The sequence below is a fragment of the Kitasatospora sp. NPDC101447 genome, from assembly GCF_044767225.1.
In the GTDB taxonomy this organism is placed as follows: Bacteria; Actinomycetota; Actinomycetes; order Streptomycetales; family Streptomycetaceae; genus Kitasatospora.
Map to the genome: position 1 here is coordinate 1 of NZ_JBIWNL010000052.1, position 56,210 is coordinate 56,210.

Annotated in this window: 40 protein-coding genes and 1 pseudogene; 12 read left to right on the forward strand and 29 right to left on the reverse strand. The window is 74.1% G+C overall.

From position 1 onward, the window contains the following. Positions 1-271: 271 nt before the first annotated feature. On the reverse strand, positions 272-1,261 hold the full coding sequence (locus ACIRST_RS39115; protein ID WP_402808957.1) for a phospholipase: 990 nt from the start codon (positions 1,259-1,261) through the stop codon (positions 272-274). Positions 1,262-1,630: 369 nt separating this feature from the next. Between ACIRST_RS39115 and ACIRST_RS39120 the strand changes: the two genes are divergently transcribed. The 3 genes from ACIRST_RS39120 to ACIRST_RS39130 all read left to right on the forward strand — a co-directional run bounded on the left by ACIRST_RS39120 (position 1,631) and on the right by ACIRST_RS39130 (position 5,057). After that, positions 1,631-2,773 carry an acyl-CoA desaturase gene (locus tag ACIRST_RS39120; RefSeq protein ID WP_402808960.1) on the forward strand — a complete coding sequence of 381 codons (1,143 nt, stop codon included), beginning with the start codon at positions 1,631-1,633 and terminating at the stop codon, positions 2,771-2,773. A 92-nt stretch (positions 2,774-2,865) separates the two neighbouring features. Next, positions 2,866-4,032, forward strand: a complete 1,167-nt coding sequence (locus ACIRST_RS39125; protein ID WP_402809005.1) for a glycosyltransferase family 4 protein — start codon at positions 2,866-2,868, stop codon at positions 4,030-4,032. Positions 4,033-4,169: 137 nt separating this feature from the next. Beyond that, positions 4,170-5,057 (forward strand): alpha/beta fold hydrolase, encoded by an 888-nt coding sequence (locus ACIRST_RS39130; protein ID WP_402808962.1) that lies wholly within the window; start codon positions 4,170-4,172, stop codon positions 5,055-5,057. 136 nt (positions 5,058-5,193) lie between these two features. On the opposite strand, the gene ACIRST_RS39135 is transcribed toward ACIRST_RS39130, so the two are convergent. The 18 genes and pseudogenes from ACIRST_RS39135 to ACIRST_RS39220 form a co-directional block, all read right to left on the reverse strand. Then, a complete protein-coding gene (locus tag ACIRST_RS39135) occupies positions 5,194-6,006 on the reverse strand; it encodes an NADase-type glycan-binding domain-containing protein (protein ID WP_402809007.1) in 813 nt (270 codons plus the stop codon). Positions 6,007-6,567: 561 nt separating this feature from the next. Next, positions 6,568-6,633 (reverse strand): annotated as a pseudogene (locus tag ACIRST_RS39140) (zinc-ribbon domain-containing protein); the annotation flags it as partial. A gap of 3 nt (positions 6,634-6,636) precedes the next feature. Next, positions 6,637-7,197, reverse strand: coding sequence for a phage tail protein I (locus ACIRST_RS39145; RefSeq protein WP_350524452.1), 561 nt, complete (start codon positions 7,195-7,197; stop codon positions 6,637-6,639). Next, positions 7,194-9,155 (reverse strand): putative baseplate assembly protein, encoded by a 1,962-nt coding sequence (locus ACIRST_RS39150; protein WP_402808965.1) that lies wholly within the window; start codon positions 9,153-9,155, stop codon positions 7,194-7,196. Before ACIRST_RS39150 ends, ACIRST_RS39145 begins: the two co-directional genes overlap by 4 nt. After that, a complete protein-coding gene (locus ACIRST_RS39155) occupies positions 9,155-9,577 on the reverse strand; it encodes a GPW/gp25 family protein (protein WP_350524450.1) in 423 nt (140 codons plus the stop codon). Before ACIRST_RS39155 ends, ACIRST_RS39150 begins: the two co-directional genes overlap by 1 nt. Then, a complete protein-coding gene (locus ACIRST_RS39160; RefSeq protein ID WP_350524449.1) occupies positions 9,574-9,885 on the reverse strand; it encodes a PAAR domain-containing protein in 312 nt (103 codons plus the stop codon). The genes ACIRST_RS39155 and ACIRST_RS39160 overlap by 4 nt, the downstream gene beginning before the upstream one ends. Before the next feature lie 135 nt (positions 9,886-10,020). Continuing rightward, positions 10,021-11,799: a VgrG-related protein gene (locus ACIRST_RS39165; RefSeq protein ID WP_350524448.1), complete on the reverse strand. Its 1,779-nt coding sequence runs from the start codon at positions 11,797-11,799 to the stop codon at positions 10,021-10,023. After that, positions 11,796-12,518 carry a LysM peptidoglycan-binding domain-containing protein gene (locus ACIRST_RS39170; protein ID WP_350524447.1) on the reverse strand — a complete coding sequence of 241 codons (723 nt, stop codon included), beginning with the start codon at positions 12,516-12,518 and terminating at the stop codon, positions 11,796-11,798. Before ACIRST_RS39170 ends, ACIRST_RS39165 begins: the two co-directional genes overlap by 4 nt. 122 nt (positions 12,519-12,640) lie before the next feature. After that, positions 12,641-13,066, reverse strand: coding sequence for a phage tail protein (locus ACIRST_RS39175; protein WP_350524446.1), 426 nt, complete (start codon positions 13,064-13,066; stop codon positions 12,641-12,643). Positions 13,067-13,166: 100 nt separating this feature from the next. After that, positions 13,167-13,460: a hypothetical protein gene (locus tag ACIRST_RS39180; RefSeq protein WP_402808969.1), complete on the reverse strand. Its 294-nt coding sequence runs from the start codon at positions 13,458-13,460 to the stop codon at positions 13,167-13,169. A 3,542-nt stretch (positions 13,461-17,002) separates the two neighbouring features. Next, positions 17,003-17,161 carry a DUF6760 family protein gene (locus tag ACIRST_RS39185; protein ID WP_360509020.1) on the reverse strand — a complete coding sequence of 53 codons (159 nt, stop codon included), beginning with the start codon at positions 17,159-17,161 and terminating at the stop codon, positions 17,003-17,005. Beyond that, positions 17,158-17,655: a hypothetical protein gene (locus ACIRST_RS39190; protein WP_350524443.1), complete on the reverse strand. Its 498-nt coding sequence runs from the start codon at positions 17,653-17,655 to the stop codon at positions 17,158-17,160. The genes ACIRST_RS39185 and ACIRST_RS39190 overlap by 4 nt, the downstream gene beginning before the upstream one ends. Further along, on the reverse strand, positions 17,652-18,092 hold the full coding sequence (locus ACIRST_RS39195) for a phage tail protein (RefSeq protein ID WP_350524442.1): 441 nt from the start codon (positions 18,090-18,092) through the stop codon (positions 17,652-17,654). Before ACIRST_RS39195 ends, ACIRST_RS39190 begins: the two co-directional genes overlap by 4 nt. Positions 18,093-18,146: 54 nt before the next feature. Beyond that, positions 18,147-19,691: a phage tail sheath family protein gene (locus ACIRST_RS39200; RefSeq protein ID WP_402808974.1), complete on the reverse strand. Its 1,545-nt coding sequence runs from the start codon at positions 19,689-19,691 to the stop codon at positions 18,147-18,149. A 138-nt stretch (positions 19,692-19,829) separates the two neighbouring features. Beyond that, positions 19,830-22,001 carry an AAA family ATPase gene (locus ACIRST_RS39205; RefSeq protein ID WP_402809008.1) on the reverse strand — a complete coding sequence of 724 codons (2,172 nt, stop codon included), beginning with the start codon at positions 21,999-22,001 and terminating at the stop codon, positions 19,830-19,832. A gap of 80 nt (positions 22,002-22,081) precedes the next feature. Then, the gene (locus ACIRST_RS39210) at positions 22,082-22,813 is read right to left on the reverse strand and encodes a DUF4255 domain-containing protein (RefSeq protein WP_350524439.1); all 732 of its coding nucleotides are present in this window, start codon (positions 22,811-22,813) and stop codon (positions 22,082-22,084) included. Next, the gene (locus ACIRST_RS39215; RefSeq protein WP_350524438.1) at positions 22,810-26,055 is read right to left on the reverse strand and encodes a hypothetical protein; all 3,246 of its coding nucleotides are present in this window, start codon (positions 26,053-26,055) and stop codon (positions 22,810-22,812) included. The genes ACIRST_RS39210 and ACIRST_RS39215 overlap by 4 nt, the downstream gene beginning before the upstream one ends. 138 nt (positions 26,056-26,193) lie before the next feature. Beyond that, entirely contained in the window at positions 26,194-27,003 is an 810-nt protein-coding gene (locus ACIRST_RS39220; RefSeq protein WP_402808976.1) for a LuxR C-terminal-related transcriptional regulator, read from the reverse strand. A 275-nt stretch (positions 27,004-27,278) separates the two neighbouring features. Here ACIRST_RS39220 and ACIRST_RS39225 point away from each other — a divergent pair, with 275 nt between their 5' ends. Then, entirely contained in the window at positions 27,279-28,766 is a 1,488-nt protein-coding gene (locus tag ACIRST_RS39225) for a hydrolytic protein (protein WP_402808978.1), read from the forward strand. A gap of 436 nt (positions 28,767-29,202) precedes the next feature. Further along, positions 29,203-30,501 (forward strand): DUF4157 domain-containing protein, encoded by a 1,299-nt coding sequence (locus ACIRST_RS39230; protein ID WP_402808981.1) that lies wholly within the window; start codon positions 29,203-29,205, stop codon positions 30,499-30,501. 70 nt (positions 30,502-30,571) lie between these two features. Here the strand turns inward: ACIRST_RS39230 and ACIRST_RS39235 are convergent, their stop codons facing one another. The 3 genes from ACIRST_RS39235 to ACIRST_RS39245 form a co-directional block, all read right to left on the reverse strand. Next, positions 30,572-33,166, reverse strand: coding sequence for a SpoIIE family protein phosphatase (locus tag ACIRST_RS39235; RefSeq protein ID WP_402808983.1), 2,595 nt, complete (start codon positions 33,164-33,166; stop codon positions 30,572-30,574). A 181-nt stretch (positions 33,167-33,347) separates the two neighbouring features. Then, the gene (locus ACIRST_RS39240; protein WP_402808984.1) at positions 33,348-35,483 is read right to left on the reverse strand and encodes a SpoIIE family protein phosphatase; all 2,136 of its coding nucleotides are present in this window, start codon (positions 35,481-35,483) and stop codon (positions 33,348-33,350) included. Between the two features lie 122 nt (positions 35,484-35,605). After that, positions 35,606-37,285 (reverse strand): histidine decarboxylase, encoded by a 1,680-nt coding sequence (locus ACIRST_RS39245; RefSeq protein WP_350524433.1) that lies wholly within the window; start codon positions 37,283-37,285, stop codon positions 35,606-35,608. Between the two features lie 159 nt (positions 37,286-37,444). Here ACIRST_RS39245 and ACIRST_RS39250 point away from each other — a divergent pair, with 159 nt between their 5' ends. Next, on the forward strand, positions 37,445-37,933 hold the full coding sequence (locus tag ACIRST_RS39250; RefSeq protein ID WP_350524432.1) for an Lrp/AsnC family transcriptional regulator: 489 nt from the start codon (positions 37,445-37,447) through the stop codon (positions 37,931-37,933). Between the two features lie 83 nt (positions 37,934-38,016). On the opposite strand, the gene ACIRST_RS39255 is transcribed toward ACIRST_RS39250, so the two are convergent. Continuing rightward, positions 38,017-38,643 (reverse strand): hypothetical protein, encoded by a 627-nt coding sequence (locus tag ACIRST_RS39255; RefSeq protein WP_402808987.1) that lies wholly within the window; start codon positions 38,641-38,643, stop codon positions 38,017-38,019. A 245-nt stretch (positions 38,644-38,888) separates the two neighbouring features. Between ACIRST_RS39255 and ACIRST_RS39260 the strand changes: the two genes are divergently transcribed. Both ACIRST_RS39260 and ACIRST_RS39265 read left to right on the forward strand, forming a co-directional pair. Beyond that, complete coding sequence (locus tag ACIRST_RS39260) at positions 38,889-40,703, forward strand: ABC transporter ATP-binding protein (RefSeq protein WP_402808990.1); 1,815 nt, start codon at positions 38,889-38,891, stop codon at positions 40,701-40,703. A gap of 121 nt (positions 40,704-40,824) precedes the next feature. Next, positions 40,825-42,600 carry a cation:proton antiporter gene (locus tag ACIRST_RS39265; protein WP_402808992.1) on the forward strand — a complete coding sequence of 592 codons (1,776 nt, stop codon included), beginning with the start codon at positions 40,825-40,827 and terminating at the stop codon, positions 42,598-42,600. 38 nt (positions 42,601-42,638) lie between these two features. On the opposite strand, the gene zwf is transcribed toward ACIRST_RS39265, so the two are convergent. Together zwf and ACIRST_RS39275 are read right to left on the reverse strand one after the other, a co-directional pair. Then, positions 42,639-44,015 (reverse strand): glucose-6-phosphate dehydrogenase, encoded by a 1,377-nt coding sequence (zwf, locus tag ACIRST_RS39270; protein WP_350524428.1) that lies wholly within the window; start codon positions 44,013-44,015, stop codon positions 42,639-42,641. Positions 44,016-44,031: 16 nt separating this feature from the next. Continuing rightward, a complete protein-coding gene (locus ACIRST_RS39275) occupies positions 44,032-45,612 on the reverse strand; it encodes a GMC family oxidoreductase (RefSeq protein ID WP_350524427.1) in 1,581 nt (526 codons plus the stop codon). Positions 45,613-45,924: 312 nt separating this feature from the next. Between ACIRST_RS39275 and ACIRST_RS39280 the strand changes: the two genes are divergently transcribed. Together ACIRST_RS39280 and cydB are read left to right on the forward strand one after the other, a co-directional pair. Continuing rightward, a complete protein-coding gene (locus ACIRST_RS39280; protein WP_350524426.1) occupies positions 45,925-47,307 on the forward strand; it encodes a cytochrome ubiquinol oxidase subunit I in 1,383 nt (460 codons plus the stop codon). Between the two features lie 25 nt (positions 47,308-47,332). Continuing rightward, positions 47,333-48,343: a cytochrome d ubiquinol oxidase subunit II gene (cydB, locus tag ACIRST_RS39285; RefSeq protein ID WP_350524459.1), complete on the forward strand. Its 1,011-nt coding sequence runs from the start codon at positions 47,333-47,335 to the stop codon at positions 48,341-48,343. Positions 48,344-48,391: 48 nt separating this feature from the next. Here the strand turns inward: cydB and ACIRST_RS39290 are convergent, their stop codons facing one another. Next, a complete protein-coding gene (locus tag ACIRST_RS39290) occupies positions 48,392-49,318 on the reverse strand; it encodes a cyclase family protein (RefSeq protein ID WP_350524425.1) in 927 nt (308 codons plus the stop codon). Then, positions 49,315-51,138 carry a glycoside hydrolase family 15 protein gene (locus tag ACIRST_RS39295; protein ID WP_350524424.1) on the reverse strand — a complete coding sequence of 608 codons (1,824 nt, stop codon included), beginning with the start codon at positions 51,136-51,138 and terminating at the stop codon, positions 49,315-49,317. The genes ACIRST_RS39290 and ACIRST_RS39295 overlap by 4 nt, the downstream gene beginning before the upstream one ends. Before the next feature lie 315 nt (positions 51,139-51,453). Here ACIRST_RS39295 and ACIRST_RS39300 point away from each other — a divergent pair, with 315 nt between their 5' ends. After that, a complete protein-coding gene (locus ACIRST_RS39300) occupies positions 51,454-51,819 on the forward strand; it encodes a hypothetical protein (protein WP_402808997.1) in 366 nt (121 codons plus the stop codon). Between the two features lie 54 nt (positions 51,820-51,873). Here the strand turns inward: ACIRST_RS39300 and ACIRST_RS39305 are convergent, their stop codons facing one another. Beyond that, complete coding sequence (locus ACIRST_RS39305; RefSeq protein WP_350524422.1) at positions 51,874-52,641, reverse strand: hypothetical protein; 768 nt, start codon at positions 52,639-52,641, stop codon at positions 51,874-51,876. Between the two features lie 299 nt (positions 52,642-52,940). Beyond that, complete coding sequence (locus ACIRST_RS39310) at positions 52,941-54,347, reverse strand: family 16 glycosylhydrolase (RefSeq protein ID WP_402808999.1); 1,407 nt, start codon at positions 54,345-54,347, stop codon at positions 52,941-52,943. A 459-nt stretch (positions 54,348-54,806) separates the two neighbouring features. Here ACIRST_RS39310 and ACIRST_RS39315 point away from each other — a divergent pair, with 459 nt between their 5' ends. Next, the gene (locus ACIRST_RS39315) at positions 54,807-56,084 is read left to right on the forward strand and encodes an aspartate aminotransferase family protein (protein WP_402809002.1); all 1,278 of its coding nucleotides are present in this window, start codon (positions 54,807-54,809) and stop codon (positions 56,082-56,084) included. Positions 56,085-56,210: the final 126 nt, after the last annotated feature.

The window sequence follows — 56,210 nt, forward strand, 5'->3', positions numbered from 1 at the left end:
AAGGCGAATCGACCGCAATCCGATAAAACGAACACGCCGAATAAGAACCGAGCCGCGACGCAGAAATGCGAACGCAACCCAGCCCGAACCTGGGAGGTGGTGTTTCAGGGGATTGGCCGCCCCGGGACCGTCCGCGCCGATGCGTGTCCGGTGCTCCCTGCCGAGCGACTAGAGAACACTACTCCCACTCCGTGCCCGAGAACAAATGCCCCGGCCCGCGCCGCGCCCGGCCGCGCCCGGCCCGTACCGGGGCGCGGCCGGAGGTCGTCCCCTACTTGAAGAGGCGGTCGCCGCCGGTGGCCATGCGGTGGGTGGAGCCGTGGCGGTTCACCCAGTCTCGGACGAGGTTGACGGCGTTGGCGCACTGCCAGCTGTCGTCGTACTCGCGCACTCCGGTGAAGGCGCCGTAGCCGGCGATGATGCCGTCCACCCGGGCGTCACCCAGCAGCTTGTCGACGTACCAGGGGTCGTTGTAGGTGGTCGTCCAGGACAGCGTGGCCGCGAGCTGCCCGGAGGCGCGGTCCGCCGCTCCCTTCTTCAGTTCCGTGCAGGTGTTGTAGGTGGGCTCGGTGCAGTTGCCGAACCCCTTGGTGATGTCGCTGTCGCCGTAGTCCATCGCCCGGTGGCCGGCCGGGAAGCCGGAGCCGGAACGCTCGAAGGCGCTGCGGACCGTGTCGCGGCTCCCCGTCGTCGTGATGCCCTCCAGGGGGCCGAGCTTGCCCTCCAGGCTCTTCCAGCCCCGGCCGCCGACGTCCGGGGTGTTGCCGCCGTGGTACTCGTAGAAGCCGTAGAGCACCTGGATCCCGGCGGCCGTGAGCCGCTGGGCCTTGTCCCGCAGCCCGGCGACGCTGCAGGTGCGGTTCGGCTGCTCCCCGCAGTAGTTCGGGTCCTTGATGTCCAGCCAGACCAGGGAGAGCCGGCGCCCCGCGTTGGCGTTGGAGAGGATGCGGTCGATCATGCTGTCGAAGCTGGGGCCCAGACGGTTCTCCCCGGCCGAGGAGCAGTCGTGGTAGGCCCGCCATTCGTTCGGGTTCCACCAGGCGCAGACGTCGATCTCGATGCCGTTGGCGCCGTGCTTGAGGGCGGCGTCCACGCCTGCCACGGTGTCGACCCGGTGCGCGATCGCGTAGATCGCGTGCCGCTGGTCGGCTGCCGCTGCCGGGGTCGCGCCGACGGTGGCGACGCCGGCGATCCCGCACAGTGTCGCCATCAGCGCCGGTACCGTGCGCCGGAGGGCGGGACGCCTGAGGTGAGTGGTCACGAGAGATGCTCCTTCACGTCCGAAGTTCCTGAAGTGTGCATGCCAAGCACACCAACTGTACGTCGACGTACGGTAAATGACGGCTAAACAGCACAACTGGTGGTCGATCGTCTCTCCCCGCCCCACCCGGCACCCGGCACCCCACTCCGCACCCCGGAGGCCGTTCGCGGGACTCGAACGGACGGGCGGAGCTCGGACGTGCAGCAGAGTGCCGAGGACCGCCGTCCGCCCGATCGGTCCATGTCCCGGGCGACACGGACCGGATCGAGATGTCGGAGGTACGGGTACGGAAGGCTGGGCCGTTCCCGGTCCGGGCCGCGCGGAAGGCGGTCGCGGTCGGCCGGGCGACCCGACACCCGGGATGGTGGCATGACCGTTCAGGAGAGCCCGACCGTCGGCACGGCCCGGCGCGGTGACTTCGCCGAGCTGCGCCGACGCGTCCAGGAGGCCGGACTCCTCCGCAGGCGCCCCCTCTACTACGCCGGCCGGAGCACCGCCCTGCTGGCCGCCCTCGCCCTGCTCCTGGCCTGGTTCACCGCCCTCGGCGCGACCTGGTGGCAGCTCGCCCTCGCACCCCTGCTCGCCTTCGTCCTGGGCCAGCTGGCGCTGCTCGGCCACGACGTGGCGCACCACGCGGTGTTCTCCGGGCGCCGGGCGACCGACCTCGCGGGGATCGTCCTCGGGAACCTCCTGGTCGGCATGAGCTACGGCTGGTGGGTCAGCGACCACAACCGCCACCACGCGCACCCGAACCGCGAGGGCCGCGATCCGGCCGCCGACTCCATCCTCTTCGTCCGGACCGTCGAACAGGCCCGCCGCACACGGGGGTTGCGCCGGGCCGTCGCCAGGCACCAGGCCGAGCTGTTCTTCCCGCTGCTCTCCCTCCAGGCGCTCGGCCTCGTCGTCGCGACCTGCCTGACCCTGGTCCGGGGTCAGGTCCGGTACCCGGCCCTGGAGCGGACCCTCGCCGTCCTGCACTACGCCCTGGCGGCAGGACTCCTGCTCGTCGTCCTCACGCCGCTCCAGGCGCTCGCGTTCGCCGCGGTGTGCGGGGCCGTGCTCGGCGTGTACCTGGGGTGCATCTTCGCGCCCAACCACAAGGGCATGCCGATGACCGGCGCGGACGAGGCGCACGGGGACTACGTGCGGCGGCAGGTCCTGCCCTCCCGCAACCTCCGTGCCGGGCGGGTCGTGCACTTCGTGTTCGGTGGCCTCGGTTACCAGATCGAGCACCACCTCTTCCCGGCCACGCCGGTGGCATCGCTCGGCGCGGCCTCACACATCGTGCGGGCGTACTGTGCCGAGATCGGTGTGGAGTACTGCGAGGCCGGTCTCGCGGCGTCGTTCCGGGAGATCCTGCGGGATCTGCGGGAGGTCGGCCGCGCGGCGGGGGACGGGGCGGCAGTCGGGGCCCGAGCCGGGATCGCCCCCGCGATCGACCCCGAGGCAGAGGCAGAGGTAGAGGTAGAGGTAGAGGTGGACGCCGAAGCCGCCGCCGGTGCCGCCCGGTGAACGGGGTCCGGTCCGCGGTACCGACCGGCCGTGCCGTACCGACCGGCCGAACCGCTCGGGCCGCAGGACTCCCGGCCTCCGACGACGGCCGGCTGCGCGTCCTGATCGTCACCGAGTCCTTCGCGCCGCAGCTCAACGGCGTCGCCCACAGCGTGCTGCGAACCGCCGAGCACCTGGCGGCCCGCGGCCACGCCGTGCTGGTACTGGCCCCGGCGGCGCGACCCCGGCGCGGTCGTCCGGGAGAGGCCGGCGAGCGGCCGCACGGCTACCGGGTGGCCCACGTCCCCTCCCTGCCGCTGCCCGGCTACCCGGAGGTGCGGATCGCGCTTCCCGGGCGCCGGGTGGCCGAGGCGATCGAGCGGCACCGGCCCGATGTCGTCCACCTGGCGGGGCCGTTCGTCCTCGGGGCCGTCGGCGCGGCGGCGGCCCGACGGGCCGGCACCCCGGCGGTGGCGGTGTTCCAGACCGACCTGGCCGCCTACGCCCGCACCTACCTGCCGCTGGCCGGAGACGCCGGGGCCCGTACGGCCTGGCGGATCCTGCGGCACATCCACGGCACCGCCGCGCGGACGCTGGCCCCGTCCCGGGCCTCGCTCGACGCGCTGGCCGCGCAGGGCGTGCCCCGGCTCCACCTGTGGCCGCGCGGGGTGGACTGCGCGCGCTTCGACCCCCGCCACCGGGACGAGGCCCTGCGCCGCAGGCTGGGCCCGCAGGGCGAGGTGCTGGTGGGGTACGTCGGGCGCCTGGCCGCGGAGAAGCAGGTCGACCGGCTGGCAGAGGTCTCCCGGCTCCCGGGCGTACGGCTGGTGGTCGTCGGCGACGGCCCCTGCCGCAGCCCGCTGGCGGCGGCACTGCCGGACGCGCTCTTCCTGGGCCGCCGCACCGGACACGAACTCGCCCGGCTCTACGCCTCGTTCGACGTGTTCGCGCACACCGGACCGTTCGAGACCTTCGGGCAGACCGTCCAGGAGGCCATGGCCAGCGGACTGCCGGTGGTCGCCCCGGCGGCCGGCGGGCCGTTGGACCTCGTCGTCCCGGGACGGACCGGCTTCCTCGTCCCGCCCGGTGCGGGCGGGGCGTTCCGCACGGCGGTGGAACGCCTGGCCCGCGACGCCGGGCTGAGGGCGGAACTCGGCCGGGCGGGCCGGGCCGCCGTCACCGACCGCAGTTGGGAGGCGGTCGGCGACCGGCTGATCGGGCACTACCGGCACGCCGTCGCGGAGACCGCCGGACCCCGGCGCCAACGAGCCGGGCGCTGAACCGCCGGGCCCCGCGCCGATCCGCCGACACGTACGGGCACCCGGACCACGCCGACCGTCCGACCGTCCGACCCGAGGAATCGAAGAACCGAAGAACCGAAGAACCGAAACACCGAGGAACCGAGGAACCGACCGCCGTGCACCCGCCCCTCGCCGCCGAGTACTCCCCCGTCACCTCTCCCGTCGCCGATGCCACCGGCGGCGCCCCCGCCTCCGACACCGCCGTCTTCCTGCACGGCCTCGGCGGCTGGACCCACAACTGGGCCTCCCTGATCGGCCTCCTGCGGACCTCGGTGCACTGCCTGGCCCTCGACCTCCCGGGCTACGGAAGCTCGGCGCCCCCGCCGGACGGCGTCGTCACCGTCTCCCGCCAGGCCGCCGCCGTCGCCGACCACCTGGACCGCGCCGGGCACCGCCGGGTCCACCTCGTCGGCAACTCCCTGGGCGGCCTGGCCGGCCTGCGGCTCGCCGCCCGCCGCCCGGACCTGGTGGCCACCCTGACGCTGGTGTCCCCCGTGCTCCCCGCCCTGCCGCCGGTCCAGGCCCTCCGGGTGTCCCTGCTCGCCCTGCCGGGTGCCCCCCGCCTGTACGCCCGGCTGCTGTCGGCCCAGGACCAGGACCGGCAGCTCGACGACCTCTACCGCCTGATCTACGCCGACCCCGCCCGGGTCGGCCCCGAGCAGCGGGCGACCGAGGCCCGCGAACGCCTGCGCCGGGCCGGGCTCCCCCACACCGCCGGCATGCTGCCGGCGGGCGTACGCGCACTCGTCCGCGCCTTCCTGCAGCGGGGCCCGTCCTCGCCCTGGCAGCTGGCCCACCGGATCACCGCCCCCACTCTGCTCGTCTACGGCCGCGAGGACCGCCTCGTCCCCTTCCGGACCGCACCCCGCGCCTACGCGGCCTTCCGCGACGCCCGTCTGCTCACCCTTCCGGACACCGGCCACGTCGCCATGCAGGAGCGCCCGGCGCCCGTGGCCGCCGCACTCCGCGCACTGATCACCGAGGCGCGGCGAACGCCTCGGTGACCAGGTCGCATGGAGCTGAGCATCCCGACGACCGACTTCCGGTACGTCGGGAAGCGGAAGAGAAGAGCGGACACACCGGCCGCCGAGCCGCTGAGCCGCCGAGCAGGCGGGTAGGCGAGCAGGCGGGTGGGCGGGCTCAGGTGCGCTTGAAGAACTCCACCTCCGCCAGGGCGATCGCCCGGCCGGGGCCGGTTCCGGCGGCCTCGCGGACGGTGAGCTTCACCTGGACGACGTCGCTGATCCCGGTCACCACGGTCTGCGGGCCCGGCTGGTCGTTGAGCGAGATCTGCTTCCGGTGCAGCTCCCCGTCCTTGGACGTGACCTCCAGGGACAGGACGATGGGACGGGCCTGCTGCCGGAAGCGCTCCGGGTCGGTGGAGTCGCCCGTGTGGACGATCAGGTCCACGAGCCGGAACGGGGTACGGAAGTCGAAGCTGATCGAGTCCCCGACCGCGGGTGCTCCCCAGTAGGTGTTGGTCAGGCCGTCGTCGGCCGCGCTCGCGGGACGTCCCTCCACGGCGGCGCTCGCGGAGGTCTGGGAGGGCGTGATCGGCGCGGTGCTGCCGAGCTTGTCCAGCACGTCCTGGAAGGCCTTCTTCCCGGCCGGGTACAGCAGGATCCCCGCCACCACCACCGCGACCAGCACGAGCAGGGCGATGGTGCGGCGCAGCGCGTTGCCCGAACCGCCCATGCGCACCCGGCGCCGGAACGGCCAACGGGTGCGCCACCACGGCAGCCTGGGCGCAGCCGCGGTGACGGTCAGCGGGGCCGCGCAGCGGCGGCAGAACTTCCGCTCGGGCAGGTTGGGCGTGCCGCAGCGGGGGCAGGGCGGGCCGTCCTGGGCGGCGTCGGCCGCCGCCGTTCTGACGACGGGACGAGGCGCGACGGGCTTGGCGGGTTGCACGGCCACCGGGTCGGCCTGCACGGCCCGGGCCGGAGTCGCGGGCACTTCGGGCGTCCGCGCCGGAACCGGGTCGGGTGTCGGTGCCGGGGGCGGTTCGGGCGTCCGCGCCGGAGCCGGGTCGGGCGTCCGCGGAGGGGCGGCGGCCGGGGCGGGGTCCGAAGCAGGGGCCGGGGCAGGGGCCGAGCCCGGGTCCGGGTCCGGGTCCGGCGACGGAACCGAAGCCGACCGTACCCGGGTGGAGCTCTCGTGCGGGGGCTCGGCGGCCGGCGGGGCCGGCGTCTCGACCGCGGGCGGAGTCGGCAGCTCGGCGTCCGCGGCGGGCGGCTGCTCCCTCCTGCCGCGCGTCACCCGTCGTGACACGTTCCGCCACGTGGACCCGGTGCGCGCGGTCTCGGGCCCGGGCGGCGCAGAGGGCGCAGCGGACGCAGGAGATGCAGCGGACGCAGAAGGCGCAGCGGACGCGGCCGGGTCGGCGGGCACGGCGGACGCCGCAGCAGGCGCCGGGGGCTCGGCAGGCGTCTCAGGCGCGGCCCCGGCCCCTGGCCCGGCAGCAGCCGCAGCCGCAGCCGCCGGAGCAGCGGTACCGTGCGACCACCCCAGGTAGGCGCCGCAGTTGCCGCAGAAGTCGTCCCCCTCCGCGTTGGCCGTCCCGCATTCGGGGCACACCGGCATCCGTCAGCCCTCCGCTCGCCCGGGTGGGCCGGGCAGGATCTCCACCCGGCAGGTCAGGTGGACCGGGCAGCCCGCCCTTACGACGGACAGCACCTGGTCCTCGTCCGGTGCCGGGCCGTGCAGGGGCCAAACCCGGACCAGTACGTCACCGCTCGTGGCGGGCGGCGGGGCGGCGTCGGGGGCGGTGGACCAGGTGGTGCCGCCGCCGTCCACGATCTCGGCGCCGGCGCCCAGTACCAGCCGCAGCCGCTCGGTGAGTCCGCGTCGGGTGCCGCGCCAGCGGTGCAGTTCCACGGCGCGCTCGACCACCGCCCGGCGCACCTCCATCGGCCAGGTCGGGTCGATGTCGACCGCGACCCAGGACGCCAGCCAGTCGACGAAGTCGGCCGGCGCGAGCCGGGGTTCGAAGTAGGCGGGCAGGCTGTCCAGGGTGGCGAAGACCGGGGCGAGGACGGTGTCCAGGCCGGCCGTGAACCGCTGGGCGAAGTCGTCGTCGGCGAAGAGCGCCGGAAGCAGCTCGCCGATCGGGTGCGGGCTGGGCAGGCCCGGGACGGCGGCCCTCATGACCTGCCGTCCTCGGCGGCCGCGGTGACCACGACCTGGTGCTGGTGCGAGAAGACCAGGGCGTCCGGCGGGACCTCGACGCGCTCGGCGGGCGCACCCCGGCGGCCGGTGATCGGGTCGGCCGGGAACAGCCGCAGTTCCTCGACGCCGGCGACGGCGGCGACCCGCTGGAGGACGGCGAACACCTCGCCGTACTGGACGGCCCGGCCGAACGGCCAGCCCGCGCCGTCGGCGCCGCCGCGCAGCGGGTTGAGGTACCCGTACAGGGCGGCGAGCACCTCCTCGCGGACGCGGTCGGGGTCGGCGGCGCGGGTGGTGAGCCGGGCGACCACCGTCACGCCCTGGTAGGCGGGCGGTTGTACGACGATCCGGGTGCCGATCAGCCGTCGCTCGTCGAGGGCCGTGGCGACGGTGGCCAACACCTGCTCGTCGGGGATCAGTTGCTCGAACCGCAGCCGCTCGCCGTCGTCCGGGACGGCGTCGGGGACGACCAGCACCCGTACCGCGCCGGCCTCTCCGCCGGTGGCGGGCACGCAGCTGATCCTGGCGGCGGACGGCGCGGCCTGCCGGGCGATCAGTTCGAAGTCGCCGGCGGTGACGGCGCGTTCCTGCAGCCTCAGCTGGTGCGGGGCGCGCTGCTTGGCGTTCTCCACGGTCTCGCCGTCGACCCCGCCCCTGGCCGCCTCGCGGTTGTCGACCCGGGCGATGTACGGGACGGAGCTGCGCAGCACCGTGATGGTGCTGCGGGCGACGTTGCCCGCGGTGCCGCCGCCGGTGCGGTAGTGCGGGACGCGCAGCCGGGCGCCCTTGGGCGGCACCGCACCGAAGGCGCGCAGGCTGCCGTCGGGCTCCCGCACCGCGGGCGGGAAGAGGAACTCGCCGGTGGTCGCGTCGAGCACGACGTGCCGGTCGACGGGCGAGGACTCGCCGAAGTGCTCGACGACAATCCAGGGCTCCCAGCCCTCGCCGGCCGCGACCTCGACCACCGGGGGTTCGCCGTCGAGCAGCACCGGCGGCCGGGAGAGCCCGAAGCGTTGGCCCGCGACGCCCTCCGAGGTGCCGAGCGGCGCGTCGGTGACGGTCTGCGCGTGGACGACCGTGGCGGTGCCGCCGACCGTGAAGACCTCGGCCCGGCGGATGGTCGGGGACTCCGAGTAGAACGGCTGGCCCGGCTGCGGTTCGGTGACCCGGCAGCGCAGCCAGCCGGCGCGTCGGCCGGCGACCACCGAGGCGGTGTGCCCGGCGGGCACGAACACCACGACCTCGCCGGGCCGGTTGAGGCCGCCCGTGGTGTCGCTGCCGGTCTCGCAGACGGTCCAGCGCGCGCCGTCCCACACCTCCCAGGCCAGCGGCGGCTGGCGCGGGTCGACGCCGACGCCCTCCACCCGGCTGTCCAGCCGGACGACCAGGATGCAGCGCGGCACCACGGCCGGCAGCGCGAAGAGCATGGCGTCCCCGACCACCGGGTGCGGTTGGAAGCACCGGACGTCCGCGCCGTCGGCCAGTCGGCCCGTGCAGTCGGTCTGCTCCCCGGAGGCGCTGACGGTGAGCAGCCGGTCCAGCGAGCTGGGGACGATCGGGAGGTCGTCGGCGGTGGAGAAGACCACCGCGTCGTCGGTCTCGGTGCGCAGCGTGGAGACCTCGGTGCCCGCCCGCAGCAGGACCGTCTCGGGTTGCGGGGCGGAGAGCCAGAAGTCGATGTCGGCCCGGGCCGCGGCGGGCGGGAAGAGCCGGATGCCCAGCAGGTCGAGGAAGGCGGAGTAGTTCTTCTCCGGTACCCGGTTCAGCCGGTAGAGCAGCTGGTCGACCAGGTAGGCGAAGGTCTCGATGAGGGTGACGCCGGGGTCGGAGACGTTGTGGTCGGTCCATTCCGGCGCGCGTTGCTGGACGTACCGCTTGGCCTCGTCGACGAGTTGCTGGAAGCGGCGGTCGTCCAGGTTCGGGGAGGGCAGGGCCATCAGTTCTCGCCCCCGTTCACCGCGGCCGGGGACTCCGGGATGGTGTAGAAGGGGAAGACCAGGTTGCGGCGGTCGTTGGTGGCGCGCACGGTGTAGTGGACGTCGATGTAGAGCGTGCCCTCGTCGACGCTGTCGAAGGCGATCACCACGTCGTCGACCTCGATCCTCGGCTCCCAGCGTTCCAGTGCGATGCGCACCTCGCGCGCGATCCGTCCGGCGGTGGTGAAGTCGCCCGGCGCGAAGACGTACTCGTGGATGCCGCAGCCGAACTCCGGGCGCATCGGCCGCTCGCCGGGGGCGGTGCCGAGGATCAGCCGGACGGCCTCCGCGATCTCCCGGTCCCGGTCCACCATGCCGATGCCGCCGGTGGCGTTGACCCGCAGCGGGAAGGCCCAGCCCCGGCCGATGAAGCTGCTGGTCATGCCACGCCTCCGATCAGCACGTTGAACGCGCCGCTCGTGATGGTGGCGCCGCAGGTCGTCTTGTCGCCCATGCGGGCCGCGGGGAGGCCGCCGATCAGGACCACTCCCCTGGTCGCCGTGCCCAGGCCGGGCTCGACGAGGTTGGCGGGGCCCATCTCCACGTGCGGGACGCAGGCGTGGATGCTGCCGACCACCGCGGCGGGGCGGCCGCCGATCAGCACGGTCGCCACCCTGAGGGCGCCCGGCGGCGGGGTGGTGAGGGCGCCGCCGTGATCGGTGAGGTCGCCGGTCCGGGCTGCGGGGGGCATGTACGGTCTCCATTTCCGGTGGTGCCGGTGGGCGCGTGGCCGCCGGCTTCTCGCTGCTTGCAGGTTGCTGCTTGCTGGTAACTGGGTTACTGGTTGCCGCTGACTGCTGACTGTCGATCCATGACTGACACTCCGTCAATTGATGCGCACGAGCGCTCCCTTGACCACAGCCTCGGCGCCGCCGTCCACGGTGACCGCGGTCGTGCCCCGCAGGGTGACCGAGCCGCCGCGCACGTTCACGGTCCCGGTGCCGGCGTCGAGGGTGATGCCGGAGGAGTCGAGGCGCACCGTGCTCCCCGCCGCGCCGCCCACGCCGTGGACGGTCAGGACGATCTCCCCGTTCTGCTGGTCGAGTTTGACCTCCAGCTTCTTGTCCCCGCTCGCCAGCCGGACGCCGGAGGCGCCGCCCGGCACGTCCAGCAGTTCCAGGCGGTGGCCCGAACGGGACACCACGGAGCGGCGGTTGACCTTGCCGGAGCCCGCGTCGACCAGCGGTACGTCGTGCGGCGAGGGCCGGTCGACGCCGTTGTAGAGCCCGCCGAGCACGTACGGGCTGTCCAGGTCGCCCTGCTCGAAGCCGACCAGCACCTCGTCGTTGACCTCGGGGCTGACCACGCCGCCGCCCCCGTGGCCGCCCAACTGCACGGTGCGCACCCAGTCGGAGACGTACGTGTCGTCCAGCCAGGGGAACTTCAGCTTCACCCAGCCGCGCTGCCCGCCGCCCGGCTCCCGGACGTCGGTGACCACGGCGACGGCCAGGCCCGGCATCCGAGGACCGCGCGGCGGCGCATTGCCGCCGGTGACCAGCCCGGCCAGGGAGCGGTCGGGCGACGCGCTGACCACCACGGTGGTCCGGTAGCCGCGGAACGGTTCGAGCAGGTGGCGCACCCCGGTGGCGGTGTAGCGGCCCGAGAAGGCGGCACCGACGTTCCCCAGGGCGACGGCGGTGCCCGCCCGCAGCCGCGGGTTGCCCTCGACGACGGCCTCCAGCTCGCCGAAGCCGGAGGCCACCGAGGCGGCCAGCGACCGCGCGACGGCGGTCGTCTCCGCCTGGGTGCGGTACGGGGTGTCGGCGACGGTCAGCCGGGCCCGGCCGGGGAACGCGGAGGCCACCTGCGCGGGACTCATCCCCGGCAGCACCGTCCGGGAGGTCACCGACGGCTCGGTGGCGACCAGGGCGCTCTTGGTGGTGACGTTCCAGCCGCGGGCCTCGACCGTGTCCGCGCCGGCGGCGCCGGTCAGCACGCCGCGCAGCTCCAGCAGGTTGCGGCCGTACTCCAGGACCATCGGGTTCTGCGGCGCGGGCGTGGAGGGCGCCGGCGCCCCGGAGGCGGGCTCGGGCCGGACGAACTCCAGCCGGCCGTCGTCGTCCACCCGCACCTGGGCCCCGCTCTCCTGCGCCAGGAACTGCAGGAACTCCCAGTCCGGGACGTTCGCCTGGGAGAGCTGCTGGTGGACGACCGGGAAGGAGTCGATCCGGCCGCAGGGCAGGCCCGCGCCCGAGGCGACCTCCCGGACGATGTCGGCCGTCGTCATGTTGCGGAACGCCTTCACCCGGCGCCCGCGCATCAGGCGGTGGGTGACCGCCGACGCCCGCACCACGGTGTACGAGCCGGTGGTGTCCACCTCCAGCTCCAGCGCGGTCACCTCGCCGGTGAACAGCCGTACCCGGGTGTTCCCCTGCACCGTCACCACGGACACCCGCAGCTTGGTCCCGATGGTGATCCCGGTCGCGGCGAGGAAGCTGTGGTCCGCGTCCCGGAAGCTCAGGACGGCGGTGTCCGGGAGGCCGACGCTCTCCTCGATGTCGCAGGACACCAGCTGGGTCGCCCAGATCGGCGGCAGCGGGCCCGGCGCCTCGACGACCGGATCCGCGGCGAAGGAGCGGCCGCCCCGGGCCTCGGGGGTGGTCATGACTGCCCGACCCGGGTGAGCTCGTCGATCCCCGGCACGATCAGCTCCGAGCCCGGCACCAGGGCCAGCGGGTCGTCGATGTCGTTGGCCTCCGCGATGGTGCGCCACGCCGTCGCGTCCCCGTACGCGCGCCAGGCGAGCAACGGCAGGCTGTCGCCCGCGATCACCCGGTGGGTGCTGCGGGCCTCGGGCGAGCCGGAGGTCGGGTTCTGGCCGGCCGGGTCGACGCTGGCCTCGTCGATGGTGAGCGAGCAGACCGCCCGCAGCGGACTGCCGTTGACGTCGAAGAGCGTGTAGGTGACCGAGAGGCCGGTCATCACCCCGTTGAACGAGGTCGTCTTCAGGGTGCCCCAGTCCAGCCGGATCCACGGGCTGGCCGGCGTCTTGCGGGCCAGGCTGGCCGCCGTGGGCACGCACGCCGTCATCAGCTTCTCCACCGCCCGCTCCACCGAGTTGTCGTGGGTCGCGGTCGAGTCCAGGAACACGTCGAGGGAGAGCGAGCGCGGACCGCTGCCGACGAACTCCGGCAGCGCCGACTCGCCCGCCATCCGGGACGGCGTGCGCCGCCACTCGGTGGTCTTGCGCAGCACCAGGGTCGCCGGGTTGAACTGGAGCCGCAGCTGCGCGAGCGTTCCGCCGGGCTGGGCGCCGACCGTCGACGGGGGCTCCATGATGGTCAGTTGGGCCCGGGTGACGCTCGCGGGGACCGCCGAGGACATCCTGGTGCTCCTTACGTGGGTGGGGCGGCTGGATGGGGGGCAGCTGGGTCGGAACGGCTGTGCTGTGCGGGGCGCGGCCGAGTGCGGTCGGGTGGGACCCGCCGGATGGGGCCGCGGCGTCCTCAGGAGGGGCGCAGGCCGACGTGGGCGATCTCCAGGGTCTCCATCGCGGCCTGGGAGTTGGAGGGGTCGAAGGACGGCCCCTCCCAGCGCACCGGGACGATCCCGAGCACCTGCCAGCCGACGATCCGGCTCAGGTCGGGCCGCAGCGCGACGATCTCGCCGTCCTTCGGCTCGACCTTCCGGACGATCTCGCCCAGCCAGCGGGCGATCTTGGCGGTGTCCGCGGTGACCGCGCGGGTGAGCGTGATGTTCGACCAGGTGATGCGGCCCGGCAGCTGCCAGGCGAAGCCGTTGTTGCCGCCCTCCGCGTACTGCTCGATCTCGACCTGGGCACCGAGCCCCGAGCAGGTGGTGAACTCCCCCAGGTCGTTGCCGCCGATGGTCAGGCTGAAGAACACACTGGTCGCGAAGATGTTGTCGGTCATGGGTTCCGCATCCTGATTCCTGTTTCCCGTTCCTGTTCCTGCTTCGGGTTCTCGTTCCGGCTGGTGCCGGAGTCGGTCGGCCGCCGCTCGCGGTCCGCGCTCAGCGGCGCCCGTCGTACGGTCGCCCGCCGCGCTCCCTTCCCCTGCGCAGTTCGGTGCGCAGCAGCCGCCCGACCGGTTCGACCAGGCGACGGGCCAGTTCGTCGAGGTCGGCCGGCCCGTGGCCGCCCGTCTCGACCGGCGGTCCGCCCGTCTCGGGCGGGGACACCGACCGGGCGGGCCGGGTGGAGTGGGCGGGCTGGGTGGACTGCGGGGCGGGCTGCACCGTGGTCGTCGGCGTACGGGCCGGCACGGCGGTCAACGGCACCCCGGTCAGGCCCGCCTGCTCCGCCACCCGCTGCAACATCCGCGCCGTACCGGGCGACTGCGGTGCGAACGCCCCCGGCACGGACGGTACGGACGGAGCAGATGGAGCCGACGGAGCGCTGAGGGTGCGCAGCGCCACGGGCGAGGACGAGGATGCCGAGGGAAGCTGCGAGGAGAGCTGCGGGGCGGGCTGCCCGGGCCGGGAGGGCGCCGGAAGCCGCTGGAGCGACGCCGCCGTCGGCGGTGCGAGCCGGACCACGGGCGGGCGCGGCGCACGCGCCACGGCCGACGGCGCAGCGGAGCCACCGGGCGCCGGGCTCCCCGCGGACGCCGGTGCGACGGCACGCTGCACGGCCGGGAGATCGGCGCCCGGGCCGCCGGCCTGCGGCTGCGGTGTCGCCGACGGCACCGGGCCACCGGTGTGCGGCACGGCCCTGTCGGGGCGGCCCGGCCGGACGCGTGGCGCGTCCGTCGGCCCTACGGCGCCGACGGTGCCGACCGGCGAGACGGAAGTGCCGCGCCTCGTGGAGGAGCCGGGCCCCACCCGACCGTCCCTCCGGCCCGACGAACGCCACAAACGCTCGCGACTGGGCATGGGCTCGGGCATGGGTATGGGCTGCGCCGCCGAACCCCCGTGCGCCGAAGGGGAATCGGCGGCAGCCACCGCCCCGTCTCCGCCGCGCGCCGACGGACGCCGCGCCCGCGAACGCTGCACCGCAGCCACGAGCCCGCGCACCACGCCCGGTCCGGACGACCGGCCCGGCACCGAACTCCCCTGCACAGACGGGGAACCGGCCACGGCCTGGCCGCCGACGTGCGCCGCCGAACGCTGCACCGCGCCCGCGACCCCGCGCGGCGCGCCCGCAGCGGACGGCCGGCCCGGCACCGGTGCGGCGCCCGAAACGCCGGACGGTGCCGGACCTCCCGGCACCACCGACCGCCCCGGCACAGTGCCGCCGTCGTGCGGGCCGGGCGTGTGCCGCGAGCGCGGCGCGGCGGCCGAGGATCCACGCCTCCGGCCGTCGCGCGGCGCCGACTCGGTGGCCGAACCGGCAGCCGGTTCACCGTCCGTACGCGGCTGGAGCGCCCTGGGCCAGACGGCCGGCACCACGGGCGGTGCGGGCGCGGGCGGCTTCGGGCCGCTGCGCGCGCCGGGAGCGGGCGGATTCGACGGGGTGGCGAGGGCGAACCTCATCGGGCGCTCGCCGATCAGTCCGCGCCTCGGGCCGCTGAGTGCCACGGCACGCTGGACGCCCCAACCCGCGGTCACCGGCCGCGCGGCCACCACCCGGCCGGTTCCGGCTCCGGCTCCGGCTCCGGCTCCGGCTCCGCTGGGAGCGTCACCCTGGCCGGGGACTCCGGCCGGGCGGGTCGGGGCCGCGGGGCCGACGGGCTGTGGCGAAGCGCCGGCTCGGTGCGCGTGACCGGTGCCGGACGGCGGCACGTCGGACCGTCCCGCTCCCCCGGCCGCCGGTCCACTCCCGCCGGGTCCGGAACTCGTGCGCGCGTCGGAACCCGCGCCGACCGAACCGCTCCGGGCAGGGGCGGTCGTCCCTCCCGCGGCATCGCCACCGGGCCGGGTGGCGCGCTGCACACGCGGCCCCTCGCCGGCCGCCGGCCCGCTGCCGGTGGCGGAGGCAGAGGCGGAGCCGGCGGGCAGAGCCGAGCCGCCACCGGAACGCCGAACGGTCGGCGCTGCCGGCACCGCCGCACCACCGTCAACAGGGCGCCCCTGAGGCAGAGTTCGCCCACCGTCGCTGCCCCGAGGCCCAGCGATCGGCTCCGCAGAGCCGTCACCGGAAGCCCGAACGGCACGTTGCACCGGCATCGCCTCACCGGCCGGGGGCGTCGTGGCAGGCGCGGCCGGCGTGGCAGGTGTGCCCTGTTCGGTCGCGCGCCCGCTGATGCCGCCGGTGGCAGCGCCCGCCGTCGGGCCGGTGATCCGTCGGACCGGTGCCCGCCCGCCGAGCAGCGGGGCGGTGCGGCCCGGCGCGGTGGCCGTCGGCGGCAGCGCGTCGAGGGGCGCACCCAGGCCCCCACGAGTGCGGGCGGGGGTCGGGTCCGGAGGGCTCTGGCCGACGCGCTCGGTGGTCGACGAGGACGACGCGGACGCCGGTGGTACCTGCGAGGAGGAACCGGCCCCGGACGGCGCGCGCTGGACGGGTGCCGCGCCGGCCGCCCCCCGCTCGGGGCGCGACGGTGCCGTACCGCCCGGCTCGGCGGCCGTACGGGTGCTCCGGTCGGGGGTGGCGTCGGGCCGGCCTTGTTCGGCGCCGCCGCTCGCCGTGCCGAGCACACCGGCCGCTGCGGCCGCAGCGGCCGACACGACCGGCATGGCCGGCGCACCCGACGCGGCGTCGCGGTCCTGCGGTCCGGTGGCGATCACGGGCGAAGACGAAGCCGAAGGAGAAGGAGAAGGCGTACGCGAAGGTGAAGCGCTCGCGGGGAGGGAGGTCAGGGGCGCACCGAGGACCGGCCGGGCGGGCCCGGCGGCGGCCGCCCGCTGGACGGCCCCTCCGGCCCGATCGTTCCGCGCGGACGCGGACTCAGGCGCAGACGCGGGCTCAGGCACAGGCGCGGGCGCAGGCGCAGCGGTACCGTCCGCCCCCGTGGCCGTTCGTGCGGCCGTCGGTGCGGCAGCGCCGCCCTGCTCGGACGAGCCCACCCCGACGGTCCGATCCGTGGCACGGTTCGGCGGTTCGGTGTCGGCACCCGCCGTCCGGTCCCGGCTCGGGTGTGCCGTCACCGGACGCGCGGACAGGGTCCGGGGACGCCGCGCCACGACCAGCGATCCACCGACGCGACGGGGCCGTACCGGGCGGGCCTGGCCCACCGCGTCACGCGACGGCGACGTCACGGCACCCTCGGCGGGCGTCGGCGCACCAGCGCCGGCATCGCCACCACCGACGCCGCCGTCCCGACCGTCCGCCCGAGCGCCGTCCCGACCGTCCGCCCGACCGCCGGCCGGAGCCGTCGGCCGGCCGGCCCCGTCCGGGCGGGCCGCTCGCGCCGCCGACCGCACGGGAAGCCGCCGGACCGGGGCGGACCGTTGGACCGCCCGCGCCCGCCCAGTTCCCCCCGACGCACCCGATGCAGCCGATGCAGCCGGTTCGCCCGGGTCCGTCGTCGGCTGCGCTTCGCCGGCCCCGGGCGCATCCGCGACCACCGGCATGGCGAGTCCGTCCCCGCCCCCGGCGGCGGCGGGCGGCGCGATCGGTCGCGCCATCGCCCGCAGGATCCCCGCCGGGGCGGACGGCAGGACCGCGTGGCCGAGCGGGCCGCTCAGCGAGGGGTCCTGCCACGAGGCGAGCCGGGACCGGAAGCGCAGGCCGTCGCTGACGCCGTGCGCCGGCCCGGCCAGGGTGGGGACGAGCGGCCGTACCGCGCGCCACCCCCCGTCGCCCGCCGCCGGGGCACGCCGAACGGCGCCGCCGTCAGCGCCGTGGCGGGAGCCGGCGTCCGCGCCCGCGGCGCCGTCGGCAGCACTGCCGGCTGCAGCACCGCCCGCACGGCCGCCCGCCGCCTCGCCGGTACGCCGGCGGCCGATCCAGTCCCGAAGCCCCATCCGACTCACCCGCCTTCGCTGACACGGGTGTTGATCCGCGCGATCTCGCGCACCCACTGCCCGCGTTCACGGTGGGTCAGGTCGAGGATGTCCTCCCGCTGCCAGTGGAAGTGGTAGGCGATGTACGCGATCTCCTCGTACAGCCGAGCAGGCGCGTACGTCACGATTCCCCCAGGCGCCCACCGGCGAGGTCGACCTCGAAGGCGCCGTCACAGTGCGGGCAGGTCACCGCGGCGCGCGTGTGGCCCTCGCTGTTGATCCGCTGGTAGAGGTCCTGGAGGAACGCCACGTCGGTGGCGTACATCCGCTCGACGATCCCGGTGTGCACGTCGGTGACGTCGCCCAGCCTGGTGATCACGTGGCTGAGCAGCACCACGCTCAGGTAGGCCGGGTTCTCCTTGACCCGCAGGTCGATCTGCGGCATCAGTTCGTCGCGGGCGGTGGCCAGGCGCATGGTGCCGTGCCGGTGGACGGTGCCCTCGTCGTCGACGTAGCCGAGCGGCAGCTCGAACTCGAACTCGGTGTGCGGCGCCCGCCGTTGGGGGCCGGACGGCCCGGAGAGCCCCGACGGCCCCGCGGGTTGCTGTGCCGGCGGCGCGGCGTGCTGCGCGGCCGGGGCCCGTTCGAGGAGTTCCTCCAGGCCGATCTTCCGCCTCACTCTACGCTGATCTCCTCGAACACGATGGTCACGGTCTCCGACGCGGCGCTGGACTCGCCGGCGGTGAGCGTGGGGCCCTCCCAGCGGCTCGCCCAGGCGTTGGTCAGCTGGATGCGCCGCAGGGTGGCACCGGTGGTGTCCTTGACCTCGATGGTGAGGTTCTGCCGCGCGGTGTTGATCGCCCCGTTGTTGAGGGTCTCCTTGATCCAGTTCGAGAACGCGCTGCTCTTGTCGAGGCCGCGGGTGATCGTCACCTCGCCGGGCATGCGGGCGCCAGGCTGCTTGCGGACGATCAGTTTCCCTTCCTGGGTCACCTGCTTGTACTCGACGACCTCCTGGTCGACCGTCAGGTTGCTGATCTCCTTGACGGACTCGACGTTGTAGCCGCCGAGTTGGACGCCGAAGATGTGTGTGGAGAGCGGATCGCCTTCAGCCATGGCTAGTTGTCACCTTCCGATGGGGTCCGACCGGGTACCGGGTGCGGGTGCCGGTCACTCGTTGACGAGGCTCGTGCTGTCGGAGAACTGGGACAGCCGGAACACCACGAACTCCGCCGGCTTCACCGGCGAGACCCCGATCTCGCAGATCACCTGGCCGAGGTCGATGGACTCCGGCGGGTTGTTGTCGCGGTCGCACTTGACGTAGAAGGCCTCGGCCGCGGTCTGGCCGAACAGCGCCCCGCGCCGCCACTCCTCGGTGAGGAACGCGGTGATGTTCCGGCGGATGCTGGACCACAGCCGGTCGTCGTTGGGCTCGAAGACGACCCACTGGGTCCCCAGGAGGATGGACTCCTCCAGGTAGTTGAAGAGCCGGCGCACGTTGAGGTAGCGCCAGGCCGGGTCGGAGGAGAGGGTGCGCGCGCCCCAGATCCGGATGCCGCGTCCGGGGAAGGCCCGCACGCAGTTGACGCCGATCGGGTTCAGCAGGTCCTGTTCGCCCTTGCTGAGGCGGATCTCCAGGTCCACCGCCCCGCGGATGACCTCGTTGGCCGGCGCCTTGTGCACGCCGCGCTCGGCGTCGCTGCGCGCCCACACCCCGGCGGCGTGCCCGCTCGGCGGGACCATCACGTTGCGGCCGCTCGCCGGGTCGAAGACCTTGATCCACGGGTAGTACAGGGCGGCGTAGCGGGAGTCGAAGCCCGCCTCGTCGTTGCGCCAGGTGCGCATCTGCTGGGCGTTGAGGCCGGGCGGCGGGTCCAGGACGGCGATCCGGTCGCCCATCTGCTCGCAGTGCGACATCACGGCCAGCTGGACGGTGCGCAGGCCCTCGGCGTCGATGTCGCCGCGCTGGTAGGCGCTCATCAGGTCGGGCACCGCGACCATGGTGATCTCGTCGATCGCCTCCAGGCCCGAGAAGCCGGTCCGGGCGGCGGCGTCGCCGACGTACTCGGCGGGGTCGAGGCGGGCGGCGGCCGCGACCGGCCCGGTGGCGGGCGCGGCGGCGGCGGCGAGGGCGTGGGTCCGGCGCTCGGGGCGGCTCGGCGCGGTGCCGGGCTGCTCGGCGACGGCGACCAGCTTGGACTCCCGCAGCTGGGTGACGACGTAGCCCTTGGTGCTCTTGCGGGTCGAGACGTCGTAGGTCTCGACGACTTCGGCGCCCCGGCGGACCAGGAGGCGGAAGCGGTCCTCGGGGACGTTCTCGCCCTCCACGTCGGCGACCTCGACGGAGACCTCGCCGCCGGCGCCGGGCAGCGCCGAGAAGAGGAAGCCCGAGATCGCGACGGGCGCGGGCGCGCTCACGGCGGGGGCGGCGGCGCCGGGCGCCTGCCGGGCCGGGTCGCCGACCCGCACGACGTAGGCGGAGCCGCCGCCGTTGGCGAAGAAGCCGTACACCGCGTGGGCGAGGTAGGTGCCCTCGGTGAACCCGCCGAACCGTTGGACGTACTGGTCCCAGTTGGTCACCAGCGTGGGCTCGTGGAAGGGGCCGGTCTCGGCGAAGCCGACGAAGGCGGCGACGGCCGTGCCGACGCCCTCGATCGGCCGGGCACCGGACTGGACCTCCTCCACGTACACGCCCGGGGTGAGGTACGACGGCATTCCTGCTCCTTCGGGTGGCCGGTCAGTCGTCCCCGAGTCTGCTGCCCGGGCACCGTCCGGGGACATGTCCGCAGGTCCCGGAGCGAGGGCAAGAACGACTGCCCCCGGCGGGCACCTCCTCGGTACCCGCCGGTAGGGTCAGCCCCGCCCGGGCTCCCCGAGGACGCCCAGCCACGGCCCGAACTCGCTCTCCAGCACCAGCCGGCCGAGCTTGCGGTACTCGCCGACCACCGCGGCGACCAACTGCGCCATGCCCAGCGGGGTGCCCGTGCCGGCGGCCAGGTAGGCCGCGGAGACCGCGCAGGCCCGGATGGAGCCGCCGGTGAGTTCGAAGTGCCGGGCGCAGAAGTCCAGGTCGAGGTCGTCCCCGCGGGGCAGCCGCGGGCCCAGACAGCGGTCCCAGAGCACCCGCCGCTGTGCCTCGTCGGGCAGCGGGAACTCCGCGATGACGTCGAGCCGGCGGGTGAACGCCTCGTCGAGGTTGGCGCGCAGGTTGGACGTCAGCACCGCGATGCCCTCGAAGGACTCCATCCGCTGCAGCAGGTAGGCCGTCTCCACGTTGGCGTGGCGGTCGTGGGCGTCCTTGACCTGGGAGCGCTTCCCGAACAACGCGTCCGCCTCGTCGAACAGCAGGACGCCGTTCACCTGCGCGGCCTCGGTGAAGATCCGCTCCAGGTTCTTCTCGGTCTCGCCGATGTACTTGTCCACCACGGTGGAGAGGTCCACGACGTACAACTCCATGCCGAGCTCGGCGGCGACCACCTCGGCCGACATCGTCTTGCCGGTGCCCGACTCCCCCGCGAACAGGGCGATCACGCCGTTCCCGCGACCGCCGCCCGGGCGCATCCGCCACTGCCCGAGCACCTGGTCGCGGTGCCGGGCGCGCAGCACCAGCTCGCGCAGCCGGCCCGCGGTGGGCCCGGGCAGCACCAGGTCGTCCCAGCCGACGGCGGGTTCGATCCGTCGGGCGAGCCGGGCCAGGCCCGCGGCGTTCTGCGCGCGCACGGCGGCCCGTACGTCCTCGGCGCGCACCGGGCGCCGCTCGGCGGCCGCCGTCCTGGCGGCCACGGCGGCGGCCCGTTCCAGCTTCTCCTGGTCCACCCGGTAGGCGGCCACCGCCTCGGCCAGTTCCTCCGTCAGCTCCCCGGCCGGTTCTCCGGGCAGGTCCCCGCCCGGCTCCCCGGCCGGTTCCTCGGTCGGTTCCCCATCCGGCTCCCCGCCCGGAGGCGTCCGGGCCCCGGCGAGCGCGCGGGCCCAGCGCTCGGCCCGGGCCTGCGCGTCCGGCGGCGGGACGGTGACCACCACCGGGCTCTCCCGCGACCACGCCGGGTCCCACACCTGCGGGCCGTGCACGATCAGCGGGACACCGGCCAGGGCCGCGCACAGTTCGCGCAACAGGGCTGCCCGCTCGGGCCGTTCGGGTTCCAGCCGGTCCAGCGGCCCGAGCACCACACCGCCCCCGCTCAGCCGGGCCTCGCGGGCGAGCACCCGGACGACGCCCGCCGACGGGTGGGCGGCCAGCGCGGCCGCGTCGACGACCAGGGCCGGCCGGCCGCCGGCCGCGAGGGCGGCCGCCGCCGGCGGTCCGGCGTGCCCGTCCCGGTCCAGCAGGTGCACCGGTCCGCCGTCCGCCGCGGCCGCGCGCACCCGGTCGACGAGCTCCGCGAAGGCTCCGCCGCGGGCGACCGCCCCGGGGGCGGCTCGTCGGGCCAGCCCGGTGAGCGCGCCGTCCGGCTCGTCGTCGCCGAGCAGATGGGCCGTCACCCGGTCCGGCACCCGCAGGGTGCGGGAGAGCAGCGGGCGCTCGGGCTCGGCGACCTCCAGCAGGCCGCCGGCGATCAGCGGGGCCCGGGCAGCGAACCGGAAGCGGCCGGCGCCGGCTCCCGACAGCCCGCAGAGTTCGAGCGCCAGCCCGACGGTCGGCCGACGCCTGGTCAGGTCGTCGTTGAGGTAGCCGTAGAACTGTTCGAAGCGGGTGTCGAGGTCGGGGGCGAGGGCCACCAGCAGGAGTTCGAGGTCCACCGGGAGCAGGCCGAAGGCCGCGCAGAGCCGGGCGAGCCGCGAGCCGGGCGGCGGCGCCGGCCGGTCGCCGGGGGCGTCGCCGCCGCGGAGGACCGCGCCGGAGGCGGCGAGGATCCGCTCCACCGCCTCCGGGCTGAGGTACTGGCCGCGGTACGGGTCGTCCGGGTCCGGGTCGTCGGCCCGGCTCTCGCGCACCGCGGTCCGGATCCGTTGCTCGATCCGGTGCAGCCGTGCCCAGAGGTGATCGGCGCCGGCCGACACGTCCGGGCTGTCCTGGCCGGCCGACACATCCGGGCTGTCCGGGACGTCCTGGCCTTCCGGAACCGCCGTGGCCACCGCCGCCGGCGCGGCCGGTCCGAGGTCGAGGCTCATCGCGCCCTGCCCCGTGCCCGGCGGCCGGGCGGCAGCTCGCGGTCCCGGGGCGCGGCGAAGCCGTCCGGTCCGGGGTCCGTACCGCCGTGGTAGCGCAGTCGGCGGCCGGGTCCGTCCGCGGGTGCGGTGCCCTCCCGGGGGCCGGCCCCGGCCTCCCGGCCGGTGTCCTCGACGTGCACCACCAGGCCCTCGGTGACCGGCGGCCCCGCGGGGCTGTACCCGCCGGGCAGCGGGGCGAGCGCCCTGAGGTCGATCGACGGCCGCAGCTCCCCGCCGAGCGCGGACCAGACGTCCGAGACCGACGGCAGGCCAGTGTCGCGCCCGGCGATGTCGAGCCCGACGGTGAGTCCGAGCCGGGCGAGCGCGCCGGTGAGCGTCCGGGCGGGCAGCGCGTCCACGGCGGTCAGGCACTGCAGCACCTCGGCCAGCAGCCGGTGCTCGTCCTGCGGCCGGTTGGTCCAGACGGTGACCAGGTAGGCCAGCTCGAACCACCGGGGCGCGGCCCGGTGGCCGACGACCAGGCCGTCCTCGTCGTACTCCGCGACGGCGCCGGCCTGCCGCCGGTCGGTCTCCTCGCGGATCCCGTAGAGGAAGACGCTGACCGTCGGCGCGGTGCGCCGGGCGGCGAAGTCCCGGGTGGGCGCGTCGAAGACCACCTCGACCCCGCGTTCGGGCAGCCCGGCCTCGGCGAGCAGCAGCCGCAGCGCCTCGTCGACCTCGTGGATCACCGTCGCTCCACCTCCCCCGGCGGGCCGATGTTGCCCTCCACCACGAGGAAGGGCGTGGTGACCGGCGAGAATCCGGGGCCGTCGGCGGTGATGGTCCGCGGGCCGGTCTCGTCCTTGGGGAGGATGAGCAGCTGGCCGGCGAAGGTCCCGTCGGCCCGCGGGTAGGTGGGCGCGGCGGCGGCGGTGATGCCGGGCTGCCAGGTGAACCGCACCGGCACACCGGGCGGGAAGTCCACGCCGCGCACGGAGGTGACGAAGCCGGGCTTGCCGATCGGCGGCACCGCGACGATGCGGGGCTGCAGGATGCGCAGCGGGGTGCTCGCCCGGTGCGGTCCGGGGGTGGCGTCGGTGCCGGTGGTGGTCAGCTCCGCGGTGATGGTGGTCTGCAGCGGCGCCTCGGGTGACAGCACCACCCGGACCACCTGGCTGCCGCCGGGCGCCAGGTCGGCCAGGGCGCAGCCTCCGGCACGGCAGCCGGGCGGCAGTGCCTCGGTGGGCACTGCGGCGGGCAGGCCGAGGGTCAGGCGCAGCCCCGTCGCGAGGGCCTGGCCGGTGTTGCGCACGGTGTAGCTGACGGTCACGTGGCCGCCGACGTAGCCGGGGTTCGGCTGGGCGTCGACCGATACGCCGGGGCCGGCCTGCGGCGGTGCCGGGGCGGGCGCAGGTGGTGGTGGCGGTGGTGCGGGCGCAGGCGTGGTGGACGGTGTCGGGGCCGGGGTGGGCGTCGGGGTCGGGGTCGGGGTCGGTGAGGCGGACGGCGACGGCGTGGGCGAGGGGGTCGGCGGGTCGAGCACCGGCAGGAAGGTCCGGGCGGAGTCGTCCCCGGGGTTCGGGTCGGCCACCGTCCCGGTGACGGTCCAGCCGAACTCCTGCGTGCCGGTGCGGGTGCCGATCAGCCGGGCGGTGACCCGGACCACCGCGCCCGGTGCCAGGGTGCCGAGGTCGCAGCGCAGAGCGCCCGCGTCGCACTGCCCGACCGGGGTGGTCAGCGTGCCGAGCCGGGCGCCGGTGGGCACCGAGGCCGTGAGGACGGTGCCGGGTGAGGGCGCCGGGCCCTTGTTGGTGACGGTGATCGTCACGTCGGTGCCGCCGTCGACGGGGACGGCGGGGGTCCGCTCGGGTGCGCTCAGTGCCAGGTCGACGGACTGCTGGACGGCCGGTTCCTTCTGGCGTCCCGGCAGCCGCCGGTCGAGCGGGGTGAGCGTGCCGGCCGCGAGGTCGTAGACGGCCAGCCCCTCCGGCGAGTTGGGCGGCAGGGCGCGGCGGGAGGTGAGCACCAGCTGCGCGCCGTTCGCCGTCCAGGCGACGTCGCGGGGCTGGAAGGGGCCGGCGTCGGAGGTCTCCGGCAGCGGCCGGGTGCAGGCGTCCTTCTGCCCGCGCAGTGCGGCGGGCAGGAGCACGGTGCAGTCGCCGCCGGTGGGCGAGACGACCAGCACGCCGTCCCGATGGTTGTTCCCGCCGTCGCCGGCCTTGCGGTTGAAGGCGATGCGCCGGCCGTCGGGCGAGAACGCGGGGCTGTCGTCGATGACGTTGCAGCTGCCCGGGCAGGCCGTCCGGCTCAGGTCGGACTGTCGGGCGAGGTCGTCGGCGGGCACGGTCCACAGGTGCAGGTTGCCCGGGTTGCCGTTGATCACCTCGCTCCGGGAGAAGACGATCAGCTTGCCGTCGGGGGACCAGAAGGGCTGGCCGTCCGAGGCGCCCGGCTCGCCGGCCGGCGGCTCGACGGTGCCGACGATCGCCCCGGTGGACACCTGGGCGATCAGGATCCGGCCCGGGCGGGCCGGCTCCTGGCCGCCGCCCGGGGAGCTGCGGCTGAACACGATCAGCCGGCCGTCCGGTGAGACGGACGGGTCGGTGTCCCGGTCCAGCGGGCGGCGTCCGGCCAGGTTCATCGGGTGCGGGTTCGCGCCGTCGGCGTCGGCCAGCCAGATCCGCTGGATCCGCCCGGCCGGCGAGTCCTCATAGCGGGTGACCACGATCTGCCGGCCGTCGGGCGTGTAGGCCTGCCGCTCGAACCACGGGTCGTAGCTGGGGCGGGGGTGGAAGAGCGGGTCGGCGCCCGGGGCGGGGTCGGTGTTGGTGTCGGCGGCCGGGTCCTCCCTGAGCACGCTGATGCCCAGGTCGCGCGGGTCGGCCCCGTCGGGGCGGACGTCCTGCAGGTCGGCGACGTTGGCGGCGGAGGCGCTGGTCTGCTCCACCACCGGCCCGCCGTCCTTCTGGTTGCCGAGCCAGGTCGGCGCGGCGATCAGCCGGTCGGTGCTGTAGAGCGGCTTGGGGTCGTCGCAGGAGCACGTGGGTGCGCGGTACAGGTTGACCACGGGCGGCGGCGGCGGGTCGGCCGGGGGGTTCTGGGGGAGGCGGTCGGCGCTGAGGAAGAGCACCCCGGTGCCGTCGGCCAGCCAGGCGGCGGAGCCGGTCTTCCAGGTGGAGCCGGTGCGGAGGAAGAACGCCTTGTCCCCGCCGGTGGGCGAGGTGAGCCTGAGGGTCCGGCCCTGGGCGCCCTGGTCCCAGGTGTAGACGATCTGGTTGCGGTGCTCGTCGTCGTTCAGCGGGTTCCAGGTCGGGTCGACGGCGTCGCCGTCGGTCACGTCGGTGATCTTGACGGGCGCACCGCCGGCGAACGGCCGCAGGTAGATCTGGCGGTGCGCCGGGTCGCCGGTGCAGGAGTACGCGACCCACTTGCCGTCGGGCGAGACGGTCGGGTGCGTCTCGTCGGCCGCGCCGTCGGTCAGCCGGCGCAGCCCGCTGCCGTCCCGGTTGACCACCCACAGGACGCTCTGGGACCTGCCGGGTGTCGCGGTGGGCTCCAGGGAGACGAAGACGACGGCCTTGCCGTCCGGGGCGAGCGCGGGCTGGGAGGTGTCCATGCCGGTGGTGAGCTTGTGCACCGCGCCGGCCGCGTCGCGCAGGTAGACCTGGGGCAGTTGGCCGTCCCGCAGGCTGGTGAAGACCAGCTCGTCGCCGCGGGCCGAGGGGTCCCGGTCGAAGTGGATCGGGCCGGGCCCGAACAGCGGGGTGCTGGCGTCGGCACCGGTCACCCGGCCGAGGCCGCGGTGGTTGGTGCCGGCGTAGACGATCCGTCCGGCGGCCGGATCGACCGCTGCGGCCGGGGCCGCGGGGACGTTCCGCCCTTCGGGGGCGGAGCCCAGGGTCAGCACGGCCGCCGCCAGGGCTAGCAGGAGCGCGACGGCGGCCCGGGCCGGCCGCCGGATGGAGCGGGGAGTGCCGGTGGCGCCGATCACGCTCGACCTCTCAGGATGGCAGGGGCGGTCTGGCCGTCAGTCTCCCCGGCCCGGGCACCCGGGAACAGAGCCCGGACACCCGAGCCGGGGGTAACGACCGGTGTCCCCGAAGGGCAGGCCGCCACGGCTCTCGGCCCCTCAGATCAGGCCGCGCCGCATGGCGTACCCCACCGCGTGCGCCCGGTTGCGCAGTCCCAGCCGCGTGATGATCTCGTGCAGAACGTTCTTGACGGTGCGTTCGGAGTAGGAGGTCTTGGCGGCGATCTCACTCGTGTCGAAGCCCTCGGCGACCAGCCGGAGCATCTCCGCCTCCCGGGCGGTCAGGGTCGACAGGGTCAGGCCCCGGCCGTCGAGCATGGTCCGTTGGAGCATCCCGATCCGGTCGAGCAGTTCGCCGAGCAGGTCCCCGGGCATCACCCCCTCGCCGTTGGCCAGGGCGGTGATGAGGTGCACCAGCCGGTCCTGGTCCGCCTCCGAGCGGCGCAGCACGGCGGCGACCCCGCACTCGACGATCGTCTGCAGCCCGCCGGCCTCGAACTGCCCCACCACCAGGCCTATCGCGCCCGAGGTGGCGAGCCGCAGCCGGCGCAGGTGCTCGGCCACCGTCTCGGTCATGGCGTCGACGACCAGCAGGGAGACCTCGGCCTGCGCCGCCTCGCTCTCGCTCAGCAGCTCCACCTCGGGCCGCTGGCGCAGCTGTTGGACCACGCCGGTCTGCAGGATGAGGTCCTCGGCGTACACCGCGACGCGCACCTGGGCCGGCTTGCCGCGGGGGTGGGAGGCGGCCCCGCCGGGCCCGGAGGTACGGGCGGTGCCGAAGGGCCGGGGGCCGCCGGTCGAACGCAGGCCACCGGTGGACCGGCCGGCGGCGGAGGGCTGCGGCGGCACGGTCCGGCGGGCGGCAACGGTTTCCTCACGGCATGGACGGGCGGTGTCGGTCGACGTCATCGAACTGCTCCAAATCTCAAGGGTAACTGCGCTGGTGACGGCCGCTCGCGGCGGGGCGGGGCCGTCGTCGGTCCGGAGGGGCGGGCGGCCGGCTGCCGCGGGGCGGAGCCGACCGCGGGTCTTCGCGGTCCGTACTCCGCCCGGGCCGGCCGGGTCGACGGGTGCGTCCGGACGGTGCCGGGCAAGGACGGTCGGTCCGTGCGGGCAAGGGGTGTGCCCACAGCTTGCCCGCACGGACCTCTCCTCGGAGCGTGACGCGGCCCTACCGTCACGCTATGACCACATCCGCCGAACTCGGCCTGCCCGCACTGACGGTGGTGCCCGGTGGCGTGGCCACCACGACCCTGACGGTACGCAACGATCTCGACATCGTTGAGGCGTACACGCTGGAGGTGGTCGGCGACTGTGCCGCGTGGACGACCGTGGAGCCGGCCCGGGTCTCGCTGTTCCCGGGGACGTCCGAGACGGTGACGGTGCGCCTGGCCCCGCCGCGTTCGCCCGCAGCGCGGGCCGGCGACTTCCCGCTCGGCATCCGGGTGCTGCCGGCCGAACGCCCCGAGCTGGTGACGGTCCCGGAGGCCACCGTCACCGTGACCCCGTTCCACGAGCTGCAGGCCGCCCTCGCACCACGCCGCCGTCGCGGCTGGCTGCGCGGACGCTACCGGACCTCGGTGCGCAACCTGGGGAACACCCCCGACACCGTGGCGCTGACCCCCGGGCAGGACGGCGAGGACCTGAGGTTCCGGGTCACCCCGGAACGGCTCAGCCTGCAGCCCGGTGAGTCCGGCGAGCTGCGCCTGCAGGCGCGCGCCCGCAAGCTGATCTGGTTCGGCAAGCCGACGTCCTGGCCCTTCGAGGTCACGGTCGGCCCGGCGGAGCCCGCGGCCGACAAGGGCCCGGACGGCGCGGGCACCGGCAGCCAGGGCACCGGCGGCCGGGGTACGGACGGCAGGGCGGCGAACGGCCAGGGTGCGGACGGCAACGCCACGAGCGGCAGGGACGCCGCCGGGAACGGCCCGGCCGGGACCGTCGCCCCTCCGGACCATTTGACTATCACTCAGAAGCCGTTGTTGGACGGCAAGTTCATTCAACTGCCGATCCTCCCCAAGTGGCTGCTCGCTCTCCTGGCAGCGCTGATCGCGCTGCTGCTGGCCTGGTTCGCCCTGGTCCGCCCGGCGGTGCGCAGCTCCGCCAAGCAGGCCGCCGAGAAGGCCGTCGCCCAGCAGAGCGCCTCCCCCGCCCCGGCGCCGTCCGCCGGTGGCCCGGACGGCGGCGCACCGACGGCCCCCTCCGCCGGGAACCCATCCGCCGGCAGTCCGGGCGGCCAGGCCAAGCCGGGCGGCGGGCAGCCGGCCCCCGGCTCCCGCGGCGGTCCGGGCCTGGCGGTGCCGGGGACGGGACTGCAGAGCTCCGCCACGATCGACGTGCAGACCGCGAACGCCGCGAACGCCGTGGGCACTTACCAGGTGCCGCACGGCAAGGTCTTCGACATCACGGACATCGTGGCCGCCAACTTCCAGGGTGACCAAGGTCTATTGACCATCACGGCGGGCAATCAGACGATCACCACCATCGCGTTGGAGACCTTCCGCAACCAGGACTACCACTGGGTGACTCCCATCCAGGTCCCCGAGGACCAGACCGTGACGGCGAACGTGACCTGCGAGTCCCCGGGCACTCCGGCCTCGGGCAAGCAGGCGTCCACCTGCCACGAACTCCTCAACCTCAGCGGCACGCTGAGCGACATCAGGCAGGGGAACTGATTCGGTGTGCAGGACTACCTTCCCTTCCCGGGCGTCCGGCCCGGGAAGGGCGCGCCGGACGACCCAACGATGTCGACGAATCCCTCACGGCCCGTTCGTCCCCGATCTCTCCCCCTCCCGTATCTCCTCCCACATCCCGTGACCATGTCAACACCCAGCGGGTTCCGTCGCTGGTCCGGGCACCCGCCGACGACCCGCCCGGGCCGCACCAGCTCTGCCCGCCTGTCCCGGTAGGGCAACCGCGCCTGCCCCCGAGGGCAACCGGTCCGTCCCCCGCGGACGGCGAAGTCTGCCCCCGTACGACGCTGACGGCCCGTCGGGCCGGCCGTGGCGTGGTGCCCTTCCCGCACCGGGCGTCACCGGCGGCCGCACCCGGGCCGACCGGCAACCGCAGCAACCGCCGTAACCGCCGCCAGGAGGAAGGAACCCGATCGCCGTGCGCGCTCACGAACCCGACCGACGGGCCACCCGGGCCCCCTCCCCCGCCGCCACCCGCGCCGTCCGGTCCGGCGCCGGGGCCGGCGCGGCCCTCGCCCTGCAACGGACCATCGGGAACGCCGCGGTGACCCGCCTGGTCCAGCAGCGGCGCGCCACCGGCGGCAGCGCCGACCAGGACGAACTGCCGCTCCAGCGCTCCCTGGTGCACCAGGTGCTGCGGACCGCCGGACGCCCGCTGGACGGGAGCACCCGCCGCGACATGGAGTCCCGCCTCGGCGCGGACTTCTCCGACGTACGGCTGCACACGGGCAGCACGGCCGACGCCTCCGCGGCCGAGATCGGCGCCCGCGCCTTCACCTCGGGCAACCACGTGGTCCTCGGTGCGGGCGGCGGCGACCGCCACACCCTGGCGCACGAACTCACCCACGTCATCCAGCAGCGCCGGGGGCCGGTCGCCGGCACCGACCGCGGCGACGGCCTGCGGGTCTCCGACCCGTCCGACCGCTACGAGCGCGAGGCCGAGGCCAACGCCGTCCGCGCCCTGTCGGCGCCGCCAACCCGCGCGGAGGCGGAGAGCGGTGCGGACGGCGGCCCGGCCGCCCGCGCCGGGGAGGCGGTGCAGCGGATGCCGTCCAAGCGGGACGCAGACACCGCCGAGGTCAGGGGGAGCAGCCCGCCCGCCGGTCGCCGCACCCGGGGCAAGGCCCGCGCGGAGAACCTCGACATCAACCGGCCCACCCTGGAGTTCAGGTCGAACTACGAGGGGCCGGCGACCCAGAAGCTGCACTCCAGCCAGGAGATCGGCTTCCAGCAGGTCGCACGGCTGAAGAACCCGCCGGGCGCCCCGCAGCGGGTCTCCAGCAACTACCACTTCTGGCAGGAGGTCTCCGACTCCAACGTGCAGATCATCGAGTCGGAGGACGGGTACGGCGAACACCCCTCCGCCCGCGGGTGGGTCCAGGACGGCCCCTACCGGCCCACCTACACCGACCCGGTCATCACCAACGCCCAGGACAAGATCGAGTTCAACGACAACCCCGGCTTCTCCACCACGGCGAGGATGACGTCCGGGTACTGGCTGAAGGCCTACAGCGTCTCGTTCCGTTGGAAGGTCGCCCTGAACACGGGCGGCCGCTGGAGCAGGAACCTGCCGGCCTGGACCAGTCCCGAGGTCACCCACACCGTGGTCTCGGAGTTCGACCCCGAGAACCCCGACAAGGAAGCACCCATCAACGCCACCCGGGCCGGGGACTTCGACTGGAACGTCGACCTGTCCGCGCTGGGCGACGGAGCGTAGGAGCCGGGCGACGGGCCCTGGGACGGTTCCGGCCCCGCCGCGGGCGGTGGGGCCGGAACCGGCGTCGGGGTCAGAGGAACTGCTCGGCCCAGATGATCTTTCCGGCGGGGGTGTAGCGGACGCCCCAGCGTTCGGTGAGCCGGGCGACGAGGAACAGGCCGCGGCCGCCCTCGTCGTCCTCGACCGCGTAGCGCAGGTGCGGAGCGGTGCTGCTGCTGTCGGAGACCTCGCAGATCAGCGTGCGGTCGTACAGCAGCCGGACCGTGACCGGCTCGGTGCCGTAGCGGATGGCGTTGGTCACCAGCTCGCTGAGCACCAGTTCCGTGACGAAGCCGGCCTCGTCCAGACCCCACGCGGCGAGCTGCCGGGTGGCCTCGGCCCGGACCCGGGCCACCGCCTCCGGAGCCGATTCCACCGCCCACTCGGCGGTCCGGTCCGGCTCCAGCACGCGGGTGCGGGCGGCGAGGAGGGCGATGTCGTCGCTCTGGCGGGCGGGCAGCAGGGCGTCGAGCACGGCGTCGCAGAGTTCCTCGGGGGACCGCTCGGAGCCGCTCAGGACGCCCGTGAGGAGGTCCAGCCCGGCCCCGATGTCGCGGGTGCGGTCCTCGACGAGGCCGTCGGTGTAGAGGATCAGGCTGCTGCCCGGCGGCAGTCGCAGTTCCACGGCCTCGAAGGGCATTCCGCCCAGGCCGAGCGGCGGACCGGCGGGGAGGCCGAGCAGTTCCACCGTGCCGTCCGGGTGGACGAGCGCGGGCGGGGGATGGCCCGCCCGGGCCAGCGCACAGGTCGCGGTGCTGGGGTCGTAGATCGCGTAGAGGCAGGTGGCGCCGGTGATCGCGAGCTCGCCGCCGGCCGCGGCCGCCTCCTGGTCCAGGTGGGCGACCAGTTCGTCCAGGTGTCCGAGGAGCTCGTCCGGCGGGAGGTCGAGCGTGGAGAAGTTCTGGACGGCGGTGCGCAGCCGGCCCATGGTGGCGGCCGCGTGCATGCCGTGGCCGACCACGTCGCCCACGACGAGGGCGACCCTGGCGCCCGGCAACGGGATGACGTCGAACCAGTCACCGCCGACCCCGGCCTGGGCGGGCAGGTAGCGGTAGGCGACGTCCAGGGCGCTCTGCTCGGGCAGCGCGCGCGGCAGCAGGCTGTGCTGCAGGGTGACGGCCATGGTGTGCTCGCGGGTGAAGCGGCGGGCGTTGTCGATGGACACGGCGGCCCGGGCGGCCAGCTCCTCGGCCAGCGAGAGCTCGTCCTCCTCGAACCGGACCCGGTCCCGGCCGCGCCAGAAGCAGGCGACGCCCATCAGCACGCCGCGCGCCGTCAGCGGAACGGCGATCATCGACACCAGGCCGAAGTCCAGGACGGCCTGCGTGCGCTCGGCGTCCTGCCGGCGCCACCCGGCGTCGGTCTCCACGTCGGGAACCAGCGCGGAGTGTCCGCTGACGAAGCCGGCCGCGTGCGGGGTGCTCCCGGCCCAGGTGACCAGCTCCCCCGGGCGGTACAGCGGCGAGTCCTCGTGGATGCCCGCGACGGCCACGCGCTGCAGTTCCACCGGGGTGCCGACCGTCAGGGTCCGCGGCTCCTCGCCGACCAGGACCTCCTCGGCGAGGTCGACGGTGGCGTAGTCGCAGAACTCCCGGGAGGCCAGTTCGGCGAGCTCCTCGGCGGTGCGCCGGACGTCCAGGGTGGTGCCGATGGCCATGCTCGCGTCGTACAGCAGGCTCAGCCGGCCGCGGGCGACCTCGGCCTTCCCCGCCAGGACGCGCAGCTCGGTGGAGTCCCGCAGGGTGGTGACGCTGCCGGGCGGGCCTCCCCCGCTGTCGGTGGGGCGGTTGTTGACGGCCAACAGGCGGTCACCGACGGGCAGCACCTCGTCGGTGACCGCGCTGTCCGACAGCAGCAGCTCGGTCGTCCGCGGATCGAGGCCGAGGTCGGTGACGGCCCGCCCCTCCGCGTCGTCCGGCAGGTCCAGCAGCCGGCGCGCCTCGTCGTTGGCGAGCAGGACCCGGCCGTCGCCGCCGACGATGGCCACGCCCTCGCGCACCGCGTGCAGCACCGCGTCGTGGTGGTCGTACATCCTGGTCATTTCCTCCGGCCCCAGGCCGTGGGTCTGCCGCAGGAGACGTCTGCCCACCAGCGCCGTCCCGGCCGTGGCCAGGCCCAGCGCGAGGGTGCCCGCGCCCAGGACGACGGGCAGCTGGCGGTCGATCGCGCTGCTCACGTTGGCGACCTTCATCCCGGCGGACACGATGCCCACGACCCCGCCGTGGCCGTCCTCCACCGGGACGACCACCTGGTACTCCAGGCCGAGCGGGCCGTGCACCTGCTCGACGGTGACCAGGCCGTGCAGCGAGGGCCCGATGGTGCCGACGAACTTCTTGCCGATCTGCTCCGGCTCGGGGTGGGTGTAGCGGATGCCGTTCCGGTCGGTCACCACGATGAAGTCGACGTTGGCGTCCTTGCGGGCCGCCTCGGTGAGCGGCTGCAGCACCGCACTGGGGTCGGGCCCCTGCATGGTCGCCACCAGGCCGGGGCTGTGGGCGAACGCCTCGGCCGCGGCGAGCGAGCGGTCGCGCGCCGCCGCGAACCGGTCGCTGCGGGACTCCACCAGGAGCGCCACGACCGCCGCCACCACGAGCAGCAGCACGATCGTCACCTGCAGGAGGAACATCTGACCGGCGACACTGCGGATGCTCAGCACCGACCGCAGACGCCGTACCGAAGGGTCCCCCGGGACCGGGCGTGGATGCTGCCGCCCGCGACGACCAGTCGCGGCGCCCGGAGCCCGGGGGTCGGGATCCGTGTCTTTCGCCATACACCCATGGTCCCGCCCCGGCCGGAACCGGACACGGCTAGCGGGGCACGGCCCGGATCAGCAGCAACGCGACGTCGTCCGTGCGGTACTCGCCGTGGCCGGCCCGGTCGACGAGGGCGTCGGCGAGCCGGTCGAGCGGTTCGCCGCCGTGCCGGGCCAGCGTGGCGGTCAGGTCGGCCAGCGCCCGGTCGAGGTCCGCCCCGGGCGTGTCGATGAGGCCGTCGGTGTACAGGGCCAGGGTGGTGCCGATCGGCAGGCCGATCCGGATCTGCGGGTAGTCGGCGGCGGGGTCGACGTTCAGCACCATGCCGACGAGCGGCTCCAGTGCGCGCGCCCGCCCGTTCGGGCCGTACAGCAGGGGCACGGGGTGGCCGGCGTCGGCCAGCCAGGCCTCGCGGCGGGCGAGGTCGACGCGCAGGTAGGCGCAGCTGGCCAGCAGCGAGGTGTCCAGGTCGGCCACCAGCCGGTTGGTGCGGGAGAGCACCGTGCTCGGATCGGAGTCGGCGGTGGCGAAGGCGCGGACGGCGGTGCGGACCTGGCCCATCAGCGCGGCGGCGTTGACGTTGTGGCCCTGGACGTCGCCGATCACGACGGCGACGCTGTCGGGCCCGACCCGGATGAGGTCGTAGAAGTCGCCGCCGATGTCCATGCCCTCGGTGGCGGGCAGGTAGCGGGCGCTGACCTCCAGGCCCGGGACGTCCGGCAGCGCGCGGGGCAGCAGGCTCTCCTGGAGGCCCTGGGCGAGGCCGAGCTTGGTGTCGTACAGCCGGGCGCGGTCCAGGGCCTGGGCGATCAGCCCGCCGAGCGAGGTGAGGACGGCGCGTTCCTCCAGGTCGAAGTGGTGCGGCTCGGCGAAGGCCAGCACGCAGGTGCCGATCAGCCGGCCCGAGGTCACCAGCGGCAGGTAGGCCCAGGCGGCCATCCCGTCCTGCGTCTCCTCGCGGCCCGGGTAGAGCCGTTCCAGGTCCTCGCGGGTCTCGAAGTAGGCCGGCACCGGGTTGGTGGACGCCTGGACACCGGGGGTGGACTCGGTCAGCGGGGTGCCGTCGAACCGGTCGACCAGCCCGGGCGGGTAGCCGCGGTGGCCCACGATGCGAAGGCGGCCCCCCTCGGCCAGCAGCACCGCCACGGCCTGGCCGCCGAAGGCCGGCACGATCTGCTCGGAGACCATGGTCACCACGTCCTGCACACTGACGGCCTCGGTGAGCGCGCCGGCCAGGTGGAGGAGGTGGTACAGCGCTCCGGGCCGGGTGTGCGTCGCCCGCTCGGGCGGGGTGCCGGCGGGCCGGGAGCGGCCGGCGGCGTCGGCGGGGACGATCCGCGCGGTCAGTCCGGACGGGTCCGGGTAGAGCTCGAACGAGAGCCAGCGGTCCGGCGGGCGCAGCGCGACGAAGGAGGTGGCCTGCCCGCTGATCACCGCGGCCCGGTAGTGGTACTCGTACACCGGGTCCCGCAGCCACGGCAGGACCGTCCACGGCCGCGCGCCCACCAGCCGCTCGACCGGTTCGCCCAGCAGCTCGGCGGCGGTCGGGGTGACCGCGGCCAGCCTGCCGTCCAGGTCGATGCCGCACACGCCCTCCGGGAGCCGCGCCGCCATCGCGGTCAGCGGGGCGGTGGTGCCGCGTTCGGCCGGCTCGGGGCGCGGCCCGGCCCGGGCCGCGCGGCCGGCGGCGGCCTCGTCCGCCAGCACGTCGGCCAGGCGCCCGGCGAACGCGGCGAACCGCTCCCGTTCGCCGGCCGACATCTCCGGCGGGTGCGTGGCCGGCCAGAGCACGAAGACGACCCCGTACACCGTCCCGCGCGAGACGACCGGAGCGGCCGCGAGGCAGAACGCGTACGGCATGGCGACCGCGACCCTCGGGTACCTGCGCGCCATGTGCGCCGTGCCGCCCACCCAGACGATCCGGCCGCTGCGCGCCGCGTCGGCCACCGGTACGGGCGCGGTCAGGCCGACGCGCTGCCACGGCCTGGTGAACTGCCGGGCGGACCCCAGCGTCACGGCGAGTTCGAGCAGCTGCCCGTCCTCCGACAGCAGGTAGAGCCCGCCGCTGTGCGCGTCGAGCCGGGCCGGCGCCGACCGCAGGACCTCCGCGGCCGCGTCCAGACCGCGTCCGGCCGGTGCCCCGGTGGCCAGGTGTCCGGGCCCCGGCGACCGATCCCGCGGCACGCCCATCACGAGCACCCCATTCGAGCCGACCAGTGGGCCCGTAGGCCCCCTCCCATAGTGGCCCGGCCCGCACCGTACGTCCCGTCGTGCCCGCCGCGTGATGACCGGAGCGGGCGGCTCCGGGCGGGTCAGCCCAGGAGGACCGGGTCCTCGGCGAGCTCGGCGAGCAGGGCGTCCAGCTTGGCGCGGTCGACCGAGGGCATCACGAACACGTGCACGTAGCTGCGCCGGGTGGACTCGTCGCCGGGGACGAGCAGCACGTCCTGCGAGGACAGCGACCACTTCGCGACCAGTTCGGCGCTCGGCTTGCGGAAGCGCACGGTGACGGCGCCCGGGGTGCGGGCCGGCCAGAGCTCGACGCCGAGCTCCTGCTCCATGGCCTGCAGGCGCCGCTCCAGGTAGTCGGCGAGTTCCTGCGCGGTCCGGATCCGGTCGACCTGGTCCTGGTAGGAGTGGCGGGACAGGTGGTCCCAGAGGATCAGCGGCGAGAAGCCGTTGCGGGAGCCGGCGAAGGTGGTGTCGGGCGCGCCCGTGTAGTCCGGCTGGGACGGCGGCGAGATCTGGTACTTCACCTTGGTCATGTAGATGCCGCACGGCCACGGCGCGCCGGCCCACTTGTGGCCGCTCATCGCGATCGAGGAGACCATGTCGACCTCGCCGTGTCCGGCGGTGGGCAGGGCGAGCCCGAAGTCGAACTCGGGCAGCTCGGTCTCCGGCGTCCAGCCGTACGCCGGGTCCTGGGAGGCCATCCGCAGGAACGGTGCGTAGCCCGCGCCGAGCGCGCCGTCCACGTGGATCCAGAAGCCGCGGCGCACGTCGACCAGCGGCTCGCCGGTCAGCTCGTCCGTTCCGTACACCACCTCGCGCCGCACCAGGCCGTACTTCTCGAAGATCGGCAGCAGGCGCTCGCAGACCGCCCGGACGTCGTCGTGCGCGCCCTTGAAGGTGCTGCCGAGGTTGAGGTTGACGAAGACCGGGTGCCCCTTGGCGGCGAAGAACTCGACCAGCAGGGTGAGCGCGTCGACGTCGATCTCGCCGGTGCCGTCCCACGCGAACCCGGACGGGCCGGGGCGGGAGGGCACCTCGGCCGGCCACTCGCGGCGCCCGGTGGCCGGGTCGACCAGCGGGCACTCGTCCGGGTACAGCTCCAGGCCGACGGCCTGGAAGGTCTCGACGGCCAGCACGCGGACGGCCTTGGCGAAGGAGTAGTGGGTGTCCTCGGAGTAGAACGCGACCGGACGGTGGGCGTTCGGGTTGTGCCGGTCCGGCGCGGCCTGGACGTAGCGCAGCTCGTCCCGGGGGGCGGTCGGCGGGTGGATGAGCGCCTTGCCGCTGAGGTAGTCGCGGGCGTTCCAGAGCGCGTACATGTTGCCCTCGGTCGAGCCCATGGACAGCATGTAGCCCCAGTACGACTCGGGGTCGGCCGGGTCGTGCGGGCGCTCCGCGTGCCACAGCTTCGCGTAGTAGTCCAGGACGGCGCACTCGATGACCTTGGTGTTCGGCTTGTAGCCGCCGCTCTGGAACGGGTCTCCGAGGTTGTTGATGTTGTTCGGCATGAACCGGGCCAGGTCCAGCGCGGTGCCCTGCATGTCCTGGGTGGCCTGGTAGCCGACCAGGTGCTTGCGCTTGCGCGTCAGGTACTCGTCCACCGTGTCCAGGGCGCGCAGCCGCCGCTCGTCGTCCAGCCCGGTCGCGGGGAGCACGAAGTCACCGCAGTCCAGCTCCGGGCCCGGGTCGACGGCGGTCGCCGCGGCGGTCCCGGCGGCGGTGTCGGTGTCGGGTGCGGCGAAGGTGGCGGTCGGGCTCATGGGCGGGGCACTCCGGGCGTGGTGGGAGATCGAGGAGCGGTCGCCGCTCGCGCCCAGGATGGAACTTTCCGGCGAATCCCGGAAGCTCTCCCGAAGAAGATTCGGTCGAAGCCCGAACAGGTTTGCTCATCGACGGAACCGGCTGGAATCCTGGCGGGTATGCCGAACAATCCGCAGCGCGGGCGGACCCCCATCGACGACACCGACCGGGCGATCATCCGTGCCCTGGCCGACAACGCCCGCCTCCCCAACAACGCCCTCGCCGAGCAGGTGGGCATCGCCCCCTCCACCTGCCTGGCCCGCGTCCGCGCCCTCCAGGAGCGCGACGTCATCCGCGGCTACCGCGCCGAGATCGACCCGGCGGCCATCGGCCTGCCGCTCCAGGCGATGATCTCGGTCCGGCTGCGCGCCCACACCCGCGAGCAGAACGAGAGCTTCCGCGGCACCGCCCCCGACCTGCCCGGCGTCCTGGCCGTCTTCCACATGGCCGGCTCCGACGACTACCTCCTGCACGTCGGCGTCGCCGGCCCCGAGGCCCTGCGCGACTTCGTCGTCGACCACCTCACCACCCACCCGGCGGTGGCCCAGACCCGCACCAACCTGATCTTCGAGCAGATACCGGGGCGCCGCTACCTGGAGCGCGCCTGACCACGGGGGCGCCGTCCGCGGCGGTGCTCCGCCGGGTCCGGGCCGTCGCCGGCGGCCGCTGAACCGGCCGGGACCGCGGCCCGTCAGGCGCCGGCCGCCAGCCGGCGGCCCTCGTCCAGGAACGCCGTGACGCCCGCCACGCCGCCGAGTTCACGGATCGTCCGGGCCGCACCGAACGGCGCGTTCCAGAACCCGCCCTGCCGCGGGGCGTGCGGGCCGACGTACGCGTACGGCTCCGGCCGGGCCGCGTCGCCGGGCGAGACGCCGTAGTTCACGCCGTCGACGGTCACCCCGATGTCGAAGTGCTCGGGCCAGATGACCGGGTCCACACCGGGGAACAGCCCGTTCATAGCGGCGTCGCCGAGCGCGAAGCAGTGCGCGAGCCACCGGGCGGCGGTCGGGTCCACCTCGATCGTGTGGCCGCCGGCGCCGCCCGACCCCTCCCCGTACAGCCCCGCGGGCGCCCCGACCGTGATCCCGAGGGCCGCGCCGATGACGCTGCAGGTAGTCCGTTCGAGTGAAATGACCCGCCCCGCCGCGACCAGCTCCGCGCCGACCACCCGCAGCCTCGGCTCGACCGTGGTGGCGAAGCCGCCCGCGCAGGCGCGCAGCCGGATCGTGCCGCCGGCCCGGTACTGCGGCCCGGCCAGCACCAGCTCGGCCACCGCGTGCAGGGCGCGGCGGGTACGTACGACCGTCTCGGTGTCCATGGAGGCCATGCTCCCCCAGGAAGGCGGCCCGGGCGCGGACGCCACGTCGGCGCTCCGCCGGCACCGTGCCGGCGGAGCGCCGACGCCCGCAGGCGGCACCGTGCCGGACGGAAAACGCGTGGACTCCTCCGGCGCTCCCGCGGGAGACTGCGAACCCTTCCCTCTCCGAGTCTTCCTGACGAGCAGTCACGGATGCACTCGTGAGGGGAAGTTGATGGCCTTCCGTACGACACCATGGAGTCGGGATGGGATCGTCCGAATCACTCCGGGGAGCGCCGGGCAAGCGCTCGGTCCTCCTCGCACTCCGCTACTACGGCCGGGAGCTGTTCCGGCGCCCGGGCGTGACGCTGCCCGGCATGCTGCTGCCGGCCCTGGGCAACATCGGCATCAACTACCTCGCGCCCCTGGCCGTGGCGAAGCTCGTCGGCCGGATCTCCGGCCGGAGCGGGACGGACCTCGGCTCGATGCTGCCGTACGTCCTGGGCTTCGCCGCCGCCCTGCTGGCCGGGGAGGCGCTGTGGCGCGTCGGCCTGCACTACCTGAACCGCCTCGACGCCCTCGGGATCGAGCACCTGTACGTGATCGGCATGGACGAACTGCTCGCCAAGGACGCGGCGTTCTTCCACGACAACTTCGCCGGGTCGCTGACCAAACGGGTGCTGAGCTTCGCCTCCCGGTTCGAGGAGTTCGTCGACACGCTGACGTTCTCGGTCGTGGGCAGCCTCGTGCCGCTGCTGTTCGGCTCGGTGGTGCTGTGGCGCTACGAACCGCTCCTCGTGGTCGGGCTGCTGGCGATGATCACGCTGACGGCGCTGGTCGTGGCGCCGCTCGTCCGCCGCCGCCAGGCGCTGGTCGACCAGCGCGAGGAGTCGATCGCCCGGGTCTCCGGCCACGTCGCCGACAGCCTGATGAACATGGACACCGTCCGGGCGTTCGCGGCCGAGGAGGGCGAGGCCGCCGAGCACCGGGCCCGCGTCGCGGAGTCGCGCCGGCTCTCCCTGCGCTCGTGGGACTACGGCAACCTGCGCATCGACACCCTGGTCGCGCCGTTGTCGGTGCTCACCAACGCCCTCGGCCTCCTGCTCGCGGTGGCGCTCGGCGGGGGCGGGCACGGCGTCGAGGCGGTGGTCGTCGCCTTCACCTACTACAGCAACGCGACGCGGATCATGTTCGAGTTCAACCAGATCTACCGGCGGCTGGAGCGATCGCTCACGGAGGCCGCGCAGTTCACCGAGCTGCTGCTGACTCCGCCCACCGTGCTCGACCCGGCCTCGCCGGAACCGCTGCTGCACCGGGACTCGGGCATCCGCTTCGAGCAGGTGGACTTCGCCCACGCGGGCGCGAACCCGATCTTCCGGGGCCTCGACCTCACGGTGCCGGGCGGGGCGAAGTTCGGGCTCGTCGGCCGCTCCGGCGGCGGGAAGACGACCCTCACCAGGCTGCTGCTGCGGATGACGGACATCGACGGCGGCCGGATCCTGATCGGGGGTCAGGACATCAGCCGCCTGCGGCAGGCCGACCTGCGCAGCCTGATCGCCTACGTCCCGCAGGACCCGGCCATGTTCCACCGGACGCTGCGGGACAACATCGCGTTCGCCCGGCCGGACGCCACCGACGCCGAGGTCCGCCGGGCCGCCGAGGCCGCACACGTCACGGAGTTCACCGACGCCCTGCCGCACGGCTTCGACACCATGGTCGGCGAGCGCGGCATCAAGCTCTCCGGCGGGCAGCGGCAGCGGGTCGCCCTCGCCCGGGCCATCCTGCGCGACGCGCCCATCCTGCTGCTCGACGAGGCGACCAGCGCGCTGGACTCGGAGAGCGAACTCCTCGTCCAGGAGGCGCTCTGGGAGCTGATGAAGGGGCGCACCGCGCTCGTGGTGGCGCACCGGCTGAGCACGGTCGCCAGGATGGACCGACTCGTCGTCCTCGACCGCGGGCGCATCGTCGAGCAGGGCACCCACGAGGAGCTGCTCGCCTCGGAGGGCGCCTACGCCAAGCTCTGGCAGCACCAGTCGGGCGGCTTCCTGGACGACACCCGGGCGCAGGCCGACCTGCACTGACGCGCGCTCCCCGGCGGCGGCCGACCGCACCGTAGGGCGTCGACTCCCCGCAGGGCCGGTCGGCGCCGTACGGCCGTGTCGTGCTTGACTCGTGTGGTCGGCGCCAGCACAGTGCGGATCCATGACCACCGACGCGATCTTCCTGGGTCTGGGGCTGACCGTCGTGCTCGCGGTCGGCTCCCAGCTGCTGGCGAGATGGCTGCGCGTTCCCGCACTGATCGTCCTGCTGCCGGTCGGGTTCACCGCGGGCGCGCTCACCGACGACATCGACCCCGAGCGGCTGCTGGGCGCCACGTTCTCCCCCCTGGTGTCGCTCTCCGTGGCGTTGATCCTCTACGACGCGGGGCTCGGTCTGGACCTGAGGCACCTCCGGGGGCACGACCGGCGCGTCGTGGTCAGGCTGCTCCTGCTCGGCGTGGTGCTCACCGGGATCCCGGCCGCCCTGCTCGCGGCGCAGTTCCTGGGGATGTCCTCCCGTGCCGCGCTGATGCTCGGCGCGATCCTCGTGGTGAGCGGTCCGACGGTGGTCGGGCCGCTGCTCAACTTCGTGCGGCCGGTGGAACGGCTCCAGCGGATCCTCACCTGGGAGGGTTCGCTGATCGACCCGATCGGCGCGATCCTGGGCGCCCTGGTCTTCCACTCGATCGTCGCGAGCACCCATGACCACTTCGGCGAACGGGCCGGCCAGCTGCTGCTGAGCCTGGCGGTCGGGTTCGCCGGCGGCCTGGTCGGATCGGTGGTGCTGTGGCTGCTGCTGGGCAGGTTCCGGATCCCCGAGCCGCTCGGTACGTCGGTGCAGCTGGCCACGGTGATCGGCACCGCGGCGGTCTGCGACACCCTCCGTGACGACACCGGACTCATCGCGGCCGTGGTGATGGGCATGGCCGTCGTCAACGTCCCGTCCTTCGACGTCCCTTCCCGCAACCCGTTCTTCGAGACGCTCGTCCAGCTGATCATCGGACTGCTGTTCATCTCCATCTCGGCGACGATCACCCCCGACACGCTCGTCGACGTCGTACTCCCGACGCTCGGCCTGGTCGCCGTGCTGGTCGTCGTCGTCAGACCGCTGGTGGCGGCGCTGTCCACGCTCGGAACGGACCTCCCGCAGGGCCAGCGCGCGTTCATCGGCTGGATGGCCCCGCGCGGCATCGTCGCGGCCGCCACGGCCTCGACGTTCTCCACGACGCTGGTCGCGGACGGCGTCGGCGGGGCCGCGAAGATCCTTCCGGCGACCTTCCTGGTCATCGTCACCACGGTGGCGGTCTACGGGTTCACCGCGGTGCCGGCCGCGCGGTTGCTGGACGTCAGGCGTTCCGCCCGCTCCCGGCCGTTGCTGGTCGGCGGCGCGCAGTGGGTGGTGGAACTCGGCCGGGTGCTCCGGTCGGCGGGCCTGGACGTGCTGATGTGGGCCGGCCTCGAACCGGAGCGCGAACGGATCAGGGAGTCCGGCCTCCAGCTGGCGCCGGGTGAGCTGCTGGCGGCGGCCACCGGGCAGGGCGCGGAACTGGAGGGCATCACGGCCGTCCTGCTGCTGACCGACGAGGACGACTTCAACGCGCTCGCCTCGACGATCCTGCAGGGCAGCGTCGAGGGCCCCGTCTACCGCCTGGGGCCGCCGCACGGCAGCCACGGGGTGGTGGCCCCGTACACCGGCGGCGAGATCCTGTTCGGCGAAGCCCTGGTCCGGCCGGCGCTGGACCGCCGGTACGCCGACGGGGCGCCGGTGGTGGCGAGGTCCGCCGGCGGGACCGTCCCCGCCGGGTACGACCTGCTGTTCCGGATCCGCTCCGACGGCTCGCTCGCCCCGGTCGTCGGGGGCCGCGCGCCGGCCGAGGAGGCCGGGGACGTCCTGGTCCTGCTCGGCCCGGCCCGGCCTGCCGGGGCCGGGTCGGGCTGAGCCGGGCTGGGCTGGGCCGGGCTGGGCTGGGCCGGGCGTCAGGCGATCGGGTCGTACCAGGCGTCGCCCGCGGGCAGCAGCGCGTCCGCGGCCCCGGGGCCCCAGCTGCCTCTGGCGTACGGGTGCACCGGGGTGGCGTCCCCCAGCACCGGGTCGACGATCCGCCAGGCGGCCTCCACGGTGTCCTGCCTGGCGAACAGCCAGCGGTCCCCGTCGAGGGCGGCGCCGATGAGCCGGTCGTAGGGGCGCATGTCCGATCCCGGCTGCTGCGCGAAGGAGAGCTCCTCGTGCTGGGCCGCCCAGGCCGCACCGGGGCGCTTCCCGGCGAGGGTGAGCGCCACCTGGGTCTCCGGCCAGACCCGGAACCTCAGGGCGTTGGCGGCCGGCCCGGGCCGCAGGCCGAAGACGTCGTGCGGCGCGGCCCGGAACTTGACGCGGACCTCGGTGGCGGTGACCGGCAGGCACTTGCCGGCCCGGATGACGATCGGCACGTCCGCCCAGCGCCAGGAGTCGGACGCGAGCCGGACGGCGGCGAAGGTCTCCACGGTCGACCCCGGTTCGACCCCGGGCACCTGCTGGTAGCCCTCGTACTGGCCGCGCACGGTGGTCGCGGGGCTGAGCGGGCGCAGTGAGGACACCAGCTGGGCCTTCGCGTCCCGCCACGAGGACAGCCCCGACCCGGAGGGCGGATCGGCCAGGACGCTCGCCAGGACCTGGAGCATGTGGTTCTGCACCACGTCGCGGATCGCGCCGGTGCGGTCGTAGAACCGGCCGCGGTCGGAGACGTCGAAGGCCTCGGCCATGGTGATCTGGACGCTCTCCACGTGGGTGCGGTTGAGCAGCGGCTCGACCACCGAGTTGGCGAACCGGGCGAACAGCACGTTCTCCACCGGGTCGAGCCCGAGCCAGTGGTCGACCCGGTAGATCGCGTCCTCCGGGAAGTACTCGTGCATGGTGGCGTTGAGCCGCCCGGCGCTCTCCAGGTCCGTCCCGAACGGCTTCTCGACCATCACCCGGGCGCCCTTGGCGCGGCCGGCGGTCGCGATGCCCCGGGCGATGCGCCCGAACAGCGGGGGCGGCACCTCCAGGTAGTACAGGGCGCTGCCGCCGGGGCCCATGGCCTCGGACATCGCCGCGTAGGTGGCGTCGTCGTCGAGGTCGCCGTCGACGTACCGCAGCAGTCCCAGCATCTTCTGCGCGGCTGCGGTGTCCGGGTCCATGCCGTTGAGGCGCAGCGAGGCCGCCGCGTAGTCGCGGAACTGCTCCAGGCCCCAGCCGCTCTTGGCCACCCCGACGACGGGGACGTCGAGCACGCCGCGCTCGACCAGGCCGACGAGGGCCGGGAAGGTCTCCAGCTTGGCCAGGTCTCCGGTCGCACCGAAGATCACCAGCGCGTCCATCCGATCGGTCGCCATCTCGGTCTCTCCTGCTCTACTTCAGTCGGGCGGCGATGAGGTCGCCGACCCGGAGGGCGTTGGCGATGGCGGTCAGTGACGGGTTCACCGCGCCGATGCTGGGGAAGAAGCTGGTGTCCACGACGTAGAGGTTGTCGAGGTCGTGGGCCTTGCAGTCCACGTCGAGGGCGGAGCTGCGGGGGTCGTCGCCGAAGCGCACGGTGCCGGCCTGGTGGGCGGTGGCGCCGATGGGCATGCCCTTGTGCAGGTAGATGCTGTGCGGCAGCAGGTGGTGCTCGTGCATGCCGAGGTGGCCGAGCATGCCCTGGAGCTTGTGCCGGAGCCGTTCCAGCCCGGCGGTGTTGTTCTTCTCGTCGAGGGCGAGGTGGATGTCGCCGTCGCGGTCGAGGGTGACCCGGCTCCCGGGCAGCGGGAGGTCCTCCCCGCACAGCCAGAAGTCCACCGAGTGGTGCGCCAGCACCTCGAACGGCAGGTCGGGCGTGACCGTGCCCGCCCAGCGCGGCGCCTCGCCGTGGATCTGGTCGGTGTCGGACTTGCCGAGCATCTGGATGCCGCCGAGCGGGTAGTCCCAGTCGTCGGCGCCCAGGTACCAGTCGTGCAGGGCGAGGGTCTTCTGGAAGCGGGTGGGGTTGGGCTCCCTGGAGACCGCCATCAGCGCCAGGTTGTTGTGCCGCATGTAGTGGCGGCCCACCACGTCCGAGCTGTTGGCCAGCCCGCCCGGATGCCGGTCGTTGGCCGAACGCAGCAGCAGGGCGGCGGAGTTGACGGCTCCGCAGGCGACCACCACGATGTCCGCGCGGAAGGTCGTCACCGTCCCGTCCGTCAGCTCGGCGACGACCCCGGTGACGGTGCGTCCGGTCGGGTCGGTCTCCAGCCGCCGTACGTTCGCGCCGGTCACCATCGACACGTTGCCGTGCTCCAGGGCGGGGTCGACGCAGATGACCTGGGCGTCGGACTTGGCGTCGAGCAGGCACGGGAAGCCGTCCACCCGGTCGCAGCGGATGCAGGCGCTGGTGCGGGTGGCGTTGCCGTCGCCGTCCTGGGTGAGGTTCACCCCGATCGGCAGGTGGAACGGGTGCAGGCCCTTCTTCTCCAGGTCGTCGCTGAGCTGCTGGATGCGGGGCTCGTGCTCCACCGGCGGGTGGGCGTACTGGGCGCTGAACGGGCCCTCGGTCGGGTCCTCACCGTGTCGCCCGTGGACCAGGTAGAGGTGCTCGGCCTGCGTGTAGTACGGCTCCAGGTCCTCGTAGCGGATCGGCCAGGCGGGTGAGATCCCGCCGTGGTGGCGGAGCTCGCCGAAGTCCTCGGGCCGCAGCCGGAACAGCGCGGCGCCGTAGAACTTGGTGTTGCCGCCGACGTAGTAGTTCACCTCGGGCGGGAACCGGTCGCCGTGCTTGTCGTACCAGAACTCGGGGGCGCGGTAGCGGCCCTGGACGAAGACGGCGGTGGAGTCCCAGTTGTCCCGCTCCCGCGGCAGGTAGTCACCGCGTTCCAGGATCAGGACGCGCTTGCCGGTGGGGGCGAGCCGGTGGGCGAGCGTGCCGCCGCCCGCGCCGGTGCCGATCACGATGACGTCGTAGTGCTGGTCGTCGGCCACGCGGGCCCGCCCTTCGCGCCGGTGGGGAAATCGGACATTCACTGCAAGACCGGAAGGTAACGGGCGGCCGCGCGGGGCAGGGCGCGACGGGCCCCGCGGGCGGCCGCGTTCACCTGATCGCCCCGGCGCGGGCTCCGGATCCGGCCCGCGACCGGGCGCGTGGCCGCGCCCGCACCGCGCCCGCACCGCCGACGGTGACCGCCGACCGCGTGGGCCCGGCTGCGCGGGGCCGGCTGCGCCATCCGGTGGGCGGGCCGCCGGAGCTCGCCGTGTCACCGCGCGCCTCCCGCCCCGGGCTGCTTGCCTGGGACGATGAGTCAGCTCGACCTCGCCCGGCTGCAGTTCGCGATGACGTCGATCTACCACTTCCTCTTCGTCCCGGTGACGATCGGCCTCGCGTTCCTGATCGCCCTGCTGCAGACCGTCTGGTACCGCACCGGGCGGCCCGACTACCTGCGGCTGACCCGCTTCTTCGGGACGCTCCTGGTGATCAACGTCGCGGTCGGCGTGGTGACCGGCCTGGTCCAGGAGTTCCAGTTCGGCATGGACTGGTCGGGCTACTCGCGCACGGTCGGGGACGTCTTCGGCGCACCGCTGGCGATGGAGGGGCTCGCGGCCTTCTTCCTGGAGTCGACGTTCCTCGGGCTGTGGATCTTCGGGTGGGACAAGCTGCCGAAGCGGGTGCACCTGGCAACGGTCTGGGCGGTGGCGGCCGGCAGCGCGCTGTCGGCGGCGTTCATCATGGCGGCCAACTCCTGGATGCAGCACCCGGTCGGCTACACGATCGACCCGTCCACCGGCCGGCCGCAGCTGAGCGACGTCTGGGCGCTGTTCACCAACCCGGTGTTCCTGCGGGGCTATCTGCACGCCCTGCTGGCCTCCCTGGTGACCGGGGCCATGGTCATGCTCGCCGTCTCGGCCTGGCAGCTGCGCAAGGGGGCCGACCCCGGGCTGTTCCGGCCCTCCGCCCGGCTCGCCCTGGTCGCGCTGACGCCCGCCCTGCTGTTCGCCATGCTCGTCGGCAGCGAGCTGGGCGTCACCGAGGGCAAGTACCAGCCGATGAAGATCGCCGCCGCCGAGGCGCAGTGGGACACCTGCCAGCCGTGCGCGTTCTCGGTCTTCCAGATCGGCGGCGGCAAGAACGACCAGGACCCGACGAAGTTCATCGCCATCCCGCACCTGCTCTCGCTGCTGGCCACCAACAGCTGGAACGGCCAGGTGCTCGGGCTCAACACCGTCCAGAGCCAGTACGAGCAGGAGTACGGTCCGGGCGACTACGTGCCCAACGTCTTCATCCAGTACTGGTCCATGCGCGTCATGGCCTACCTCGCCACGCTGGCCCTCCTGGTCGGCCTCTGGGGGCTGTGGCTGCTCAGACGCGGACGACTGGGCTCGTCCCGCCTCTTCCTGCGGGTCGCCCAGTGGGCGGTCGTGCTGCCGTTCCTCATGAACACCGCGGGCTGGCTGCTGACCGAGAGCGGCCGCCAGCCGTGGATCGTGCAGGGCATGCAGCTCACCAGGAACGCCGTCTCCCCGTCCGTCGACACGACCGACGTCGTGATCAGCATCCTGGTGTTCTTCCTGCTCTACGCCGCGCTGGCCGCCGTCGCCGGCGTGCTGCTGGCGCGGTACGCCCGCAAGGAGGCCGCTGCGGCTCCGAACGAGGACCAGCCCGTCCCCGCCGTGACCTACTGAGGTCCCGACTCACCCCGAGGTCGTGATGGACGCACTCGCCGTCTTCTGGTTCATCCTGGTCGCCGCGCTGTGGACGGGCTTCTTCGTCCTGGAGGGCTTCGACCTCGGCGTCGGCATGCTGCACGCGCTGCTGGCGCGGGACGAGGCCGGGCGCCGGGCCGCGATCAACACGATCGGGCCGCTGTGGGACGGCAACGAGGTGTGGCTGATCACCGCCGGGGCGGCGATGTTCGCGGCCTTCCCGAGCTGGTACGCGACCATGTTCTCCGGCTTCTACCTGGCCATGGTCCTGCTGCTGGTCGGGCTGATCGTCCGCGGGGTCTCGTTCGAGTTCCGGGGCAAGGTCGACAGCGCCCGCTGGCACTCCACCTGGGACGTCCTGCTGACCGCCGGCAGCCTGATCGTGCCGCTGGTGATCGGGATCGCGCTGGGCGGCCTGCTGTACGGCCTGCCGATCGGGGCCGACCAGGAGTACACCGGCTCGTTCGCCGACCTGTTCACCGGCTACGGGGTCTTCACCGGCATCACCCTGGTCGCGCTGTGCGTCCTGCACGGGGCGACGTTCATCGCGCTCAAGAGCACCGACGACCTCCGCCGCCGGGCCAACCTGCTGGCCCGGCGGTCCGCCCCCGTCGTCGGCCTGGTGGTGCTGGCGTTCGTCACCTGGACGCACTCCACCGCCGGCCGCGGCGTCCTGATCAACCTCGCCGAACTCGCCGCGGTCCTGGCCGTGTTCGCCGCCGCCTGGCTGGTCGGCGCCGGACACGAGGGCTGGGCCTTCGCCGCCACCACGGTCGGAATGGCCACCACGGTGATCTCGCTCTTCGTCGAGCTCTACCCCCGGGTCATGGTGTCGAGCACCGACTCCGCGTTCGACCTGACCGTGCAGAACACCGCGTCCGGTCACTACGCGCTCAAGGTGATGACCGTGGTGGTGGCCGTCCTGCTGCCGGTCGTCCTGGCCTACCAGGGCTGGACGTACCACGTGTTCCGGCTGCGGCTGACCACCGCGCACTTCCGGACGTCGGCGGAGTAGCCTCACGGCCCTCACAGCCCCTCACGGCTCTCACAACCCTCACGGCCCTCACAGGACGGCGACCGGGTTGACCGGGGAGCCGGTGGCGCCCGGCAGCCGGAGCGGGGCCACCACGCAGAGGAACGCCCACCGCCCCTCCCGCGCGCAGAGCGGCGCCAGCTCCTCGAAGCACAGGTAGTCCAGCAGGTGCAGCCCCATCGCGTGCACGGCCAGGACGTGCACCGGGAAGTCGACGCCCTCCGTCGGGCTCGGGGCGGTGTCGTTGTTCCCGTCGCCGCCGAGCACGCAGACCCGGCGGTCCGCCAGGAACTCCAGCGCGGACGGGTGGAGCCCGGCCCGCGCCCGCGCGGAGGGCCAGGCCCCGAGCTCGGCGCGGCGCTTGCGGTGGCCGACCCGGACGAGGAGCAGGTCGCCCTCGCCCACCCGGACGCCCTGGGCGGCCTCGGCCGCGGCGAGGTCCTCCGCGCCGACGTGGTCGCCCGGCTCCAGCCACGGCACGCCACGCAGCCGCGGGACGTCGAGCAGGACACCGCGGCCGACGATCCCGTCCCGGGCCGCCTCGACGGACAGCGCCGCGGCCCCGGACGCCGTGACGACGTCCGCCGGCACGCCGCCGTGCAGCGTGCCGTCGTAGACCACGTGGCACAGGGCGTCGAGGTGGCTGTCGGCGTCGCCGTGCACGTTCATGGCGAAACGGTCCATCGCGAAGTCGAGCCCGCCCGTCCGGCCGTCCGGCACCGCCGTCATGCTGTGCTGCGCCGGCTCGGGGTCGTCCGGTCCCGGCCGGGTCTGCACGGGCGCGGCGAGGCCGACCGTACGGCCGGTCCGCACCTCGGCGGCGGCGGCCGCCACGCGCGCGGGGGTGAGCGCCACCAGCGCGCCGCGCTCGCCGGCGGCCCACGCCGTCCGCGAGCGCAGCGCCCGGTACAGCTCGCCGAAGTCGGCTGCGCTCTGCGCTGCCTGTCCGGCGGTCATCCGCGCCGCTGTTGCTTGTCGAGCGCCTCGTCCAGCGTGGTGGCGGCCATGATCAGCGCGAGGTGGGTGAACGCCTGGGGGAAGTTGCCCAGTTGCTCGCCGCTGGGCCCGATCTCCTCGGCGAACAGACCGACGTGGTTGGCGTAGGTGTGCATCTTCTCGAAGGTGTAGCGCGCCTGGCGCAGCCGCCCGGCCCTGGCCAGCGCGTCCACGTACAGGAACGTGCACAGGCTGAAGGTGCCCTCCGAGCCGCGCAGGCCGTCCGGCGAGGCGGCCGGGTCGTAGCGGTAGACCAGACTGTCGGAGACCAGCTTGCGTTCCATGGCGTCCAGCGTGTTAAGCCAGCCCGGACTCCTCGGGGCGATGAACCGCAACCGGGGAATGAGCAGCAGCGAGGCGTCCAGGACGTCGCCGTCGTAGTGCTGGACGAGCGCCTGTTCGGTCTGGCTCCACCCGTGTTCCATGACCTGTTCGAGGATGGCGTCGCGGGCCGCCGTCCAGCGCACGGTGTCGGCGGGCCTGCTGTACTGCTGGGCCAGGTGCAGGGCCCGGTCGAACGCGACCCAGCACATCACCCGGCTGTAGGTGAAGTTCTGGCGCCCGCCGCGGGTCTCCCAGATGCCCTCGTCGGGCCGGTCCCAGGTCTCGGCCAGCCAGTCCACCGTGCGGGCGAGCCCCTTCCAGCCGTGGTAGCCCGACTGCGCGCCGAGCTCATGACCCTCCGCCAGCGCGTACAGCGCCTCGCCGTAGATGTCGAGCTGCAGCTGGTCGGCGGCGGCGTTCCCGGCCCGCACGGGGTGGGAGCCGCGGTAGCCCTCCAGGTGGTCCAGGATCTCCTCGGTGAGGTTGGGGTCCCCGTCGACGCGGTACATGATCTGCAGGCGTTCCCCCGGGGAGTCCGCCCGGTCGTGCATCCGGTCCCCGAGCCACCTCGTGAACCTGGCCGCCTCCTCGACGAACCCGAGGTCCAGCAACGCCCGGACCGACAGCGCGCCGTCACGGACCCAGGAGTAGCGGTAGTCCCAGTTGCGCTCACCGCCGACCTGCTCGGGCAGGCCCATGGTGGCCGCGGCGATCGGCGCGCCCGTGGGCGAGTAGGTGAGCAGCTTGAGGGTGATCGCCGAGCGGTTCACCATGTCCGGCCAGCGGCCGCGGTAGTGGGATGTGCGCACCCAGTTCTGCCAGAACTCGCCGACCTCCCACATCTGCTCGTGGAGTGCGCCGAGGTCGAGCGGCGCGGGCGCCTCGCCGTCGGGTCCGCAGACGGTCAGCTGGGCCCCGGCGGACCCTCCGGCGTCCAGGACCACCTCGCCGCGGACGTCGTCCCCGTCCCGCACCAGGGGGAAGGTGCTCTGCAGGTGTGCGGCGATGCCCGGTGCGCGGAACGAGGCGCCCTCGGGGCCGAGCCGCAGCTCGTGGGCGGCCCGCCCGTAGTCGAAGCGCGGCCGGCACTCCAGGGTGAAGCGGACCCTGCCGCGCACCGCCCGCACCAGCCGGACCAGGGTGTGCCGGTCGGTGGGGCGCTGGGTGCGGTCGGGCGGCATCCAGTCCACCACCTCGCCGACGCCGTCCGGCGACATGAAGCGGGTGACCAGGACGGCCGTGTCCGGGTAGTAGAGCTGCCTGCGGGTGTCCTCGGGATGCTCCGGCGACAGGCGGAAGTAGCCGCCCCGGTCGTGGTCCAGCAACGCGGCGAACACGCTCGGTGAGTCGAATCTCGGGGCCGCGAACCAGTCGATGACGCCCTCCGCGGACACCAGCGCGGTGGTCTGCAGGTCCCCCACGAGGCCGTGGTCGGCGATGAGTGGGTAGCGCTCCATGGCGTTTCTCCGAAGGTCTGCCGGACTCCGTCCGATGAAAGTCCTTCTGCTGCCACTGTCCGGTATGTTCGGCCCGCGCGCGCGATGTGACCGCCGGACCCGCCCTGACCAGGCGGCCGTCCGCCATGGGGCCTGTTGTCCCGGGCCGGGTCCACCCGGCGGGATCGCCCTCCTTGCGACCCGCGGTCGTTTCGTCTTCAACCTCACGGTCGGCGCGGACCACGGGCCGCCGACTCGTCGAACACCCTTTCCCACCACGGCTCCCCGACTACGCTTGCCTGCGTCAGGCCAAGATCGAACGAGGGGGGACCACCCATGCCGTACGAGACCGGCGCGAGGGTGAAGCTGACCAGGGACGTGCAGGTCACCGCGGACGGCGCAGTGGCCAGGGGCGGCTCCCCCGGTCCGCTGTTCCTGGCCGAGGGCTTGCAGGGCATCGTCACGGGCTCGGCGAAGGAGGCCGGCGGCGGTGCCCAGGACCACCTCGCGAGCTTCGACCAGCAGATCCGCGGCCAACAGTTCGACCCCTTCGCGGCGAGCCTGATCGACAACCTCCGTCAGCGCGTCGTCCAGTACTCGGCGTACGACGGCGGAGCCGGTGCCCGGATCACCTACAAGGTGCGCTTCGAGAACGGGTTCGTTCTCCACGGTCTCGAAGAAGAGTGGCTGACCGGAGCCTGAGTGACCGCCCCCGCGGCCCCCGCAGGGCTGCGGGGGCCGGCCGGGCCGCGGCGATCAGCCCGGGTAGGTGATCGAGCCCAGCGGCGGGCAGGGGACGAGCGTGGTGTCGGCGCCGGGGCGTTCGACGAAGGCCCGGGCCTCGGCGGCCCGCCGGCGCCGGGTTTCCAGCTCGTCCGCGTACCAGGCGTCGCGCATCGCACGGGGCTGGTCCCACGAGCCGTCGATCAGATCGAGGCTGGTGTTGCCGGCGCTGCGCTGGAACTCCGCCTTCACGGCGGCCTGTTGGATCGCGGTCTGGGCCGCGGCGACATCGAGGCGGGTGATCAGGACACCCGGCGTGTTCGGTTCGCGGGTCGGCAGGGGGGCCTGCGGGAGCAGCGACACCCCGGTGTCGAGGCGGCCGATGTTGTCGACGGTCGCGTCCTGGGCGTCCCTCACCATGATCTGCATCTCGCGGTGCAGCCAGAAGTACTCGTCGAGGTCGGCCTGGGTGATGCGCATCCGCTCGTACAGGGCCCGGAAGCGGGGGTCCCGGTGCAGCGGAAGCATGGGGGCCATGTGGAGCGCCACGCAGTCGTTGAAGCCCCCGGACACCGCGGCCTCCAGGTGGAGGACGGTCGTGTCCGCCTGCCCCTGCGCCCACGCCAGCCCGGCGAGGCTCGCGTGGCCCGACGCGGCGAGCCAGGCACCCGCGGGGCCGAGCGCCCCGGCACGGGCGACGACGTCGTGGAGGCCCCTGGTCCCCACGCCGGGCCCCTTGCTCAGGAACTCCACCAGCACTTCGTGCAGACGGGTGGTCAGGGAGCTGACGGTGTCGACCATGGATCTCCTCGGGGCCTCGGCGGTGAAGAGCTTCAGGGCGTCAAGTCTTCGACGCCCCGCGGGAGATGACGTGCGGGCGGGGCGAGCGGTTCCGGTTCGTCCGGGCCGACGCCCTCGGGGCACCGGCAGCAGTGGTCGCAGGCCCTCGCCCGCTCCCCCTTCGGGCGGGTCTCGACGGACGGGGGTCGCCGGGGCCGGGGTCGCCGGGGCCTCGGCAAGCCGGGGCCGGCACGTGCGACGCAGCGGCCCGGCCGCGCGGTGGGAGTCCGCGCGGCCGGGCCGCTGTCAGGGCGGTGGGGTCAGTGCTGCCACACCCGCACGTAGTCGACCTGCATGTCGGCCGGGGCGACGGCCGGGTACTTGGAATCGACCGCGTTGTTCAGGATCAGGTACATCGGCGCCGAGGTGATGCCGGTGGTGATCTGCCCGACCTTCACGCCGTCGTAGTAGTAGGTGACCGAGCCCGGCGCCCACTCCGCGCCGTAGGTGTGCCAGCCGCTGTAGTCCCCGTGGGCGCAGCTGCCGGGGCCGCCCGCGTCGGAGTGGAAGTGGTAGCAGGCGTCGCCACCCAGGCCCTCCATCACGTCCATCTCACCGTCGGTCGGCCAGCTCTGGCCGTCCGTCCAGAACGCGGGCCAGTTGGCGACCTGCGAGCCGGACGGCGGCAGGTAGATCCGGGCCTCGAACGCACCGTAGGTGAACTGGGCCTTGCCGTTGGTGTTGATCAGGCCCGAGGTGTACGGGTAGGTCTTGCCGTTCACGGTGGCCGGCTTCTGGACCGCCGTCAGGTGCAGGCTGCCGCCGTTGACCGCGACCTGGGACGGGGAGTACGCGGCGGACTCCTGGGAGTTCACCGGCTGGGTCGTGCAGGTGCTGCAGCCGAACCAGTTGGGGTTCCACTTGGCGGCATCGAGCGAGCTGCCGTTGAACTCGTCCGCGAAGACCTGGTGCCAGGTGCCCGGGACGCCGACCGGCCCGGCGGAGGCGCCGCCGGTCGCCGTGGGCGTGGCGGTCGGCGACGGCGTGCCCGTGGCGGACGCGGTCGCGGTGGGCGAGGGCGTACCGGTGGCGGTGGCGGTCGGCGACGGCGTGCCCGTCGCGGTGGCGGTGGGCGAGGGCGTACCCGTGGCAGTCGGGGACGGCTTCGCCGTGGCGCTCGCGGTCGCGGTGGGCGAGGGCGTCGCCGTGGCGCTCGCGGTGGCGGTCGGCGACGGCGAGGCGGTGGCCGTCCCGGTGGCCGTGGGCGACGGGCTCGACGCCGGGGCCGAGGGGGCACCCGAGGTGAAGGTGTTCACCGGGCTCAGGTTGTGCCAGCGGTTGGCGCTCTCGTACGCCACGAAGTACGTGTACGTGCCCGCCGGGAAGGTGCGGCTCTCCGGCGTGAACGTGAGCTGCGAGGAGGTCAGGGTGGCCGGGATCGCACCGCGGAAGTCGTAGTGGGCGCCGTTGGCCGACCGCACCGCGATGGTCAGCGCCTGGACCGCGGTCTGGCGCGTGGCGTGCAGCTTGGCGGTGGCCGTGACCGGGCTGCCGGCGGCGGAACCGGTCGGCGTGACCGAGATCGAGTCGACCACGACCGGCTCCGTCGAGGTGCTGGGCATGGCCCAGGCGGCTGCGCCGGTTCCGGTGGCGGCCAGCGCGATCCCGAGCGCGAGGAAGCGGCGCCCGCCGGTCGTGCTGCGGCGGTGCTTCGAGTGTTTCGCCATACGAGGAAGGACCCTTTCGTTCCCCCCTCGGCTGTGGACTCGCAGCAGCCTGAATGAGGGATGGTCGGTATGCAAGCTCGATACCCCGGCCGGATCCGCGGCATTGATCATGCACCTGGCCAAGTCTCCTGGTCGGGCGGGGTTTCGGGATGCCGCCGTCGGCCGGCTGTGATTCGGCACACAAGCCGTTCCCCGACCGGGCCTGCGGGCCACCACTTTTCGCTCAATACGGACAAATCACACCAAAGCCCCTAGGGGCTCCCACTCTTGATCCGAATCCGGCCGGGGAACCGGGCGGCCGCGGGTCGCGGCGCGTGGAGTCGCGGCCCGTGTCGCGCCCGATTTGACCGGTTTGCGGAGCGGAGGTCGGGTAGCTTCTCTTCTCCGGCAGCCGTCCACGCGTCCCGGCCGTCCGGTCGAACACCAAGTCGATGCCGTCGCAGGGAGAGTGAGCCCCGCATGTCGAACCTGCTCGGCCGCCATCGCGCGGTCATGCCGAGGTGGATGTCGCTCTACTACGACGAGCCGATCGAGATCGTGAGCGGCCGGGGGCGCCGCGTCACCGACTCCGACGGGCGCAGCTACCTCGACTTCTTCGGCGGCATCCTCACCAACATGCTCGGGTACGACGTGCCCGAGGTCCGGGAAGCCGTCGAACGGCAGCTGCGCACCGGGGTCGCGCACACCTCGACGCTGTACCTCATCCGCCCCCAGGTGGAGCTGGCCGAGCGGATCGCGGAACTGACGGGCATCCCGAACGCCAAGGTCTTCTTCACCAACTCCGGCACCGAGGCCAACGAGACGGCGCTGCTGCTCGCCACCCACGCCCGCCGGTCCGACCAGGTGCTCGCCCTGCGCAACAGCTACCACGGGCGCTCGTACGCGGCCACGGCCGTGACGGGCAACCGGAGCTGGAAGAACTCCTCGCTCTCCCCCGTCAACGTGCACTACCTGCACGGCGCCGACCGCGCACGCTTCCCGCACCTGTCCGACGAGGAGTTCCTGGCCTTCTGCGCGGACGACCTGCAGCACGTCCTCGACACGGCCACCGCCACCGACGTCGCCTGCCTGATCGTGGAGCCCGTCCAGGGCGTCGGGGGCTTCACCGCCGCACCGGACGGGCTCCTCGCGAGGTACCGGGAGACCCTGGACCGGTACGGGATCCTGCTGGTCTCGGACGAGGTGCAGACGGGTTGGGGCCGTACCGGAGAGCACTTCTGGGGCATCCAGGCCCACGGTGTGACACCCCACGCCATGACCTTCGCGAAGGGCCTGGGGAACGGCTTCGCGATCGGCGGCGTCGTCGCGGACGGCGCACTGCTGGACGCACTCCCGGCCAACGGCATCTCCACCTTCGGCGGCAACCCGATCGCGACGGCGGCGGCCGGGGCCACGCTCGACTACCTGCTCGCCCACGACCTCCAGGCCAACGCACACCGGCTCGGCCGCCTGCTGATCGACGGCCTGCGGACGGCGGCGGAACGGCTGCCGATCGCGCGGGACGTCCGGGGCAAGGGCCTGATGTTCGCCGTCGACCTGATCGACCCCGGCACGGGATCGCCGAGCCCGTCGCTGGCCGCCAGGGTGCTGGAGCACGCGAAGGAGCGGGGCCTGCTCATCGGCAAGGGCGGCCTCTACGGCCACGCCCTGCGAATGGCCCCCGCGCTCACCCTGGCCGAGGACGAGGCCCGGGAAGGGCTCGACATCCTCGTCGACTCGCTCGCCGCCGCCTGCTGACACCGCCCCGGGCGGCCGGCGGTCCCCGAGCGTGGCCAAAATCCTCCGAGATCGGACGAGCGTCGGGTAGGGAACGTGTGTCGGAAGACGTGTAGAGCTCGGAGGTCGCCGGCTCAGTAACACTGG

Bases quoted from the DNA above. Each gene is read 5' to 3' on its own strand.
- ACIRST_RS39265 (WP_402808992.1), top strand. From the start codon at position 40,825: ATGACCACCGACGCGATCTTCCTGGGTCTGGGGCTGACCGTCGTGCTC.
- ACIRST_RS39235 (WP_402808983.1), bottom strand. From the start codon at position 33,166: ATGTTCCTCCTGCAGGTGACGATCGTGCTGCTGCTCGTGGTGGCGGCG.
- ACIRST_RS39175 (WP_350524446.1), bottom strand. From the start codon at position 13,066: ATGACCGACAACATCTTCGCGACCAGTGTGTTCTTCAGCCTGACCATC.
- ACIRST_RS39155 (WP_350524450.1), bottom strand. From the start codon at position 9,577: ATGACCAGCAGCTTCATCGGCCGGGGCTGGGCCTTCCCGCTGCGGGTC.
- ACIRST_RS39195 (WP_350524442.1), bottom strand. From the start codon at position 18,092: ATGGCTGAAGGCGATCCGCTCTCCACACACATCTTCGGCGTCCAACTC.
- ACIRST_RS39305 (WP_350524422.1), bottom strand. From the start codon at position 52,641: ATGGTCGACACCGTCAGCTCCCTGACCACCCGTCTGCACGAAGTGCTG.
- ACIRST_RS39120 (WP_402808960.1), top strand. From the start codon at position 1,631: ATGACCGTTCAGGAGAGCCCGACCGTCGGCACGGCCCGGCGCGGTGAC.
- ACIRST_RS39165 (WP_350524448.1), bottom strand. From the start codon at position 11,799: ATGACCACCCCCGAGGCCCGGGGCGGCCGCTCCTTCGCCGCGGATCCG.
- cydB (WP_350524459.1), top strand. From the start codon at position 47,333: ATGGACGCACTCGCCGTCTTCTGGTTCATCCTGGTCGCCGCGCTGTGG.
- ACIRST_RS39255 (WP_402808987.1), bottom strand. From the start codon at position 38,643: ATGGACACCGAGACGGTCGTACGTACCCGCCGCGCCCTGCACGCGGTG.
- ACIRST_RS39200 (WP_402808974.1), bottom strand. From the start codon at position 19,691: ATGCCGTCGTACCTCACCCCGGGCGTGTACGTGGAGGAGGTCCAGTCC.
- ACIRST_RS39145 (WP_350524452.1), bottom strand. From the start codon at position 7,197: ATGAGGGCCGCCGTCCCGGGCCTGCCCAGCCCGCACCCGATCGGCGAG.
- ACIRST_RS39260 (WP_402808990.1), top strand. From the start codon at position 38,889: ATGGGATCGTCCGAATCACTCCGGGGAGCGCCGGGCAAGCGCTCGGTC.
- ACIRST_RS39160 (WP_350524449.1), bottom strand. From the start codon at position 9,885: ATGCCCCCCGCAGCCCGGACCGGCGACCTCACCGATCACGGCGGCGCC.
- ACIRST_RS39225 (WP_402808978.1), top strand. From the start codon at position 27,279: ATGACCACATCCGCCGAACTCGGCCTGCCCGCACTGACGGTGGTGCCC.
- zwf (WP_350524428.1), bottom strand. From the start codon at position 44,015: ATGGCGACCGATCGGATGGACGCGCTGGTGATCTTCGGTGCGACCGGA.
- ACIRST_RS39245 (WP_350524433.1), bottom strand. From the start codon at position 37,285: ATGAGCCCGACCGCCACCTTCGCCGCACCCGACACCGACACCGCCGCC.
- ACIRST_RS39250 (WP_350524432.1), top strand. From the start codon at position 37,445: ATGCCGAACAATCCGCAGCGCGGGCGGACCCCCATCGACGACACCGAC.
- ACIRST_RS39240 (WP_402808984.1), bottom strand. From the start codon at position 35,483: ATGGGCGTGCCGCGGGATCGGTCGCCGGGGCCCGGACACCTGGCCACC.
- ACIRST_RS39170 (WP_350524447.1), bottom strand. From the start codon at position 12,518: ATGTCCTCGGCGGTCCCCGCGAGCGTCACCCGGGCCCAACTGACCATC.
- ACIRST_RS39280 (WP_350524426.1), top strand. From the start codon at position 45,925: ATGAGTCAGCTCGACCTCGCCCGGCTGCAGTTCGCGATGACGTCGATC.
- ACIRST_RS39290 (WP_350524425.1), bottom strand. From the start codon at position 49,318: ATGACCGCCGGACAGGCAGCGCAGAGCGCAGCCGACTTCGGCGAGCTG.
- ACIRST_RS39300 (WP_402808997.1), top strand. From the start codon at position 51,454: ATGCCGTACGAGACCGGCGCGAGGGTGAAGCTGACCAGGGACGTGCAG.
- ACIRST_RS39315 (WP_402809002.1), top strand. From the start codon at position 54,807: ATGTCGAACCTGCTCGGCCGCCATCGCGCGGTCATGCCGAGGTGGATG.
- ACIRST_RS39150 (WP_402808965.1), bottom strand. From the start codon at position 9,155: ATGGCCCTGCCCTCCCCGAACCTGGACGACCGCCGCTTCCAGCAACTC.
- ACIRST_RS39310 (WP_402808999.1), bottom strand. From the start codon at position 54,347: ATGGCGAAACACTCGAAGCACCGCCGCAGCACGACCGGCGGGCGCCGC.
- ACIRST_RS39220 (WP_402808976.1), bottom strand. From the start codon at position 27,003: ATGACGTCGACCGACACCGCCCGTCCATGCCGTGAGGAAACCGTTGCC.
- ACIRST_RS39295 (WP_350524424.1), bottom strand. From the start codon at position 51,138: ATGGAGCGCTACCCACTCATCGCCGACCACGGCCTCGTGGGGGACCTG.